Here is a 53503-nt window from a genome sequence, read left to right as displayed (position 1 = left end):
CGCAGGCCGTCGATCGCAGGTGCGACCGCGCCGAGCCAGCCGACATGGCGCACGCGCCAGCCGCGCTGCTGGTCCTTGAACACAGAGACAGAGCGGTTGCGGTACGCGCCGGATTCGACGCCGGCTTCGAACTGCGGGTTGATGTCTTCGAAGCGCGCGAACAGCAGGTCGCCGTCGCGCTTCAGCTCGGCCGTCCAGGCATAGGCCGGATCGTTGTGCTTCGGATGACCGAGCACGGCGGGCGCCGCGCCCAGCGCGTGATTCGCGACCATCTGGTCGAGATCGGCGCGCGAGAAGCTGATCGGTCGCCCGTCAGCTGCAACATGGTTGCCGGCGCGAAACACCTCGATCCAGTTGGCGAGGCCCTTGGCTTGGGGAGAAGTGGTCTTGTCCATGCCTCGCAGTCTGCGGGGCGCGGATCAGGAAAAAATGGTGAACCATTTCACAAGCAAATGGTTCTCTGTGGCGATGTGGGAGGGAGACGGATTTAAACGGCCTAGGAGCCGTTGGCGGGGTCGGACGACCGTAGAGTCGTCCAACAGGTCATCAGCGGTTTTTGATGACGTTTCAGCGCTTTTTGAAAAGGGTCTGGCTGGAGGGGGCGGCGATCACTCGAACAGGTCGCCGCTGGACGGTTCTGCGGGATGCTCGCCGAGAATCTGGAACACGCGGCGCATCGTGTACCCGGTGCGGATCGCGATCTGGTCGACCGTGAGCCGTTCCATGCGGAGCTGGCGAACGATCTGGTGCCGCTGCTGGCGCGTCACGGCGTCCTTCTTCGGAAGCATGACAGTCTCGCCGCCGACGCGCTCGACCAGGGCAACGAACGCGACCTGGCCAATGTGCTCGACCAGCATGTGCTGCGGATCGACGCGCTTGGGCACCGACAGATATGCGCCGCCGCGCCAGTCGATCAGCGCGAACGCAGCCGCCTCACCAACGCAGTCGATGAGTTCGCGCAGCAGCTCGGGCAGCGCAGCACGGTTGATGAGGGGCGGCGTATTCATGCGGTCGTTTCGGCATCAGGTTGCACGCGAAGCAACCACTTCTTCGCAGCTTCGATCAGATACTGCAGCTGGTCGGCGCGGGCGAAGCGCAGCGCGGCAAGCGTCGGAATACGACCGGTCGCCCACGATTCCAGCGCTTCGGCCGTGTTCACCCGCACCGCGCCGCACGCCGCGAGCTGCGCCCACAACGCGGACAGCTTGCGCAGCTGCGGTTCGTTCCATGCACCAGCAGCGGCCTGCGGCTTCATCGAGTCGAGCAGCTTGTGCAGCCGTGCATGTGCCTCGCGACGTTGCTTGGCCGACAGCTCGGTGGCCGACCGCACGCCGAAGTGCGCCAGCAGCCAATCCTTGTACTGGTCTTCGCTCATGCCGGCCTTCATCGCCTTCAGGCGAACCATCTGGCTGTCGCGCTTCGACGGATCTGTGGAAAGCGCCATGTCAGCGGGCCTCCGCTTTACGTTGCAGGTGCTCGAGTAACACACGGGCCTGAGCGGCGTTCGCAAACATCGACGCGAGGTGCGGCTTGTTTTGCTCGACGTACGCGACGGCGGCTGCGAATGCCGCGTCCCGCGTGCGGCCCGTCCCGACCGGTGCGCCGGACAGCAGGTGCGTGACGGTCCAGCCGACGACGCGCCCCCAGGTGTCGCAGTCCGCGTGCATGCCGAACGAAGCGTCGGTGTACGGCAGTCGAATGCTATCGCCGCGCACGGTTTCCACTTCATCGCCGTCGACAACCTCATAGAAGATTTTCACGTCAGTCACAGTGTCACTCCCCGCGAGGCTTCGGTGGGTACGGTGCACACGAGCGGGTCGGCACCGAAGTAGATGCGAACGTGGCCGATACCCAAGCCGTCGAGCAGCATCGCCATGACGACCGCAGCGCCAACGGCAGACAGCGCGATCACGACGTAACGAACTGGCGTCATCGTGCCTCCTGCGCGACGAACAGCAACGATTCCAGTGCCGACACGTGCCGCTCGCCGGCAACGTGGCCCGCGCACACGCCGAGCGCGAATTCGACGGCGGCACGCTGGTCGCTGGCCAGATCGAGAGAGCGCTCCAGTTCGCGGTCAATGCACGTCAAGCAGACGTATCCGCCCATCCGGTCAACACGAAGTGGCGTGTGCTTCTGCTCGCCGCACGACGCGCATGCAGTCGCTTGCTTGGTCGCATAGGTGAACACTTCCACACTCGTCTCGTTGGCAGAGGAGGCGCGGGCTTCGTCTCGCTCGTTGACGAGGTCGCTGACGATCTCGACCGGCGAATCGTTCCAGTGGTAGCCGGGCGCCATCCGCGCAATCTGTTCGAGCAACGCATAGCCGATGTTCGCCATGTCGGCGATGGCGTGCTGTCCGTCCGGCTCGAAATCCAGATCGTCGATGCTGAACACCGGATCGCGCTCGGTCGTCTTGACCGGGTTTGCCGCGAGCAGATCGCCATGCCGCGGCCCGAGCAGCGACACGTCGTCGCCGCCGCAATGGCGGATCACCTGGCGCCACGTATCGTCGAGCGTGCGACGGTGCACGTTGATGAGCGGCCGGTTCTTCACTTCGGCTTCCCATCGCTCGACAGCCCAATCCAGCCACGCGTTCGGCGCTACTGCGGGCTGCTCGACAGGGGCCGCCAACAGGCCGATTGCCTGCTGCAGCACCGGGTATTGCCACGCTGGCAGATTCGGGTTCTCGCCAATGCGAAACAGGTCAGCGGCGACCTGCTGCGGCGAGTACGTGCCCGTCACGTTCCGTTCGTTCTTCGTCATGTTGGGTTCCTCGGCTGCATCATCAGTACCCGGCCACCACGCCGGATAGACGCCCGCTTGCGCGGGCGTTTCGCATCAGTTCACGGCGTCTTTCAGTGCCTTGCCGGGCTTGAACTTCACGGCCTTGCTGGCGGCGATCTGGATCGACTCGCCCGTCGCCGGATTGCGACCAGTGCGCGCTTCGCGCGCCGATACTCCGAAGGTGCCGAAGCCCGACAGCGCCACGTCGCCGTCTTCCTGCAGGCCGAGCTGGATTGCGTTCAGCACGGCTTCGACGGATTGAGCGGCTTGGGCCTTGGTCAGCTCGGCGTTCTTCGCCACGGCGTCGATGAGTTGCGACTTGTTCATGAGGTGGTTCTCCTGGTTGAGGTAGGTAGCCGCGAAGCGCTCGCGGCGGGCGTTACTGCAATCAAACGTACGACGGTGTGCGGTTCCAGCCGATCAGGTTTCCGGTGAACGGCAGGCCGTACCGGTCGGCGAAGTACGCCACCATGTCGCGCCAGCCGTCGAAGCCATCGGCGCGGGCCAGCGCTTCCGCGTCAGGCTCGTCCAGCAACCGAGCGCCGACAAACACCTGCGGCACGCGGTCGCCGAGCGGCGGCAGAATCTGGATGTCCGACACGTATTCGCAGACTTCCTGCGCGATGATCCGAGCACGTGGCGAGCGCTGCTCGACGTACATACGCAGCACGTCGCCGGGCTCCGGGTCTCGGCCGTCGGCACGTTTCGCTCGGATGGTGTGGGGCTTGTAGCCGCTGGCAATCAGCGGTTCGAACTGCAACTGGAAGTTGAGCAGGTGCATGGCCGGCCCCTCACAGCGACGCGAAGTCGAGACTGATGGGCGTGTACTGCTCGCTGCCCTCGACGCGCTCGTAGAAGCGCATGTACGTCTTCGTGCCGACGACCTGCACCGACTCGCCGATCGCCTGCATGGCGCGTTGCCACTTGTCATCCGTGATCTCCAGGCGGCGCAGCGCGAGCACGCCGCCCACGTTGATCTTGCCTTCCTTGTCCGTCTCGAACGCCTGCTGCACCAGCACCTGAATCTTCGGATCGCTTCCGCGCGCCCATTCGTTGATGCACTCATCGATGAGGGTCTTCGCCGCCTGCAGGCGCTCGTCGAACGACATGTTCTCCGCGCGCTGGATGACGACCTTCAGCGCACCATCAAACGAATGCAGCGTCACGTTGCCCTTGGCCCCACCGATCTTCACGTCGTACTTGTCGGCCGACAGCGAAATGAACGCGTTGGCGTCGCCGAACGCACGTTCCTTCAGCTTGCGCAGCGCAGCCTGCTGGGTCTTCACGGCGACGATCAGCTCGCGCACCAGGCCGTCACGCTCCAGGTCGATATCGCGGATCGTGGCTTCGGGCACCAGGTGGCCCCGCGCGTTCTTGCGGTAGCCGGCCGGGATGGTTTCAATCGTCTGTTCGGTCATGATGGGTTCCTTGGTTTCAGCTTCAGTTGTTGGCGGATGTGTGCGGGCATTTCGGCTTTCGGCAGCGTGGCGTCGACGTGTATCGGGCCGGGCTCGGGCGGCACTGGCGTTCGCCGCTCCTCGACCGTTCCCGTGCCGGACACGCCGCGCAGCTGCGCTTCTCGGGCATCCTCGGCTCGGCCGGCCGAGCGGGCGCTTCGGCTCGCCATCACCGAACGAAGCCAGCCGTGCGACTTCAGGGGCAAATCGAGCTTCCCGGCGTGCGCCTGGTCGACGGCGTATGCCAGTGCCGCCGCCCAGGTGTCGGTCGGTGCCGCGTACGTGGTCCCGTTCCAGCTCACCTGTGCCGCACGCATTTCGGGCACCAGCTCGCGCATCAGCGCAGCCATGCGGCCCCATGCCATTTGCGACTTGCGCGGTCCGAACAGGCCGAGATAGCGCAACAGCGGCTTGACCAGCGTTTCGCCGGCCGGATGGATGTCGGCGAGCGCCATCACGATGTCGCGCATGCTGTCGTCGGCCAGGATCACGTCCAGGCTCATGCGGGCGCGGCAGTTCGGGCAAACGACTTCAGGAAGCGGCATTGCTGCCTCCCGTACGCTCGACGGCGGTGTCCTGCAGGCGACGGTAGAGCGCGCGCCGCTGATTCGCATACGCGCCCTGGAGCAACGTGAAGTTCGTCTGCGTGCGGTCCAGCTCGCGCCGCATCCAGTCGAGGTCACGCGCCGCACGCCGCTCGTCGCGATCGATGCGGCGCAGCTGGCACTGCGTGCGAACGCGCACGACCAGGCGGCGCAACTCGGCGCGCACGCGACGCAGGCCCGACAGAAGCTCGGCCAGCACCGGCCCGGCAGTCAGGTTGGACAGGCGCTTCATGCCGTCACCTCGCTGGCCGTACGCGGCTGGAACGTCAGCCAGGCAGAGAACGCAGCGGCTTCGCCGGAAGGCGCACCGTTCGCGAGTGCGTCGAGGAACGGCCGCGCATAGTGGCCCGTCGCCCGCACGGTCGTGCGGCCGGCTGTGTGACGGATGGTGATGTGGGAATCGGTCTGATTCATCATGATCGCCTCACGCGTTGCGCTGGTCGCCGAGCAGCAGCGCGTCGCGTGCGACGGCGTGCACCAGGTCGGCGGACAGATCGTGGTTCTTCTTCAGGCCGTAGTCGCGCAGGGCCGGAATGAAGTTCTCGATGAGCATGCGGGCCGAGCCCCGGCAGTAGTGCCAGAGCGCGTCCAGCACTTCGCCAGACAGCTCGCCCTGGTCGTCCAGCGCCGCCTGCGCAAGCGCGTCGGCGTCCTCACGCGAGACACCGCGAACCACCTGCGGCCAGAACCCGACGCGCGAGCGAATTTGATCGAACTGGCCGTAGCTCGGCTTGATGAGCTGCAGCAGGCGGTCGGTGCCGACCAGGACGATGCCGATGCCGGCCTTGTCGCGGATGCGGCGCAGGTAGTGCAGGCAGCTCGGCATCATCGTTTCGGCTTCGTCGACGATGATGAGGTACGTCGTACCGGTCAGCGCTTCGGTGATCGACGCGAACTTGCCGTCGAGCGTGCGTGCCATCGGGGCCGATGATGCCGCCAGCAACTCATCCAGCATCACGGCCGGCGACATGTTCGGGTTGGCCTCGATGATGATGGTGTGGCTGTTCTGCTCCTTGTACTGTCGCACCGCATCCGTCTTGCCGACGCCGACGAAGCCCGTCAACACACCGAAATTGCGGTACTTCCGGGCGCGGTCGCATACGACGTTCGCGAGCTGCGACACACTCGTCTGGACGTGCGGCATCGAGGTGATCGTCGCGCGACCGGTATACGTCGACAGCGCGTCGGACATCATGCGCAACCACTTCGTCGGCTCGGTCGTGTACTTGCCGTTCAGCACCGTGGACATGGTGCCGACGTTGACGCGCGACAGGCGCGAGAGCCAGGAGCGCGTCTTACCGATCTCGGCGAGCTGCGCCACGATCGCAGCGGCTTCGGCCCGGTTCGCTTCGCTGTAGTGCTCGGGCCACTCGACCGGAACGGCCACGGCGTTGTCGTTTTGGTTCTTCGAAGTCATGGTCACTCCTTATTCGTTGTCGAGCAGGTCGATCACGATGCCCTTGCCAGGGCGATCCAGATCGATGACGGGTTGGACGTTGAGGTCCGGCAGGTGGGCAAGCTGTTCGTCCACGGTGATGCTGTCCTGGGCACGAGCACGCGCTTCGTCGGCCTTGCGCTCCAGGCGCTTGACCTGGCCTTGCAGACGCTTTTCGCGCTGCTCTTCCAGGCGCGACTGCGGCACGACGCCGATCGTGCGAACGATCGCGGCCTGGCACACGAAGCGGTCTTTCGCGTCGTACAGCCACACCGTGCGGTCGTCGTGCAGGTCGTATTCGATGGTCAGCGACTTACCGTCGTACAGCGCCAGCTCGGCCGCGTAGTACTGGCGCTTGTGCAGCTCGACCATCTGACGGCGTACCGTGCGTTTTTCACGCGGTCGGACTATCGCTTCGGCAGACAGCACGACCGGATTGCGTTCGAGCGACGCCCACACCTGGGCAGGCGTGCGGCCGTCCAGCACGTCCATCGGCGTGTGGTTGTATTCGTGGATGAAGTTCGCCAGGCTGGCCATATACTCGGCCAGTGACGGCAAACGACGCTTGCCGGAACGCACCTCGACGGACAGGCGGCGATTCACCTCTGCGGCCATGTCGTTGCCGCAGTAGAACTGACCGCCCGCGAAGAACTTGTCGTGATGGTCACGCACCGTGCGGAACCAGCGTTCGATCCAGCCCTTGCCGTGCGGGTTGCCCGGCAGCGCGCCGATCACGTCCATTTCGAAACGTGCATAGAAGCCCGTCGCCTGGTCGTTCAGCATCTTGGCGCGATAGCCTGCGCCACGGTCCAGGTAGAGAAACAGCGGCAGGTGGTCATAGGTCTGCATGGCGTGCGACAGCGCAAACACCGTCGACAGCGCCGATTCGGACTCGGACAGATACCAGCCCGGCACGTACCGCGAACGGATGTCGATGAACGCCGTCAGCTCGGGCCGGAACAGACCGCCCGTGTTCGGATGCGCCACATAGCAATCGCTGGTGTGGCCGTCGCCCGCGTAGATGTCGCCCACCTTGATCTGTTCGAGCGTGCGCGGCTGGTACTTCTGGTGCCGCAGCTTGTGCAGGTGTTTGCCGACGCGGGCCGGGCTGTTCTCGCCGAGCGTCGCCGGCAGCGACTTCAAGTAACGCGTCACGCGCGAGTCGGTCGCGGTGTCGAATCCTTCTTTGCGCAGCTTCAGCGCGACCGCCGCGTAGGTCGGCTTGCTGGGCAGGTTGTACAGCGCGGTTGCGCGCAGCTCCCAGCCGTAATCCTTGCGCACGCGGCCGGTATGGGCCGACAGCAGGCCGACCTTTCCCTCGCGCCTGTAGCCGGACAGCCAGCGCTTGAGCGTGGACACGGACGGCACCTCGCCGAGGCGGGCCAGCAGTTGCTTTTGCACGGCCGAATCGGTGTCGCGCAAGCGCTCGGCCAACAGCGCCGCAACGTTGTTGACGCTGGCGCCGGCCTGGATCAGCTGCACGCCGGGGCCGATCAGCTGGAAGCGCAGCTCAGCCGTCTGCCGCTGCGCTTCGGTGGCGATCAGCCACGGATCGCTGTTGAGCGCAGCCGGAACTTGGCTGGTCATGATGTCGGATTTCAAGAGTACAGATCGCATATCGCACCTGGTCGGGCGGTAGTCGGTCGAATGGATGGATTACTTCGTCGGGGCGGTGCGCGGACGGCCGCGTCGTGGGCGCTCCATTTCGCGTTCCCACTCGCGCGCCTTGGCTTCGTGGTCGTGCTCCTGGATCAGCGCGCGGTATTCGAGCGCGCAGCGCGTGGCCTCATCCGGCGAGAACGTATCGAGGACGGACTGTTCGCCGTTCAACAACGCACCGAAGCTGCGGTGCATGTCGGCGATCTGCCCGCCGATGACCGCGTGCAGCGCCGTGAGCGAGCCGTACAGGTGCCGGATGACGGGCGTGTTCCACTCGGAATCGTCGGGCAGACCGTTCGTCAGAAACTCACGGCCGAGCCGGCCGATGTCCTCGACCGCCATCAGCGCCTTCTTGTGCAGGGCTGCGCACTCCAGGCGAATGTCCTGGACGACGACCGGAACGTCGCCGCCGGTCTTGACGCGGCCCTCGCGCAGCACGCGCAGCTCTTCCTGCAGGCGGTCGCGCTCGCGCTCCAGCTTCTCGTTACGAGTCGAAAGGTCGGTGCGCTTGGCGTTCGCGTCACGCAGCGCGACGCGCAGATCGCGCACGGACAGCGCGGTCAGCTCGCCGAACTTCGCGTTGTCTTCGAACAGGTCTTGGAGGACTTCGGGGTCGGCCTTCGCCAGTTCCAGCACCTTGGTTTTCGGCAGTTCGATGACACGATCACGATCTTCCGGTGACAGCGAAGCGGCAAATCGCGCATACGTCATCGCCTCGCTGGCGCGTTGGCTGGGCATGCCGTGATCTTCGAGCAATGCTTCGAACTCGCCGTGCTCACATTCGGAACGCACGCTGAGAAGCACCAGGCCGGCCTCAATGACCAGCCGCAGGGCGGAATTTGTCTTCGAAATTGCGCTGCTAATGCGGGCTTCCGCGCCGCCGGAGACTGACACGCCGAGCACGTCGGCTAATGCCTGTTCAGCAGCGCCGAATCCAAATCCCCGAACGTTCGGGGATTTGTGGCTGGCGACGAGTGTATCGGCCGATTTCTGGACGGCGACGACTTCGGCGGGCTGCCGGGACTTCTTGGCGGACGTGCTCATGCATCCACCTCCCCGGGCTTCTTCATGCCCAAGGCAACCGCAACATCGTGCCCCTTACCGTAGTTGGCTTTCTGGACGCCACGGATGACGCGCGAGACCAGCACGTAGTCGTAACCGTGCTCTTGCGCCCATTCTTTGATGGTCTTTCCCTGTTCACGCAGCTTGCGCTTGACGGCTTCACCTGTCATATTTGCTCCGCAATTGACAACCATATGGACAACGTTTGAAGCACAATAGCAAACAAACGTTGGCCACGCAAGAGGTCGACCATGGAAAACAACGTAGGTGCGCGTCTGCGCGAGGAAAGAACCCGTCTCAACCTTAGCCAGAGCACATTTGCGGACGTTGCGGGCGTAACGAAGACAACACAAGGCAACTACGAAACAAACAAACGTTCACCTGATGCCCTATATTTGGCGGCCATTGCGCAGCACGGCGTTGATATCCAATACGTGGTCACTGGACAACGTGCTGCACATTCCGGAGTTGCCGTCGATACGGTAAAGTCGGCGGTGGAGAAGGCTTTCACGATGGTTTCGGCTGCCAACATGGCGGTTACGCCCGCCCAGTTGGCAGCTATGGTCGTGGCATTTCTCCCGGAGACCCAGGCAGGGTCGGTAGACGATCCGACTCCATCGGGCGGGGGTCACCGTGTTCAAGGCGACGGAAACATGGTCGCGAGTGGAAGTGGGATCACGCAGGTCGGCGGTCGAGTGCGTATTCGCACGGGCAAAAAATGAAGTCCAATTGATGCTCAAGCCAATAGCCGACGGCATCGAGGGAACATGTAAAGCATGGCAACAAAATCGGGAAAAGCGCTCGGCACAATGAGCGCATCGGGGTTCGGCATCATTCAGGTTGCCGGTGATTTGTCGATTACGCAGGTGCTGCAGTCAGACGCGCCACCAGCAGAGGTTGTTGAACGGCTATCGCGCGAAGAGCGTGCGCAGCTATCCGCGTGGGCGGAAGAAGTTGTCGCAGCCGAAGCCGGGCTTGTGACGACGAAGCTGGTACGGGCATCCCTCAACACACATTTGGGCGTGAAGAGCGTCGACGAAATGGTCGCGGACATGTTCCCGCGCGCAACCGTATATCTAAATGGGTGGCGTAACTGCGCATTCGGCCGTGAGTTATCGATCGACGCTATGATTGCTCAGGTGATGCGAATTTGGGCTATCGTGCCTCACGTCAAAGCAGCAACACTGGAATTCAGCCGTACCAACTTCAGCCGTGAGGTGCTCCGAAATATGACTGTTTGGGAGTTGCGCGCTACGCTCGCATTTGCGATGACAAAATGGCAATCGTATTGGGAGGCGCGTAATGCCTAAACTTCCCCGAACGCTGTCGATCTGCCTCTTGCTGTTGGTGCTTAGTGCCTGTAGTGATTCACAAACGGTCGTCGGAAACAACGCTGATGAGATTCGTCAGTATCGAGCGCAACGGGACAACGCACAGAAATTTCGTGATGTCCTCGTGATCTCGATGAATCACACCACCGGATTGATGTTGAGATTCCTTTCCGCCCCGAATGCGTTTACTCCGCTAGATGTCGAAGCGATGAAATCTGGAATGGAAAATATCAAACTAGCCGGACAGGTATCGGATGCGTTCGGGAAACCGATGTCCGAACCGCTTGGATGGTGTGCCATGCTCGGTCAGTCAGCTGGCAAGGCCATTGAGGAAACGATTCGCACGATCTCGGAACCTGACCGGAAGCAATGGGCAGAAAAGAGCGTCAAGGCTTACCAGAACAACATCGGTGATTGCGATCGACAACTGCAGAATCCCCCTAAGCCGCAAGTATTCATCCAGACGTCGAAGAATGCTTCCGCGCCGCGTCAGAGTTGTGAGCCAGAGCTACTAAAGTCTGCGGATCAGGGCAAAATGCTTTGGCGCTGCGATGATGAAAGTCTCGGGAAGTCGTGAAGTCGAAGCTGCCAACTCCAGTTCGCGGCGCTCATTGGTGAAACATTTCATAAAGCCTGCTTGATCCCTAATCCGTAACCTGAAGTCTCAGGTTACGGGTGCCGCCTCCGCGAGTGCACCCAGTTATTGGAGTGCTTCTCGTGAAGGTTTCCCGCCTTAAAACGCCGCGTCTCACCGTTTGGCTTGTCGCCAGCATCGTGCTGGCGATCCTCGCCTATACCACCCGGCAGTCCGATCCGCTGCTGTCGATCACGTTCTACAAAGCGCATCTCATGTCGCTTGGCGGCTGGGGCGGCTACTGGCTCGATCGACTGATTTTCCCGTACGCGCGACCGCACGAATTCGTCGTGCCGACGGATCAAATCGAGGTCGACATGGCCGGCGCTGAACTCAGTGAATTCGAATGCGAAATCGCACTCGATCCGCGCGTTCATGCGGAACTGTTCAAGGCAGCTAGTTTGCGGCGCGCGATCATCGTCGCCGCCAGCTTGATCTGCGTGGGTCTCGCAGCATGATTTTCGATGCGATCCTGCGCGCGCTGCGCGACGACATCATCCGAACGCTACGCGCACTGGCCCTCTCGGTGGCCGCGATCGCAATCCTGGTGATCGTCGCGCTGGTGCTTTCCGCGTCGGCCCACGCGCAGGTGCCCGCCGATGCTGCCCGTTATCGGCTCGATCTGCGGCGCCAGGCGCAGCTCGTCTGGGGGCTCGATGCGCCGGTCGCGACGTTCGCCGGACAGATCCATCAGGAAAGCCGCTGGCGGGCCAACGCAAAGAGCCCGGTGGGAGCCGAAGGTCTCGCGCAATTCATGCCGTCCACTGCAGGCTGGATCAGCGGTGCATATGCCGGCCTGCGCGACAACGATCCGTACAACCCGACCTGGGCAATGCGTGCATTGGTCACGTACGACAAGCACCTGTACGACCGCGTGAAGGCCGCGAACCCGTGCGAGCGCATGGCGTTCGCGTTGAGCGGCTACAACGGCGGCTTGGGATGGGTCTATAAGCGCCAGAAGCTGTCCACGTCACCGCAGTACTGCCTGGGCAAGACGTGCGACATCAATCCGGGCATCACGCCCGGCAACCAGCGCGAAAACGCCGACTATCCGCGCCGCATCTTGAAGCAACACGAACCGCTGTACGTTCGCGCTGGCTGGGGGCTCGGGAGCTGCACACCATGATCGATCTTCCGGAACTTGACGCGCGCTATCTGCGCGCGGTCGGCGCCGCAGTCGTGGTCGTGCTGGTTGCGACACACGGCGCCGCGTACTTCATTGGCCGCGCCAACGGTAAGAGCGCCGCGACGCGCGACAACGCGACAGCGGCGCAGCGCGCATACCAGGGCGACATCAAGCGGATCGACCGCGATATCAAACGTGGACAACAGGCCGGACAGCGCGCAGACGCGAGCGTTCAGCACGTCGACCGCTACTTCCACCAGCTCGATGAGGATGCCCGTCATGACCCGCCTGCACCTGTTGACGATTGCGTGCTGCCTGATGTCCGCCTGCAGCGCTGGCGTGCCGCCAACGCCGGACCCTTTGCGAGTGCCGCCGCCGTCCAATCTGACGCGAGCGCCGGACATGCTTCCCCAACCGGCGAGCGGTCGCATGCCGGACTTGGAAGCGAACCACCGTGACGTTGCGCGGCTGTACTACGGCCTAGCAGCGCGGTTTTGTGGCGTGCTCGCGGCGATCGACTCGATGCCCAGTGGATGCGCGCCTTTTCTGTTGATGGATAACGATGATGAATGAACGTGAGTTCGAGCTGGCGCAGCAAATCGAACAGATGCAGCGTGATGCAGCGATCGAACTTGCCCGCGCCCAATGCCACGGCGCGGGTGCCGAAGAATGTGTCGAATGCGGTGAACCGATCCCCGCCGCTCGACGCGCATGCGTGCCGTACGCGACACGCTGCACCGAATGTCAGGGACGGTTTGAGCAACGGAGAACGGGGTATCCGCGATGACTGGTAACGATTTGAACGACAAGCTGCTGCTGGCGCTGGGCAACATCCAGGGGGAGCTGCGCGGTATCCGTGAAATGGTGCAGCACGGCCAGCAGGCGACCAATCAGCGTATCGACGATCTGAAACAGACCGTGTCCGATCGCATCGACGGTCTGGAGGACCGCGTGAAGACGCTGGAAGGCGACCACGGCAAGCTGATGGCGAAGACGGCCGGCTTGGGGGGCGTCGCCGGTGGCGCCATGACGGCGCTGGTTGAAGTCGTGCGCTACTTCGCAACCAAGGGTTGACGCATGGCCCACGACCAAAAGGTCCGCAACCAGTTGCGTGCGAAATACCTGCAGGGCATGCCGCTGACGACGGCCGCCGACGTGTGCAAGGTGTCGTACCAGACCGCACGCAACTGGAAGCGCGCTTCGAAGGAAGCCGGCGACGATTGGGACATCGCGCGGGCGGCTCAACGTATGTCCCGCACCAACATCGACAACATGACCAGCCAGGTCGTTGAGGAAATGTCGGTGCAGTTTCTGGCGACGCTAGAAGAGCTGAAGAACAACCAGAAGCTGCAGCCGGTGCAGAAGGCCGACATCCTCGCGCGCCTGTCCGACAGCTTCATCAAGACGGTGAACGCGGCCGGCCGCTCCAATCCGAAGCTCGCCACGCTGTCGATCTGCATGGACGTGCTGCGCGACTTCGCGTCGTTCGTCCAGGCGAAGTACCCGAAAGAGCACGCGCGCTTTATCGCGTACCTGGAAGAGTTCGGCCAGGAAGTCGCGAAGAAATATTCCTGATCCACGATGGCAAAAAAATCCAACGCCGCCGAACAGTTCCTGAAGGAACTGATGGCATTCACCGACGACCAGCGACGGCTCATCGACGCCGCATGCGACGGCTTTGCGGTGGACGAAGACGCGCGCCTGGAGCGGCGCATGCGCGTGTTCTCGGGCGACTATCGCTTCTTCTTTCAAACGTACTTCCCGCACTACAGCAATGCGGTCGAATCATCTGTTTTTCACGACTGGTGTTTCGACAACCTGCCGAAGCGCATCGCAGCAAAGCAAGGCAAGCTCATCAATCTTTCGGCGCCGCGCGGCGAAGCAAAATCGACGCTGGTCACGCAGGTTTTCACGCTGCTTTGCATCGTCCGCCAGGCGAAGAAATTCATCCCGATCGTGATGGACAGCAGCGACCAGGCGAAGATGATGCTGGAGGCGATCAAGGTCGAGCTGACCGACAATCCGCGGCTGGCGATGGACTTCCCGGAACACGTCGGTAAGGGGCGCGTTTGGAACGTCGGCGTTGCACTGACGGCAACCGATATCAAGCTGCAGGCGTTCGGTTCGGGCAAGCGGATGCGTGGTATTCGGCATGGCCCGTTTCGGCCCGACCTGGTGTTGCTCGACGACATCGAGAATGACGAGAACGTGCAGCAGAAGACCCAGCGTGACAAGCTCGAACGCTGGGTCAAAAAGGTCGTGATGCCGCTCGGGCCACCGGACGGCTCGATGGACATCATCTACCTCAACACGATTCTGCATTACGACGGCGTGGCGAACCGCGTGCATCGCAGCCCGCTTTGGGAGTCGCATAAATTCCGCGCCATCATCGAGTGGCCGAAGCGGCTGGATCTGTGGGAAAAGTGGGAAGAAGTATTTCTGAATGAAGGCGAAGAAGCGTGCGACGCGTTCTATGCGCAGCGCAAGGCTGAAATGGACGACGGCGCTGTCGTATCTTGGCCGGCTATGCGCCCGCTGCTGCGCCTGATGAAGATTCGCGCGAACGATCACCACGCGTTCGATTGCGAGTATCAGAACGATCCGACGAACAGTGAAGACGCGCCGTTCCAAAAGCTTGTGTTCTGGGTGCACCCCTCCGATGCGTGGATTTTCTTCGGTGCACATGACCCGTCTATGGGCAAACGTAACAAGGGCCGCGACCCATGTGCATGCCTGGTTGGTGGCCTCAATCGCAAGACCGGCATTCTCGATGTGGTGGAAGCAAAGATTGCACGCATGCGCCCGAACATGCAGATCGAAAAGATTATCGAATTCCAGGAGGAATACCGCTGTCTGGTTTGGGGCGTCGAAATCATCCAGTTTCAGGAGTTTTTTAAAGACGTCCTGGTCGAGCGCTCGCGCGAAAGAGGTATTCCGGTGCCAGCGCGCGGCATCCGCACGAGCGATGACAAGGACCTTCGGATTTTGTCATTGCAACCGCATTGCGCGAACGGGACCATACGCCTGAACAAAAACCAAACAACGCTTGTAGAGCAACTGACCCACTATCCGGAAGCCGACCACGACGACGGTCCGGACGCGCTTGAAATGCTCTTCATGCTGGCATTTTCCGGTCTCGGCTCTGTAATTCCACGAATTAAATCAGGCAAGCGAAAGGTATCCGTTTATGGTTCTTGATATCAAACGACTGGTGCGATCGGTGCGCGGCGTGTTCGGTCAGCAGGCCGCAGCAGCCGACACCGATCCTTATTTCTTCGGCCGGCTACATATGCTGCCGAACCCAGACCCGGTGCTGCGCGCGATGGGAGTTGCCGATACGGTGTATGCGTCGATCATGGCCGACGCCCACGTGATCGGCGAAATTCGATCGATTCGCGGCGAGTTTCGCGGCATGGACTATCGCGTGGTGACGTGGGCTGAAGATGACGCGAAAGCGCAGCAGGCACGCGACCTGTGCGAGCGATGGATGCAGGGCTTCCGGCCGAATGCGGTCGTGACCGACTGGCTGGAAATCATGTGGCAAATGCTCAGCGCGATTTTCACCGGCTACCGCGTCCACGAGCTGGTGTGGGATGCATGGGAAGGCTTCGTCGTCCCGGTCAATGTGATCGATCGCCCGAATCGACGGTTCGGATTTGACGTCGACGCCCAGTTGATGCTCAAGACGCGTGCAGAGCCGGTGGGCGCAGTGGTCGAAGACCCGTATCGGTTCATTGTGTCCCGACACGTAGCCACGATGTCGAATCCGTACGGTTCACCGCTGTTGTCGGGCTGTTTCTGGCCGTGGACGTTCAAGACAGGCGGCTGGAAGTACTTCGTGAAGTTCTGTGAGCGCCACGGCTTGCCGTGGCCCGTCGCGCGTTACGGGCTCGGCGCATCGGAAGCCGAGCAGGACCAACTGGCGCAAGCGATCGAAGCGATGATCGACAGCGGCTATGCGGTCGTGCCGGAAGGTTCGAGTGTCGAGCTGCTGGTCGCGAACACGTCAGGCTCGATGCTGCCCCAGGAATCGCTCATCAACGCGGCAAACCGCGAGATGTCGAAGTGCCTCACCGGTCAGGCGATGATCGCCGAGCTGCAGAACGTCGGCGCACGGGCCGCGACCGAAACGGCAATGAAGCGCCAGAGCGACATCAACGACTCCGACCGCGACATTGCGTCGGCGTCGATGTCGCAGATTTTCCGCTGGATCACGACGTTCAATTTCGGCGAGGACGTACCGTCGCCCGAGCTGGAGTTTTTCCAGATCAACGCGGCGGGCAAGGATCGCGCGGAAACGTATCAGATTGCCGCGAACATGGGCGCGCGGCCGTCTCGCAAGGCGATGCTGGAAGAGCTGAACATCCCGCAGGCCGCTGATGACGCGGACGCGCTTCTGCCCGCGCCGAAACAAGCGCCGGCAGCCGAATTCGCCGCTGCTGATGACGCCGTACTGATCGAATCGGCGCAGGCCGAGGATGTGCGCGTGCGATCGGCGGCAGATGCGGCGGATGCGGCGCTGGAAGCGGCTGTCATCGAGCCGATTGCGCGGATGCTCGACCAGGCCGAGCGCGACGGACGATCGCTGGCAGATATCGAGGCCGAGCTGACAAAGCTCGTCGGAGAGATCGATAACGCCGAGCTGATCGGAGTCATGCGGCAGGCACTCCAATGGTCGTACGCGCAGGGATACGTCGACCAGGATACGGAAACGGCCGATTGAATGCCGTTAAAACACGTTTTATAGGCCTTTCAAAGGAGCCAAAAATGTCGACTCTCACGGCAGAACAACAAGACCTACGCGACAAGATCGTGGCGCTTTCGGCAGCACTGAACACTCCGACCAGCTCGCCGCTAAAGCTGGCCTCCGAAATCATGGCTTTTGGCGCGTGTGCGCATCGCGCGAGCGACACCGACATGCCGATTCCGGACGAAGTAGTGCTGGCACTGGACGACGATCTGCGCCGACTCGCGCTGTCCGGCATCGTGTTGGTGCTGCTCGGCACGCTGCAGCAGGAAGGCGCGTAAATGTCTGTCCAACCGTTCGGCGTACAGGCTGAAAACGCACTCGCCAACCTTCGCAGCAAGGTGCCGGTGGAAACCGAGCGCTGGAACGACATGCTCGGCTCGATGCATGCCACCCAGTTCACCGTTGCCGGCGCTCCGCTCGATGTGGTCAAGGATATCCACGCGTCGCTGGTGCGCGCGATGGAATCCGGTACGACGCTCGCGCAGTTTCGCAAGGATTTCGATGAAACGGTCCAGCGTTCCGGTTGGACGTATCGGGGCAAGCGCGGCTGGCGCACCGAGCTGATTTACCGGGCGAACATGCATTCGGCCTACATGGCCGGCCGCTGGCAACAGATCGTCGAAAATGCCGATCGGCGACCGTATCTCGAGTATCGCGCCGTACTCGATAGTCGCACCCGACCGCAGCATCGCGCCTGGAACGGCACGCTTCTGCCGGTCACGTCGGGTTTCTGGCGCACCCACTATCCGCCGTGTGGCTGGGGTTGTCGGTGTACGACTCGCTCGTATTCCGAGGCCGAGATGAAGGCGGCTGGAAAGCAGCCGTCGTATGAGCCGGACGTGCGCTATCGCCTGGTGACAAACGCGGATGGAGAGGTGACCGACCGCGTACCGGTCGGCATTGATCCCGGCTGGGATCACAACGTCGGCCAGTCGTGGCTCGGCCCTGACATGGCGCTCGGTCAGAAACTGGCGAGCCTGCCGGTCGACATGCAGAACAATGCCGTCATGAATTCGATCGGGCTGGAGTACCGCGAAGCAATGGCGCAGCGCTGGCGCAACTGGCTCGACAAGCCGGTGACGCCGCTGCAACCCGTCGAGCCCGCCGTCGCAGGATTCATGGAGGCTGAATTGCCGGCGATCATTGCCCAGGAGTTCCCCACATACGCAACGGAGTCGCTGGTTGTGGTCGCGCAGGCGGCGGCCGACGAAGCCGTCTCGACGGTTGGTGAGATGGCGGCATTGAAGAGCTGGCCGCGTGCTTGGCTCAACCGGTTGCCGGCGTTGTTGTGGGATTACAAGGCGGTGCTGGTCGACACGGCGGATACGAGCGCGACGCCGCTGGTGATTCTGGTTCCGGACGGGAAAATCGGCGGCAAGGTTCCGGTGATCCGACTGCGCGTCGACCAGGTATCGGACGGCAACCAGAGTGGGACGGGTATCGAAGTGGGGACGATGGACGCGGCGGACGTATCGTCGGCACGGTATCGGGTCGTGAGTGGGACACTTTGACCGATCGATGGACGGGGTTCGGGCGGGTGATGGACGAATTTCTGCCTAAATCCGCCCCGAATTTTGGCAATTTTTGGGTCAAATTAAACGTCGATTGCCAATTCTGGGTTATCCACAGCCCGAGCCCCAACAGACAAGGATTTCCGGGCGTTTTTGGGCTTTTTTTGGCCTTCCATGACTATCTCAAACTAAACGTCCCCCCTCTTTTGGTCGCATCCTTTCCGGCCCGAGCACACGACCTTCGCCCGATGTGCGGACGCGGCGGCGTCTCTAAAGTGGCGCTGTCGCGCGATCACGCGCATTCGCTACGGTGGAAACATGAGACCTCTCTGGCTGCTGTTCCTTCCTGCCGCGCTGGCGGCGTGCGCGCCACTCGAGCCTTCCGCCGCCGGCCGCGACGTGCGCATCGTCATGCGCGACCCCGGCGGCAGCTGCCGTCACCTCGGCGACGTGACGGGCAGCCGCGGCAACTTCCTGACCGGCGGCTTCATCCCGGACGCGACGCTCGAGACCGGCGCGCGCAACGACCTGAAGAACCGCGCGGCCGCGCTCGGCGGCAACGTCGTGGTGCTGCTCACGCAGCGCGGCGCGCAGAGCGGGAGTTTCGACGGCAGCGAAGGCGGCTATCTGCGGCAGACGGGTGTCACGCTGACCGGCAGCGTCTATCGCTGTCCGGGCACCGGAGCGTGACGATGCGCCTGTTTGCGACCCTGATCTGGAGCCTCGGCGTGTCCGGCTGGTTGCCCGGCTGCGGCCGCGACGCCAACGAAGCCGTCATGCCGGGCGGCTTGCCGGCGCCGCCGCCCGGGATGCGGTGCGCCGCGTCCTGGCCGGACGACATGCCGGAAGCGATCGCGACCCGCATCGTGACGCCCGCCGCGCCACGCGTGGCGCAACGGGCGCAGTAACGCGCCGGCACCGGTTCAGCGCGAGGCCGGCGCGGCGACTGCCGCCCGTGACGCGCGTCCGCGCTTCGCCGGGTGCGTCTCCGGCATCCGCCAGTACACGAGCAGCGAAATCGCCGCGCACGCGGCGACGTACCAGAAGAACATCGTCTCGTTGCCGCTCGCCTTCAGCCGCAGCGCGACGAATTCGGTCGTGCCGCCGAGGATCGCCGTCGTCAGCGCATAAGGAAGTCCGACCGCCAGCGCGCGGATCTGCGGCGGAAACAGCTCGGCCTTGACCAGCATGTGCACCGACGTGAATCCGCTCAACACGACCAGCCCGGCGAACACCAGCGCGAACGCGGCGAGCGGCTCGTGCACGTGCCCGAGCGCCGTGAAGATCGGCACGGACAGCAGCGTGCCGCCGATTCCGAACCACAGCAGCACCGGCCGGCGGCCGACGCGATCCGACACGAGGCCGAACAGCGGCTGCAGCGGCATGTACAGCAGCAGCGCGGCGGTGCAGATCCAGGTCGCCGTTTCCTTGTGCAGCCCGACCGAATTGACGAGGTACTTCTGCATGTAGACCGTGTACGTGTAGAACGCGACGGTGCCGCCGACCGTGATGCCGATCGCGAGCAGCAGCTCGCGCCAGTGGGCCGCGAGGTCGGCCGTCATGCGCGTCTTCGCCGCGCGCGCCCGGCTGGCGATGAACGCATCGCTCTCGACGACGTTGCGGCGCATGTAGAGCGCGAACAGCGCGAGCACGCCGCCGACGAAGAACGGAATCCGCCAGCCCCAGCGTTCGAGGTCGTGCGTACCGGCAAAGATCCGCTGCATCGCGAGCATCAGGCCGAGCGCGACGAGCTGGCCGGCGACCACGCTCACCTGCAGGAAGCCGACGTAGAAGCCGCGCCGGTCCGGCGGTGCAATTTCGCTCAGGTAGGTCGCGCTGGTGCCGTATTCACCCCCCATGCTGAGCCCCTGCAGCAGCCGCGCGGCGACGAGCAGCGCCGGTGCGAGCACGCCGATCGTCGCGTAGCCGGGGGTGACGGCAATCAGCATCGATCCCGCGCACATCGCGAGCACCGATTTCGTCAGTGCGGCCTTGCGCCCGCGCCGGTCCGCATAGAGGCCGACGAGCCAGCTCCCCGCCGGCCGCGCGACGTATCCGACCGCCGCGATCGCCGCGGTGTTCATCAGCTGCACGGTCGGCCGGTCCGCCGGAAAGAACGCCGGCGCGAAGTAGATCGAGAAGATGCTGTACGCGAGAAAGTCGTACCACTCGATCAGGTTGCCGGCCAGGCCGCCGACGATCGAGCCGATGCGCGGCGGCTCGCCGGCCGCTCCGGTAGGGGAAGTTGCCACGGGTTGTCTCCTGTCCTGTCCTGGCATGGCATGGTCATGCCGGGCGGCCGTCCTTGCCGCCCGTGTGCCGGCGCGCTTATGCGCGATCGGCCCCGTAGCGGGCATCGAGCGCGTCGAAGCGCGCCTTGTCGACGAGCCGCTGCCGTTCGGCGAACGGCGCGACGAGCGCGGGATCCTCGTCGAGCCGGCCCGTATCGCGCAGCACCGTCAGCGCGGCCTGCATCCCGTGCACCGCGCCCTGCAGCGCCGCGTTCGCGTACAGCACCACGCCGTAGCCGAGGCGCGCCAGGTCGTCGCGCGAGCGCGTCGGCGTCTTGCCGCCGATCACGATGTTGATGAGCTGCGGCGTGTCGAACAGCGCCGGCAGCCGCTCGACGTCCTCCGCCGTATCCATTGCCTCGATGAACAGCACGTCGGCCCCCGCTTCCGCGTAACGGTGCGCGCGCTCGATCGCGTCGTCGATGCCGTGGACCGCGGCCGCATCGGTGCGCGCGACGATCAGCAGGTTCGGATCCACGCGTGCGTCGACGGCCGCCTTCAGCTTGCCCACCATCTCGCCGGCCGGAATCACTTCCTTGCCCGCGAAATGGCCGCATTTCTTCGGCAGCACCTGATCCTCGAGCTGGATCGCGTCGGCGCCGCTGCGTTCGAGCGTGCGCACCGTGTGCAGCACGTTCAGCGCATTGCCGAAACCCGTATCGGCATCGACCATCAGCGGCAGCTCGACCGCATCGCGCACGCGTGCGGTGTGCTCGGCCAGCTCGCCGAGCCCGACGAAACCGAGATCGGGCAAACCGAGCGACATGTTGGTGACGCCGGCGCCGCTCAGGTACAGCGCGCCGAAGCCGAGATCGGCCGCGACCCTGGCGCTGAGCGCATTGAACGTGCCGGCGACGAGCAGCCCCTGGCGGGCGGCGATGCTGCGCCGGAACCCGGCGCGACGAAGTGCGGTGTGATCGGACATGCGGAGCCTCATTGGTCGAAACGGAACAGGGTTCTCGGCGCATCGCGCAGCACGCGCATGCGCTCGGCGGGGTCAGGCAACCAGCGCGCGAGCGCCGCATACGCGCCATCGAAATCGACGCGCTCGCGATGTTGCGTGTGCGGCCAGTCGCTGCCCCACACCAGCCGCTCGGCCGTGAACGCGGTGCGCAGCGCCCGCGCGGCACCGAACGCGTCGATCGCGCCGTCGCCGGCCACGCTGTTGCGATACGCGGCCGACAGCTTGACCCAGACGCGGCCGGTATCCGCGAGCAACAGCAGGCGGCGGAAGCTGGGCGCGCGCTCGCCGAGTGCAGGCGACGGGCGACCGAAATGGTCGATCACCAGCGTGCACGACTGCGCGAGCAGCGGCGCGGTGATCGCATGCAGATCCTCGATGCCGCGATGGATCTCGACATGCCAGCCGAGCGCGTTGATGCGAGCGAACAGCGCGCGCCAGACGGGCGCGCCGAAGTCCGGGATCGGCAGCCCGACGAGGTTCAGCCGCATCCCGACCACGCCTGCCCGGTCGAGCGCGTCGAGATCGCTGTCGGAAATCGCCGGATCGACCATCGCGACGCCGCGAAAGCGCTGCGGGTAACGGCGCAGCACGTCGACGAAGTACGTGTTGTCGGTGCCGAGGAAGCTCGGCTGCACCAGCACCGCGTGCGTGATGCCATGCGCGGCGAGGTGCGCGACGTACGCGTCGAGCGACGCGTCGTAGTCGGGTGCATGCCGGATCACGGGCGCGAGCGGCAGGCCGCGCGCGAACACGTGCGCATGCGCATCGATGGCGGCCACGGCGGGGTTCCCTGCGTACCACGCGTCCACTGACGGCGCGGCCGGAACCGGTTCGGCGAGGTGATTCACGAGACAATCCATGACGAGTCTGCAAGAGGCGCCCGGCCGCTGCACCGGGCGATTCGATGACGGGAGGCGGCGAGCCCTACAGCGACGCCTCGGCGCGCGGCTGGCTTTCGGCATTCGCCTCGCCGCCCTGCGCCGCACCGGACAGCCGCTGGCTGCGCGTTTCGGGCAGGAACCACACCGCGATCACGACCAGCCCGTATGCGATGCCCGCGTCGACGCCGAGTGCCGTGCCGAGCGGCAGCGACTCGCCCATCCGCCCGACCAGCACCGGGAAGCCGGCCGACACGATGCGGCCGAAGTTGTAGCAAAAGCCGACACCGCGGCCGCGCACGTTGCGCGGGTAAAGCTCGTTGAAGAGCGTGCCGAGCGTCGCCGGGATGCCGGCCGAGAACAGGCCGAGCGGAAAACCGAGCAGCAGCATCGCGACATCGTTCAGCGGCAGGAACACGTACAGGTTCACCATCACCGCGCAGCACGCGGCGAACAGCATCACGTTGCGGCGGCGGCCGATCTTGTCCTGCAGGTACGCGCTGAGGAAGCAACCGCAGATGAACGCGACGATCACGACCGCGAGATACGCGCCGGTGCCGAGCACCGACAGGTGCCGCTCGGTCTTCAGGTAGGTCGGCAGCCAGATCGTGATCGCGTGATAGCCGCCGTGCGCGCCGACGCCGATCAGCCCGCCGACCACCGTCGCGCGCACCACGGAGCGGTCGAAGATGCCGATCGTCGGCCCTTCGTCGCCGCTCGCCGTTGCCTGCGCCGATGCGTCGACCGGCGTCGCCCGCGGCGGCTCCGGAATCGCGCGGCGGATATACAGCACCAGCAGCGCGGGCAGTGCGCCGATCGCGAACAGCACGCGCCACGCCCATTCGGCCGGCAGCCATGCGAACACCAGCATGTACAGCAGCACGGCGCCGCCCCAGCCGAAGCCCCATGCACTCTGCACGATGCCCATCGCCTTGCCGCGATGGCGCGCGCCGACCGTTTCGGCGAGCAGCACCGCGCCGGCCGTCCACTCGCCGCCGAACCCGAGCCCCTGCAGCGCCTTCAGCACCAGCAACTGTTCGAAGTTCTGCGCGAACGCGCTCAGGAACGTGAACAGCGAGAACCAGCACACGGTGATCTGCAGCGCGCGCACGCGGCCGTAGCGGTCGGCGATCATGCCGGCCAGCAGCCCGCCGAGCGCGCCCGACACGAGCGTCGCGCCGCCGATCAGGCCGGCCTGCCCCTTGCCGATGCCCCAGGTCGTGAGCAACGCGGGGATCACGAGACTGAACATCTGCGTGTCGAGCCCGTCGAGTGCCCAGCCGGCAAAGCAGCCGCGCAACGTGCGCCGTTCGGTCGTCGATAGCTCGCGGGTCCAGTTCAATGCAGGTCTCCTCGTGTCGTCATGCCGTCGCCGGGCGCCGGATGTTGTGGCCCGATGAGCATCCTATGAAGCGTGGAGATAATTCGCTACTATGTTTTGAATAATTATTCATAACGCTAGCTTATGGAAATCAGGCACGTTCGCTACTTCCTCGCGATCGTCGATACGGGCAGCTTCACGCGCGCGGCCAGCGAGCTCGGGATTGCGCAGCCGGCGCTCAGCCAGGCCCTGAACCGGATGGAGAAGGAGTTGGGCGTCCGGCTGTTCGACCGTTCGCGGCGCGGCGCCACGCTGACCGCCGCCGGCCTCGCGATGGTCGACGACCTGCGCCTGAGCCTCGCACGCCTCGACGCGGCCGCGCACCGGGCCGGCGAAATCGGCGCGCAGCGCGCCGGGCGCCTGACGATCGGGTTCGTCAGCGCCGCGCTGTTCGACACGCTGCCGCGCACGATCCGCGCGCTGCGCGCAAGCACGCCCGACGTCGAACTCGTGATGCGCGAGATGAGCAATGCCGAGCAGGCGATTGCACTCGAGCGCGGCGAGATCGATATTGGCCTGCTGCATACGCCGGTCCCCGTCAACGGCCGGATGCGCGAGAAGCTGATCCGGCGCGACCCGCTCGTCGCCGTCCTGCCGAACGATTTCCGGCGCCAGCCCGACGGCACGGTCACGCTGCAGGATCTCGCCGGCACCGGCCTCGTGTGGTTTCCGCACGACCAGTTGCCGCTGATCCGCGCGGGCATCCTGAGCGCATTCCGGCAAGCCGGCCACCCGGTCGACATCGTGCTCGACGTGAACCGCACGCTGACCGTGATCTCGTGCGTCGCCGCCGGATGCGGCGTGTCGCTGCTGCCGCATTCGATCCATACGTTCGCGTTCGAAGGCGTTGCCTACAGCACCATCCGCGACGGCAGCGCGCTGCCGCTGTTCGAACTCAGCGCGATCTGGCCCGCGCGGTCGCGCCCAACGCTCGCGGATCGCTTCGCCGCGCTGCTGCCGTCGGCAGACGTGCAGCGCTGACCGGCCGGGCGGCGTCCTGCGCCTGTCACCGATCTGCCACCGTCGACCGGTAGCGTTCGGGTCTGACCCACGCTATCGACAGACGAATTCGCCATGCAGCGCACGTCGCGCGCCACGCCCCACGTTTATGCGGCTACGTCCCGCGCCCTCGCCGTCAGCCTCGCGATCAACCTGTTGCTGCTCGCCGTCGAGACGGTCGCGGCCGGGTCCGCGCATTCGTCGGGCCTGCTGGCGGACGTCGCGCATGCGGCAATCGATCTCGCGGCCGATGCGCTGATCCTCGTCGCGTGCCGGCTCGACGCGCGCCTGCCGCCGGAACGGCGCCCGACCTACGAACCGCTCGCGCTCGCGGGCCTCGGCGCATTGCTCGTTGCGACCGGCGCGCAAATGATCTGGCACGCGATGAACCGGTTCACGACGCCGCCCGTCGTGCAGCCGGGCGCGACGACGCTCGCGCTCGTCGCCGCCACGCTTGCCGGCAAGGCCGCGCTGTCGCACTGGATGCTGCGCAAGGCTCGCGAGACGGGCTCCGCGCTGCTCGAGGCGAGCGGCTGGCATGTCCGGACCGATGCGCTGTCGTCGCTGCTGGCGGCGCTCGCGATGAGCGCGGCGCTGATCGGCTTCGGTCGGCTCGACGATCTGGCGGCGCTCGCGATCGGCGCGCTCGTGATCCGCACGGGCGTTGGGTTCATCCGGCGCGGCTGTGCGCAGTGGCCGGCGCTGTCGGCATGGGCGGATCGGTCGACGCGCGGCTCGTGAACGCAGGGGGCGTCGCCCATGCATCGCCGGCGGCTGAATAGTCGCTACCGTCCCCGCTGAACGAACAAGAGGCTCGCATGTTGCGAGCCTCTTTTGCATGATGTCGCCGCTGTCGTCCGGCACGCGACGCGTTGACCGATGTCGATGTACCGCCAGACGAATGCGGCCAGTTCCGATGGATCGGCATCGGCTGTCGCTTACCCGAGCGGCACGACGCTTCCGAGCAGAATCCGCACGAGCGTCGCCTGGCGTGTCACGCCCGTCTTCGAGAAGATCGCGCGCAGGTGCGTGCGCGCCGTGTTCTTGCTGATCCCCGATTCCTCAGCCGCCTCCTCGAGCGTCAGCCCGTTCGTCAGCAACAGCGCGAGCGACGTCTCGGCGGGCGTCAGGTCGAACAGCTTGCGAATGATTTCCTGCGCGCCCTGCGGCTTGCGGTCGGGGTCGCGCAGAAACAGCGTGACGGCCGGCCGCCGCTTGTTGTCCTCCGACCAGTCGGACAGCAGCACCGTGCGCACCAGCAGCCCGAGGCGCGGCTTGTCGAAGCTGCGCGTGATCGGCATCGCTTCGACGGTTGCCGCGGCGGTGCCGTGGTGTCCCATCACCGCGTGGCGGATCAGCCGCTTCAGCGTGCGGTTCTCCTGTGCGTCGGCCGCCTCGATCGTGCCGCGTGCAATCGTCAGACCGTTGTTCTGCTTGAGGATCTCGTCGGCGACGCTGTTCAGGTCGATGATTGTGCCGTTCTCGTCGAGCGTGATCGTGCCGATCTGCATCCGGTTGATCGCGTTCGCATAGATCGAGCGTTCGACCTCGGCCGTGTCGAGCCGCGAATGCAACTCGACCGCGCGCTTCAGGTGCGGCAGCAGCAGCGCGCAGATCGCCTTGTCGCGCGCGGAAAACGGCTTCGACGCATGGTTGCGGCACACGCGGAAGCGGCACTCGACGCCCGACGACGTGCGCAGGTCGGCACCGAGGATATAGCGCACGTCCTGCGGCTTCAGGAACTGCTTGTACAGTTCGCTCGACAGCCAGCCCGTGTCGCCGAATACCTCGTCGACCGTGACCACGCGATCGGCCGGCAGGCCGACGAACGGGTCGAGCGAATAGTAGTAGTTGTTGTACGACGCCTCGCCGTCGCCCGGGACGACCGGGCCGAATTCCGACGCGTGCACGGACAGCGGCGCGCGGCGGTCGCTCGCGGCCGCACGCAGGATCAGCGTCACGTAGTTCGCCTGCAGCCAGCGACGGACCAGTTCGAGCGCGCCGGCCCACGGCGGTGTCTCCAGTGGCCCCTGGTAGATGCGCGCCATCAGCTCGCTGAAATCCGCGACGCCGATGTCGGCCTCGTCACTGGTTGCCTGGCTCTCTTGCGGAGCCCATCTCGTCTCCATCAGCACGCTCCATCCTCCATACGACATGTTTCCGGCGCGACCCAACCGCGCCGCCATGATTAAGACGCGTCTAAATTCCGGCGTCATCGGGAGATTCACTGAATGGTGAGAATTGGCCATCCGGACGAACCAACCATCGTCCGATCGGATGATGTGGCGCCCTGCCCGCTGCGCTGGAATGCCCGTCAGGCCGTGCCGGCAAGCGTCCGGCGCGGACTCAGGGAAAACCGCGACACGGGTTTACCTGATTCAAACCGCATACGATTCAGACAGGAGTCCCCATGCCGCTCGACCCACAGGCGCAGGCGCTGCTCGCCGCGTTCGCCCAGGCACCCGCGATCGATTTCGCGCAGCTCACCGTTCCCGCGTATCGCGCGAGTCTTGCCGCCGGCGGCGCATTCGCGCCGGGCGATGCCGTCGCCGCCGAAGAGGACTGGCAGATCCCCGCATCGGGTCGTCAGTTGTCCGCACGGCTGTACCGGCCCGCTGCCGACGGGCCGTTGCCGCTGACCGTGTTTTTCCACGGCGGCGGCTTCGTGTCGTGCGGCATCGATTCGCACGCGAACCTGTGCCGCAGCCTCGCGGCCCGTGCACGCACGCTCGTGTTGTCGGTCGACTACCGGCTCGCGCCCGAGGCGCGCTTCCCGGCCGCCGCGCACGATGCATGCGACGCCGTGCGCTGGGCCGCCGCCAGTGCGCGCGATCTCGGTGCGCGCGCCGGCGCGGTGGCGGTCGCCGGCGACAGCGCAGGCGGCAATCTTGCGGCGGTCGCCGCGCTGCAGTTGCGCGGTTCGGGCATCGCGATCGCGCACCAGTTGCTGCTGTATCCGGTCGTCGATTGCGCGACTGAGCATCCGTCGTACGAAACGCTCGGCACCGGCTATTTCCTGACGGCGGACATGATGCGCTGGTTCAAGCGGCACTATTTCGACGACGGCGCCGATCGCGCGTCGCCGCTGGCAAGCCCGCTCGCCGCGCCGGACGTCGCGGGCGCGGCACCGGCGACCATCGTGAGCGCCGAATTCGATCCGCTGCGCGACGAGGCCGAAGCGTATGCGTTGCGGCTCGCACAGGCCGGCACGCCGGTGACGCTGGTGCGCTGGCCGGGCCAGCTTCACGGCTTCGCCAGCATGCTCGGCGCCATCGATGCGGCCGACCGCGTGCTGACCTTCGGCGCTGACGCGCTGCGCCGCGCGTTCGGCGCGACGGAGGCACCATGACGCTCGCCGGTACGCTGGAGATCGTCGACGCGCTGCGTGCGGGCCGGATGGTCCTGCTCGTCGACGAAGAGGATCGCGAGAACGAAGAGGATCGCGAGAACGAAGGCGATCTCGTGATCGCGGCCGATCACGTGACGCCCGACGCGATCAATTTCATGGCGCGCTTCGGGCGCGGGCTGATCTGCCTGACGCTGACCGCCGAACGCTGCGAGCAGTTGCGGCTGCCGCCGATGGCCGATCGCAACGGCACGCCGTTCGGCACCGCGTTCACCGTCAGCATCGAGGCGGCCGAAGGCGTGACGACGGGCATTTCGGCGGCCGATCGTGCACACACGATCCGTGCGGCGGTGCGGGCGGGTGCCCGTCCGGACGATCTCGTGCAGCCCGGCCACGTGTTCCCGATCGCCGCGCGCCCGGGCGGCGTGCTCGTGCGCGCGGGACATACCGAGGCCGGCTGCGATCTCGCGGCGCTCGCCGGGCTCACGCCCGCCTCGGTGATCTGCGAGGTGATGAACGACGACGGCACGATGGCGCGGCTGCCCGAGCTGAAGACGTTCGCCGCGCGTCACGGGCTGAAGATCGGCACGATCGCCGACCTGATCCATTACCGACGCGAACACGAATCGCTCGTCGAACGCGTCGGCGAGCGGCCGCTGCATACGCCGTGGGGACGATTCCGCGCGATCGAGTATCGCGACACCGTGCACGGCGCGCCGCATCTCGCGCTCGTGCGCGGCGAGCCCGATCCGTCGACGCCCGTGCTGACACGCGTGCACGAATGCCATTCGTTGCTCGACCTGCTCGATGCGGAGCCGTCCGCGCATTCGTGGCCGCTGCATGCCGCGCTGCAACGGATCGACGCGGCCGGCTGCGGGGTGGCGGTGCTGCTCGACTGCGACATGCGCGGCGACGCGATGCGGATGCCGGCCGGCCCTGCCCGCCGCGACGGACGCGTGACGGGGATCGGCTCGCAGATCCTGCGCGAGCTCGGCGTGCGGCGGCTGAACGTGCTGTCGAGCCCGTTCCGGCTGCCCGCGCTGTCGGGGCACGACCTGGAGATCATGGCGTTCATTCCGCTCGGCGACGACGATCCGGAAAGCGCACGGAGCGCGCACGCGAACCCGCTGCGGGCGGCGTGAGGCATTGACGCGGGATGGCCGGCCGGTTTTCCGTTTAACAGGCTATCGTTTGTTTTTGTTAAATACAGCTTTGGGTTTGTATTTTGACGATACATGCCATAGACTGTATTTCCCGATTACAAACGATCGCCTGTCATCCCGCGGAGCGCCCGATGGCCTTTCCTGTCCAGACCCTGACCCAGCTGCGTCCGATACTCGTCGGCTTCCGGAAAGCCGCGGGCCTCACGCAGGCGCAATTGGCCGCCCGCCTGGGCGTCACGCAGCAATCCTACGCGCAGCTCGAAGCCAACCCGTCGGCGGTCAGCATCGAGCGGCTCTTCAAAGTGCTGAACACGCTCGGTGTTCACATGACGCTCGCGCAAGGCAAGCAGGATGTCCCGGCGGAATCGGCCGGCCCTGTTCCCGCGCCCGATGCCGCGCCGGCGGTTCGCAAACCGGCGGCGAGCAAACGCAAGCCGGATGCGGCGCGCGGCACCACGCCCGCCAAAAGTCCCGCCAACCCCACAACCGGCGTCGCACGCAAGCGGCCCGCGACGGCAACACCGGCCAAGCCACGGGTATCGAAGCGGGAGGACTGGTGACGATGGCCACGCGCACCCGTCACGACCGGCTCGACCTGTGGATGAACGGCATTCCGGTCGGCTACTGGGAAGTCCGGCGCGGCGTCGAGCGTCTCGTCTACCTGCCGGCCTGGCTCGACGATCCGCAGGGGCGGCCGCTGTCGCTGTCGCTGCCCTTCACGCCCGGCAACCAGCCGCACCAGGGCGCGATCGTCGCCGATTACTTCGACAACCTGCTGCCGGACAGCGAGCCGATCCGCCGTCGCATCGCGCAGCGTTACCGGCTACGATCGACGGCGCCGTTCGAACTGCTCGCGTCGATCGGCCGCGATTGCGTCGGCGCGATCCAGATGCTGCCGCCCGGCGAAACGCCCGTCGATCTAGAGGCGATCGACGGCGTGACGCTCGACGACGCGGCTGTCGCCGACGTGCTGCGCCACGCGACCGCCGCGCCGCTGCCCGGCCGCCCGGAGCCGGAAGGCGACCTGCGCCTGTCGATTGCCGGCGCGCAGGAAAAGACCGCGTTGCTGCGCCAGGGGAACCGCTGGCTGCGGCCATCGGGCAGCACGCCGACGACGCACATCTTCAAGCTGCCGCTCGGGCGTGTCGGGAACATGCAGGCCGACATGCGAACGTCCGTCGAAAACGAATGGCTGTGCTCCAGGCTCGTCGCCGCGTACGGGTTGCCGGTCGCGCGGTGCGAGATCGGCCGGTTCGACGACCAGAAGGCGCTGATCGTCGAGCGCTTCGACCGGCGCGCCTCGCGCGACCGCACGTGGATCCTGCGGTTGCCGCAGGAGGACATGTGCCAGGCGACCGGCACGCCGTCGGGCGCGAAGTACGAATCCGACGGCGGCCCCGGCATCGAGACGATCATGGGCATCCTCGCGAATTCGGCCGACGCCGCGCACGACCGGATGAATTTCTTCATCGCGCAGCTCGTGTTCTGGGTGCTGGCGGCGATCGACGGGCACGCGAAGAACTTCAGCATCGCGCACCTGCCCGGCAACACGTACCGCAGCACGCCGCTGTACGACGTGCTGTCCGCGCATCCGATCCTCGGCACGCGCCGCAACCAGCTTCCGCCGCGCCGCGCACGGCTCGCGATGGCCGTGTGCGGGAAGAACCGGCACTACGTGATCGGCGAGATCCAGCCGCGTCACTGGATCGCGCAGGGCCGGCGCGTCGGCCTGACCGAAGACGACGTGCGCGCCGCGATGGCGGCCGTCGCCGCACGCACGGAACCCGCGATCGCCGAAGCCGCCGCGCAGATCCCGGCGGATTTTCCGGCGGACGTGGCAGACGCGATCTTCGATGGCATGCGCCGGCAGGTTCGCAAGCTCGGGGCTGGCGAACCCGCGTAATGGCTTGGCGGGTGGCTGTTGGGTTTGGGGCAGGCTTGAGCGTCTGGTGGCTTTCGATGCATCGATCGAGGTCAGGTCCGTTTCAGGTCGCGCTGGCGCATCCGCCGGGCTTGAGAACCGGATATGGCGATTCAATGCACGGACTCGACGGCTCATCCGACTGAACTGACGCATCCGCCGCGATGCTGGAATGGAAGCAGCCGGCAGCGCATCCCGTCGGATGACGAACGAAGCTCCCGGGGCGCGAGGCCGGCCTGGCTGGCGCGCCCGACGGCACACCGGCTTGCCATCACCGCCACCCGGCTCGTCCACCCGGACGATGCGCGCCTGCGCCGCCGCCGCACAATGGTCGCCGTGCCCATTCCCGACACCCGCCCCCTCATGGAATCCGCCGACCTCACGACCGCGTTCAGCCCGCTGCAGATCGGCCCGCTGACGTTGCGCAACCGCCTGATCAAGTCCGCCACCAACGAGGGCATGACGCCGAACGGCGTGCCGTCGCGCGCGCTCGTCCGCTTTCACGAACGCATCGCCGAAGGTGGCGCCGCGCTGACGACCGTCGCGTACTGCGCGATCAGCGACGACGGCCGCACGTTCGTCGACCAGGCGCGGCTCGACGTGCCGACGGTCCGCCAGTTCCGCGCGCTGACCGACGCCGTCCATCGCCACGGTGCCGCCGCCTCCGCGCAGATCACGCACGGCGGCTGCTTCACGTTCCTGCCGTCGCTGTCGACCGCACGGCCGTTGAGCGCATCGGGCGGCTTCAACAAGGTCGGCGTGATGAGCGGCCGCTTTCTGAAGCGGGCGATGACGCGCGACCAGATGTCGGCCGTTGCCGACGAATTCGCGCAGGCCGCACGCCATGCGCGCGACGCCGGCTTCGATGCGGTCGAGATCCACATGGGGCACGGCTATCTGCTCAGCCAGTTCCTGTCGCCGCTGTACAACCGCCGCCGCGATGCGTACGGCGGCGACGCGGCAAGGCGCGCCGCATTCCCGGTCGAGGTGCTGCGCCGCGTGCTCGATGCGGTGGGCCGCGACCTCGCCGTCGTCTGCAAGATCGGCGTGACCGAAGGCGTGCGCGGCGGCGGCACGGCCGACGACGCATGCGAAATCGCGCGGCGGCTCGAAGCCGAAGGCGCGCACCTGCTCGTGCTCAGCGGCGGAATGAACGTCGAATCGGTGTGGCAGCTGTTCGGCAGCCCGCTACCCGGCGACGCGCGCGCGAATGCCGACAACGCGATCGTGCGCGCCGCGATGGCGCTGCAGAAGCTCACCGAGCCGAAGATGGGCGCGTTTCGCGAGATGTATTTCCTCGAGCACTCGCGGAAAGTGCGCGCGGCCGTCAGGATGCCGCTCGCCTATCTCGGCGGCGTACGTTCGCGCGGGAACGTCGAGCTGGCGATGCGCGAAGGGTTCGACGCGGTCGCGCTTGCACGCGCGCTCGTATTCGAGCCGGGTTTCGTCAACGGGCTGCGTGACGGCCGGCTCGCGCAGTCGGGCTGCACGTCGTGCAACCGCTGTGTCGTGTCGATGTATACGCCGGGCGGCACCGCGTGCGTGCTGCGCGAGCCGAACGACCCCGCGCCGAACCGCGTGCCGGCCGTCGGCGCGTGAAGCATCAGGTATCGCGTGTGACGCCCGATGCGGGCGCCGCGGCCGCTCAGCCGGCGTCGCGCGCGCGGGCGAGCGCCGCGAGATTCCCTTCCCCGAACCCGTGGTGCCCCTTGCGCTGCACGACTTCGAAGAAGATTTCGCCGGGCCGCCGCTTGACGAAGGTCTGGAAGAACAGGCGCGGCACGCCGTCGCTGCCGATCTCGCCGTCGACCAGCACCGCCCGGCGGCGCAGCGCGTCGAGATCGACGCCGTGCCCCGGTAGCCGCGCGTCGACGTCGTCGTAATAGCGGGCCGGCGGCTCGATGAATTCGACGCCGTTCGCACGCAGCGCATCGACGCACGACAGGATGTCGTCGGTGGCCAGCGCGACATGCTGCACGCCCTCGCCCGGATGGTCGGGAAGATACGCGTGCATCAGCTCGGTGCGCCGCGTACCTTCCTCGTAGACCGGAATCCGCACCGCGCCGCACGGCGACACCATCACACGCGATTCCTCCGACACATGCCAGTGCGCGTCGATTTCGTGGATCTCGCGAAAATGCAGCAGGTCGTGGTAGAAATCCAGCCACTCCTGCATGCGCCCCGCGCCGACTGTCTGCGTGAAATGATCGACCTGCTGCAGCCCGACGCCCACGCAGTCGAGATCGGTATGCGCGGTCGCGATGTCGATCGGCCGGAAATCGATGTCGAAGATCGAGATATCGCCGACGCCGCCACGCTGGCCGTCGCGCCCGCGCCAGCGGTCGACGAAATAGAGGTGCGAATCGCCGATGCCCTGGATCGCCGGAATCTTCAGCTCGCCGACCCCGACCTTCTCGCCTTCGAACGCCCACGCGCCGAGCTCGATTGCCCGCTCGAACGCGCGCCGCGCGCTGGCCACGCGCAACCCGATCGCGCAGACGCCCATCCCGTATTCCTCCGCGTAGCGTGCGGCGAACGATTCGGGCTCGGCGTTGATCAGGAAATGCATCTGCCCTTGCCGATAGAGCGTGACGTTCTTGCTGACATGCCGCGCGATCGCCTTGAACCCGAGTTGCTCGAAGCGCTGCGCGAGCGCTTCCGGCACGGGCGCCGCGAATTCGACGAATTCGAGGCCGGCCATCCCGAGCGGATTGGCAGCCGGATCGGCAACGGGCGGCGTATCGCTGGACAGGGGGTGGGAATTGCCGGGCATTCCAGTCTCCGGGGGCATGCGTCGATGGGGATGGCGCCCGTCGCGTGCGGCATGCGCGGCCAGGGCGGCCGCCGCGCATCCGCCCCGAACGGGCGAGTTATCAATGCTGCCGATTTTAACCAGATCGTTCACGCCGGCACACCCTGGCCAAACGGGATATCGCCACGCCGCCTAGTGCAAACCCGGAAAGCGTTCGATAATCGCACGGATTTGAACGATAATCGCGCACCTTGCCCGTTTGGCCAATTGCCGCCGGGCGGCGCGCGCCCTATTCTCCGTTCACCCACCGACTTCAATGCAGCATCGGACGCGGCACCGCCACGATTCCTCGATGCGCCGTGCCAGGAGACACCGCCATGACCCCAACCATCGACACACTCGACGCCACCGTCAGTGCCCGCATACGCAGCCAGGCCCGCAAGGCCGCGATCGGCAGCTTCGTCGGCGCCGTGGTCGACTGGTACGACTTCCTGCTGTACGGGATCGTCGCCGCGCTGGTATTCAATTCCGAGTTCTTCCCGAAAGTCAGCCCGACGATGGGCACGCTCGCGGCATTCGCGACCTTCGGCGTCGGCTTCCTGTTCCGGCCGCTCGGCGGCGTCGTGTTCGGCCACTACGGCGACCGGCTCGGCCGCAAGCGGATGCTGGTGCTGACCGTGATGCTGATGGGGCTGTCGACGGTCGCGATCGGCCTGCTGCCGGCGTTTTCGACGATCGGCTGGTGGGCGCCCGTGCTGCTGGTGCTGATGCGCGCGATCCAGGGTTTCGCGGTCGGCGGCGAATGGGGCGGCGCGGCGCTGATGGCCGTCGAGAGCGCGCCGAAGCAAAAGAAGGCGTTCTACAGCAGCGGCGTGCAGGTCGGCTACGGCGTCGGCCTCGTGCTGGCCACGGGCATCGTGTCGATCCTGAGCCACACGCTCGGCGAGGCCGCATTCAAGTCGTGGGGCTGGCGCCTGCCGTTCGTGTTCAGTATCGTGCTCGTGCTGATCGGGCTGTGGGTGCGCAAGAACATGGACGAATCGCAGGAGTTCGTCGACAAGGTCGAACACGGCAACCGCAAGCTGCGCCTGCCGGTGCTGGAAGCGCTCACGCGCCACCCGAAGGCATTCCTGCTGATCATTGCACTGCGCCTCGCCGAACTGTTCACGATGTATATCGTCACCGCGTTCGCGCTCAGCTATTCGACGACGAACCTCGGCATGTCGCGCGACCTGTTCCTGAACATCGGCCTGCTGGTGGGCGCGGTGAGCTGCGTGACGATCCCGTGTTTCGCATGGCTGGCCGACCGCTACGGCCTGCGCCGCATCTACCTGATCGGCGCGCTGATCGGCGTCGCATCGGCGGTGCCGTTCTTCGTCGCGCTGGAGGCGAGGTCGATCGCCTGGATCGTGATCTTCTCGATCCTGCTCGCGAACGCCGCACACGACATGGTCGTGAGCGTCCAGCAGCCGCTCTTCACCGAGCTGTTCGGCGCCGAATACCGCTATAGCGGCGCGGGCGTCGGCTACCAGTTCGCGAGCGTGGTCGGCGGCGGGTTCACGCCGTTCATCGCGGTAGGCCTCGTCAGCGTGGCCCGCGGTTCGTGGCACCTCGTCGCCGGTTATCTCGCGGTGGGCTGCCTGATCTCGCTGGTCGTCGCCGTGCGGATGCGGGCGGCGCAGTAACAACTCGTCCGGATGGCCGGCCCGACCCGCGGCCGGCCATCCCACATTGATCGACGGTGGCAGGCAACGGCCCCGCTGCCTCGCGTGCGCGACGTCAAACACTGTCAGTTGCACCCACCGATTCCCCCTTTTCCCCTCTGAACATTCCACGCCGCCCGCCGACCAATGGCATCATATGGGCCTACGTCAGTCACCGATACGCCCCCATATCATGTCGAATCTCATCGTCCACGGCGGCACTCCGCTGCGCGGGGACATCAAGCCGTCCGCGAACAAGAACGCCGTCCTGCCGATTCTGTGCGCCACCCTGTTGACCGATCAGCCGCTGCGTCTCATCGGCGTGCCGGATATCACCGACGTACGCAAGATCCTCGACATCTTCCGCACGCTCGGCAGCGACGTGTCGGTCGACTTCACGACTGGCCTGCTCGAGCTCCACCATCGCAACACGAAATTCGATCCGGCGGTCCATCGGCTGCCGGAAGCGATGCGCTCGTCGATCATGCTGATCCCGCCGCTGCTCGCGCGTTTCGGCGTCGCCCGCCTTGAGAACGACGTGAAGGGCTGCACGCTCGGCGTGCGCGAAATCGATCCGCACGTCGAGGTGTTCGAGCGCTTCGGCGCGCACATCGAGCGCACGCCCGATTCGCTGATCGTCCGCACCGACGGCCCGCTGACGGCCAACGACCACTGGCTCGACTACGCGTCGGTGACGACCACCGAGAACTTCGCGCTGTGCGCGACGACCGCGAACGGCACGTCGACACTGATGAACGCCGCGTCCGAGCCGCATGTGCAGGAGTTCTGCCAGTTCCTCGCGATGATCGGCGTCGCGATCGAGGGCATCGGCACGTCGCGGCTCTGCGTGACGGGCGGCCGCAAGCTCGGCGGCGGTGAGTTCCGCTTCGCCGAGGATTTCCACGAGATCGCGACGTTCCTCGCGCTCGGCGCGATCACGGGCGGCGACATCACGGTGCGCAACTCGTCGCCCGAACACTTCCCGCTGATCGACCGCACGTTCGCGAAGTTCGGCGTCAACGTCACGCACCGCGACGGCTGGTCGCGCGCGGAACGCGACGGCCCGCTGCGCGTGCGCCGCCCGTTCACGCAGAACATTCTCACCAAGGTCGAAGCCGCGCCGTGGCCATACCTGCCGGTCGATCTGCTGCCGATCTTCATCGCGCTCGGCGTGCGCGCGGAAGGCAGCGCGATGTTCTGGAACAAGGTCTACGACGGTGCGCTCGGCTGGTCGGGCGAACTGTCGAAGTTCGGCGCGCACGTGCTGCTGTCCGATCCGCATCGTCTGATCACGTTCGGCGGCCTGCAACTGACGCCGGCGCGCGTCGAGAGCCCGTACATCATCCGCGTCGCGATCGCGCTGCTGATGGTGGCCGCAAGCATCGAAGGCCGCTCGGAAATCATGAACGCGCTGCCGATCCGCCGCGCACACCCGCACTTCGTCGAGAACCTGCGTTCGGTCGGCGCCAACGTCGAATGGACGAGCAGCGAGTAACGAGCGCTGCGCCGGAGGCGGTACGCGTGACATCGCGGCCGCCTTTTCCCCTTCCGTGTTCTTCCGGCTGCCTCGACAGTCAGCCCGGCAATCAGCATCACCTGCCCGTCGGCCGGTTCCAGCCGGCCGTGCTCCCCGCTTGGCGTCACTCCCCGCAGTCGACGTCGCCCGCGCCCATGTGATCGAAGCCGTACAGCATCACGCGGTCGTCCCGCGTGCGGGATGGCTCGGCCGCTGGCCGAGGCTGTCGTCGGTCGGGCTCGATGAATACTGGACGCTCCTGTCCATCCGGTTGTCCGAAGCCTTCCGCAGCCCTGAAAACGGCGCACCTCGCCCCGACGTCATGACTGCCGCTCAGTGCGACGTCCCCAACGCCATCGTTTTCACTATGCTGCGGAACAGCGGCAAGGCTTTCGGCATGTCTTCCACATAGGTCGCGCACGTCAGGCTGATCCGGTAGTTCGGTGTATCGCCGAGCGCCATGTACAGCCTGACGCGCTCATGATCGGGCCCGATCTTCGGCGAATACACGGTTTCCTGCCCCTTCACGCCGCCGCCGAAACGACGCCAGCGCCGCCAGCACGGCGCAGCGGGCGATACGGCGGGCGATTGGCAGGAGGAGATATCGGTTGTCGTCGACGGTCATGTTCCGGGCTCGGGGCACACATCCAGCGTCGAATCATACAAGCCCGGCCATGCGTTGCGACAGATCCGATTTGCGCGATAATCGCCCATTCGTGCGCGATTACCGCGCACCCAGGCGCTCCTCCTACGATGAAAAAGCCCGAACTCGACCGACGCGACTGGATTGCCGGCCTCGAAAAAGGCCTGGCGATCCTCGAGGCGTTCGACAGCCACCACGCGCGCATGACGCCCACCCAGGCCGCCGCGCGTACCGGCCTCACGCGCACGGCCGCGCGGCGCTACCTGCTGACGCTCGAATCGCTCGGCTACGTGTACACCGACGGCAAGCTGTACGGCCTCACGCCGCGCGTGCTGCGGGTCGGCTGGTCGTACTTCGATTCGGCGCGGCTGCCGCGCACGGTCCAGCCCTATCTGCAGCAATTGAGCGCATCGCTGAACGAGTCGGCGTATGTGAGCGTGCTCGACGGCTGGGAACTCGTGTTCATCGCGCGCAACGGCGTGTCGCGCGTGATGACGACCGGCTTCGTGCTCGGCGCGCGCGTGCCGGCGCCGCTGACGTCGCCGGGTGTCGTGCTGCTCGCCCATCATCCCGATCGCGAAGCCGTGCGCGCGTGGCTCGACGACACCGAACTGCCGCCGTTCACGCCGCACACGATCACCAACAAGGCGCGCCTGCTCGAACAGGTCGACCAGGCACGCGACGCCGGTTTCGCGGCGATCGAACAGCAATTGCAGGTCGGCGTGCGCGGGATCGCGGTGCCGCTGAAGAACCGTCACGGCGAAGTGGTCGCCGCGCTGAGCACGAACATGCCGATCGGCGCGGAGACGACCGACGCAGCCGTGCGGCGCGTCCTGCCGCACCTGCAGGAAGCCGCGCTCGCGATGCTGAATGTGCTGTAGCGGCAGCACCCGCCCAGGCCGCGTCCGCCCGATCTCGCTACGCGACGGATGGCGCCCACCTGCCGGAATCGGCAGTCTGCCGGCAGCGCTTCTTCCGTCTCACCCGATCCGCCACCACCGCGGCAGCAGATCGCGCACTTCGCGTCGCCGGTAACGGTCGTCGATCAGATGCACGACGCCCTCGTCGTGCTCGGTGCGGATCACGCGCCCGGCCGCCTGCACGACCTTCTGCAAGCCCGGATACAGGTACATGTAGTCGTAGCCGTTGCCGAAACGCGTGTCCATCGCGCGCCGCATCTGCTCGTTGACGTCGTTGACCTGCGGCAGCCCGAGCGTCGCGATGAATGCGCCGATCAGCCGCTCGCCGACCAGGTCCACGCCCTCCGAGAACGCCCCGCCCAGCACCGCGAAGCCGACACCGCGCCCGCCCGCGTCGAAGCGCGCGAGAAACGCGTCGCGCTCGCTTTCGGCCATGCCGGGCGCCTGCGCCCAGACGGGCACGTCCGGATGCCGCGTCTGCATCAGCGCGACCACGCGCCCCAGGTAATCGAAGCTGCTCAGGAAGCCAAGGTAGTTGCCGGGCCGCGTCGCGTACTGCGCGGCGATCAGGTCCACGATCGGTTCGAGCGAACGGTCGCGGTCGCGCCAGCGCGTCGACACGTGGCTTGCGACGCGCACCGTCAGTTGCTCGGCGCGGAACGGCCCGTCGACGTCGAGCCAGCCCGTGTCGCCGGGCAACCCGAGCGTGTCGCGATAGAAATGAAACGGGCTCAATGTGCCCGAGAACAGCACGGTCGCGCGCGCGGCTTCGTAGCGCGATGCGAGAAAGCCGGCCGGAATCACGTTGCGCACGCACAGCGTCGACTGCACGCGGCGCCGGCGGCCGGGCGCCGCAACGCCGTCGAGCGCCGGCTGGCGCGGCATCGGCTCGCCATGCAGCGTCGCATCGAAGATCGACGCGCTGTCGAACGCTTCGGCCAGCACGCCGAACTGGATCGCCTCGAAATGAAACCGCAGCAGCGCGTCGCCGTTCGCGCGCGGCGCGTCGGTCAGGTGTTCGCCGATCGCCGCGACGAGATTCTGCACGGCCGACACGATCGGGCCCGGTATCTCCGGATATGCGGCATAGCGCTCGGCCTGCGCGCGATTGACCGTACCCCATGCGCGGGCGAGCCGGTCGAAGGCCTTGCGCAGCGCGGCGGGCGCGGCCTCGCGCGCGGCCGCGAATGCGAACGGATCGAGCGACGCGCTGTACATCTTGCGCGCGCGATCGAGCAGGTTGTGCGCTTCGTCGACGAGCACGCCGACGTGCCACTGGTTCTGCTGCGCGAGCGTGTGCAGCATCGCGCTGCCGTCGTAGTAGTAGTTGTAGTCGCCGATCATCATGTCGGACCAGCGCGCGAGCTCTTGCGACAGGTAGTACGGGCAGACGTCATGCGCGAGCGCGGCCGTGCGCACCGTGTCCCGATCGAGCAGCCCGGCCTCGATCGCCGCATCGCGCGCGGCCGGCAGCCGGTCGTAGAAACCTTTCGCGAGCGGGCACGATTCGCCGTGGCACGCGCTGTCGGGATGCTCGCATGCCTTGTCGCGCGCGACGAGTTCCAGCACGCGCAGCGGCAGCGCGGGCGTGCCGGCGCCGAGCGTCGTCGCCGCTTCGAGCGCGAGCGCGCGGCCAGGCGTTTTCGCGGTCAGGAAGTACACGTGGTCGAGCTCGCCCTCGCCGCAGGCCTTCAGCAGCGGAAACACGGTGCCGAGCGTCTTGCCAATGCCGGTCGGCGCCTGCGCCATCAGGCAACGCTCGTCGCGTGCCGCGCGATAGACGGCCACCGCCAGCTCGCGCTGGCCGCTGCGGAACTGTCCGTGCGGAAACGCGAGCGCACGCAGGGCCGTGTCGCGCGCCGCGCGATGGGCCGTCTCGCGCTCGGCCCAGCCGACGAAGCACGCACACTGCTCCGCGAAGAACGTCGCGAGCTCGGCCGCCCCCAGCGTTTGCGTCAGCATCGTCTCGCGCTCGGACACGATGTCGAAATAGACGAGCGCGACGTCGATTTCCGTGAGGCCGCGCGCGTCGCACATCAAGTGCGCATAGACCTTCGCCTGCGCCCAGTGCAGCGCGCGATGGTTGGCCGGCATCGCATCGAGGCTGCCGCGATAGGTCTTGATCTCCTCGAGGCGGTTCGCCACCGGATCGTAGCCGTCTGCGCGGCCGCGCACGGTGAGCGTGCCCCACGTGCCCGTCAGCGCGATCTCGGTTTCGTAGCGTGCGCCGCGGCTCGACGTGACCGCGCCGTGGCCGGCGATGCCTTCGAGCGCCGTCGGCGCGGGCGTGAAGCGCAGGTCGAGATCGCCGCGTCGCGCGGTGAACTCGCACATCGCCCGCACCGCGACGACGTAGCTCATGCGGACAGACCCGCCGCTTCGGCGTGCGCGACGCCTTCACCGGCCCACTCGACATCGATCACGCGCACCGGGATGCCGTGCGCGACGCAGTAGGCGAGCCAGCGCGTCTGGTTGTCCTGCAGGCGGTCGCCGGGGCCTTTCACCTCGATCAGCTCGTAGCGGCGCTCACCGGGCCAGAAGCGGACGAGATCGGGCAGCCCCGACCGGTTGCTGCGGATATCCGCGAGCAGGCGCGTGAACCACAGCCGCAAGTGCTCGGCCGGCAGGCACGCGAGCGCCTCGTCGAGCAGTTCGTCGCTCAGCACGCCCCAGAACACGAAAGGGGATTGCAGCCCCGCCTTCGTCGCGAAATGCCGGCGGATCGTGTCGCGATAGGCGCCCGAATCGAGTTGCGCGAAACACGCGGCGAACGCGTCTGCCCGGCGCGCGGCGAAATCGGGCGCGTGCAGGTCGGCCGGGCCGCGCTGGAACGGGTGGAAAAACGCACCGGGCACCGCCGCAAACACCGGTTCCCAGCACAGCAGCCCGAACAACGAATTGATCAGTGTGTTTTCGACGTAATGCACGGGCGAAGCCGGTTGCGCGAGGTGGTCGCGCACGGCGAATTCGACGCTGACGAATGCATCGGGGCGCGCGAGCACGAGCGTTTCGCGCGGCACGTCCGCCGCCGCGGCCGCACGTTCGGCGCGCTGGCCGAGCCGGCGCTGCAGGCGCGGCAGCATCCGCTCGACACGCTGACGCTCCTCGTCGCTCTCGAAGCCGCCGCGCGCATCGAGCGCCAGCGCGAGCGCGTCGTCGTCACGCCCGCACCGTTCGAGCACGCGGATACGTCGATGGCGGCTGCCGGGCCATGCGCTGCGCACATACGCGTCGAGTGCAGCGGCCCAGTCGGCGCGGCGTTCGCAGGTTTGCCCGAGCGCGAACAGCAGCTTCGCGCGACGCGTCGCGAGCCACGGCTGCCCGCAGCCGACCGCGTCGATCGCGCGCATCAGGTCGTCGAACGGCAGATCGTCGGGCCATGCGTCGAGCGCATCGCGGCACATCTGCAGCGCGAGATACGCGTCGACGTCGCCGCGCTGCTGGAACGCACGGGACGACGGTGCGATCGGCACGCTTTCGTACTGGAACACGCCGAGATCGGCGAGCACGAACTCGCTCCAGTCCTGATGGAGATTGCCGAAGAACATCAGGCGCAGCCGGTCGCACAGCGCGCCCACCGTCACGCGCAGCACGCGGTCGCCGGCCTGCGCGCACCACGCGTCGAGCGGTTGCGCGACGTCGTGCGCGGGCCGCAGCCGTTCGAGCCATTCGGGCTTGCGCTTGCCCGCATGCGCGGCGAGTGCCGGGAAGATGCGCAGCAGATCGGCCTTGGTCGATAGCGCGAACAGTTCGTCGAGCGTCAGCGCGGGCGCCGGATCGACCCAGCCGAGTTCGACGAGCGGCGCGGCCGCGTCGAGCGTGCAGCCGATTTCGTCGTACACGAGCTTGCTGGCGCGGAAGTCGGCCCCGTTGCGCATCAGCATCCGCACGAGCAGCGCGCGCGACGCCTGCGGCAGCGTCGCGAACTGCCGGACGAACGCGTGCTCGTGCGCGTCGAACAGATCGTCGTAACGCTCGCCGAGCCAGGCCAGCGCGCGTTCGAAATTGGTCAGGTAGTAAAACGCCGGGGGCGTCGGCGAAGCAGGCGTCACGGGGATTGTTCACTGTACATTTGTACAGGTCAGAATCATATCAAATGTGACGGCAGATGCCCCACCCCGTATCGTCGCGCCCTGCTGCCCGGCCGCCGTCAGAACTGGTAATTCACCGACATGTCGAACACGCCGTTGGTCGACTGCTGCGTGATCGGGCTACGCGCGGCGCGGCCGACGAGCTGCTCGATCGCGCCGTCGATCGTGACGAACCAGTGCTTGTTCACGAACCAGGCCATCGTCACGCCCGCGCCGAACGACTTGAGCCCGGCCCCCGACGAATAGGCCGGCAGCCCGGAACGCGCGGCGGCGCCCTGGTTCACGCCGAACCAGCTGTTCATGTAGCGCGAATCGGCGAACGACACGGTCGGCCCCGCGAACCAGAAGAAATGCTCGTTGCTGCCCGGCAGCGGCATGTACGCGGAGAAATCGCCAACCCAGCCATTCGAGCCGCCGAGGCTGCGCCGGATATCCGCGCGCAGCACGAGCGGAAATTCCTTCGAGATCACGTAATCGGCCGCCAGTTTCATCACCGGTGCCGCGTTGATGTTGTCGAGGCCGTTCAGGTGTTCGGTATCGTCGGCCGAACGGCGCCCGAGGTCGTAACCGACCGACAGGCTCACGCGCCAGTTCGGCCCGCGCAGCACGTTCGCACCGAGCCCCTCGCCCGTCGACAGGAAGAACAGGTCGCGATAGCGGATGTCGAGATTCGGGCCGCCCATCACGCGATAGCGATCGGAGCCTGCATAGCGCGGCTGCAGCGTCATTGCGGCCCCCACGCTGATATCCCAGGTGGAGATGTTCGGGTCGTACAGTTTTTCGAGCGGCACACCCGCCGAGTATTGCCATTCGCCGAGCGGCGAAGGCGTCTGGGCCGACGCGTCGCGGGCACCGGCCGCGGCGAGCGCCGCAAAGGCCGACACACCGGAAACGAACCGGCGTGCGCCGGGCGACAGCAAAGGGCGAGCAGCAGTCATCAAGGCGGTCCCCGTCGGTTGCGCGAATCGAACCTGAAGGAAAGCGCATCGCGCCTCTTCGGCTGCAGCGGCTGGCAGCCTGCGGCGCGAACGTAGCGTGCGCTGAATTAACGGACATCCTACGCGACACGCGCGCAGACGCAAAGCGCCCGCTACGCGCGGGCACTTTGCCGTAGGCCGGCACCGACCGGTGAAGCGTGGTGGAATCAGAAGCGCTCGACGTGATAGTCGCCGGCCAGCGCGGCCGGGCTGCGTGTCGACATCATCCGCGAGAAGCCATCGGCAAGCCTTCCGAGCGCGAGCTGCTTCTGGCTCGCATCCCATTGCGTATAGGTGTCGAACGCGGCATCGTCGAACGACACGGTGACGGCGACCGGGTGGCCGCTGGCGCGAAAACCGATCTGCAGCACGCCGCCCGGCAATTCCTCGATGTGATAGCGCAACGAGCGCGATTCGAAATAGCGGCCCAGCACCTGAGCGATCGCGCGCTTGTCTGGCGATTGCACGTGAATGTCCATGAGGGTCCTCCTTTTTTCAGGTTTCGCGCGGCCGGTTGTGGCGCACCGCTGCCTCCCGGCATCCGCATCGGCGGCGGGTGCGACGGTGGGTCGCCCTGCGGCAGCCCGTCGGGTACCGGCGGATCGACGGGATCGTCGTGCCCGGGCGGCGGCGGATCCGGGTCGACGTCGGGCGTCGTCGGCTCGGGGCGGTGCAGCGTGAATGGCGTCTTCATGTCTCTCCTGCGCGACGGCGCGCGCATCTCGATGGCGCTGGCACCGCGCGCAAGCGGCGTGCCCGCTGCCGCGCCGTTTTCCTCCGGTTGCCCGCTCCGGTCGGGTGCTGCGGTGCGCTTAGTCGTCGTAGGCCGCCATCACCAGCCACATCGCGCGCCCCTCCGCGATCAGCCGCACCGCGAGCGCGAACCGGTCGGACGGCGTGCATTGCGCGACGAGCAGCCCGCTGCGCGCGCTCGGGGCCGTCGTAGACTGTGTCGTTCAGTTCGCGTACCTCGTCCTTGCCGTCGAACATGCGCCGCTCGGGCCGATAGACCAGCGATTCGCGCTTCCACGTGTCGAAACGTTCGCGCACATGGGAGAAATCGCCGCCGCATACGTTCGCGTCGTAACGTATCCTTTCCTTGGAAGCATTCATCACGATGTCCTCTCGTCCACGCCGACGGCGCGCGTGGCTGCGCCGCGCCCCGTGCGGTTCCGCCGATGCGCAAGCGTCGTGCCGTCGGCCCGCGCAGGCATGGCGCTTGCGCCCGCATCCATGACCAAGGAGGTTCGACCATGACCGTTCACGCCCCCGGCCGCCACGACGCCGTGTCACCGGCTGCCGGACTGCTCTGGCTCGCCACGTCGCGCCCGCCGTCCAAAGACAAGACGGAGGAACGCATCGACGAGGGACTCGAGGAGACGTTTCCGGCCAGCGACCCGCCCGCCGTTGGCGGCGCGACCCGTATCGATCCTGCCAAGCCGTCCGGCAAGCACGAACGCCGCGCGCCGCACGTTCCTTCCCCGCCCCCCGATCACGGCTGACGGTGGCACCCGGCCCGCGCTGCGCGGCGGCGCAGCGGCGCGCCGGAGCAATCCGGAGTTGATCTGATGAAACGCCTTGAACGCAGATGGCATGAAATCAGCGGCGCCGCCGGCGTCGCTGCGCTGGCGGCGATCGAAAGCGCAGTGGTGCTCGCGATCGTCGCGATGACGGGCATCGGCCACTGACGTCCCGCCCCGCCCGTTCACGGCTGCCGCCGTGGAAGATGTACAAGCGGGCTGGCAAATTTCTCCGTCGCCTGGCCGTCGCGCCCCGGCGTGGGTGGCACGCCGTCTGCTTCCTCATCGTCTCGCTCACGAAGGAGACGTTCATGTATCGCGTCACCGAGATCATGTCGCGCGACGTGGTGTGCGTCGCGCCGACCGACACGATTCGCCATGCGGCCGAACTGATGCGGCGCTTCGATATCGGCGGCGTGCTGCCCGTCTGCGACGGCACCGAACTCGTCGCGATCGTGACCGATCGCGACCTCGCCGTGCGCGGACTATCGCACGGTCATACGTCCGATACACCCGTCAAGGCGGTCGCGTCCACGCCCGTGCAATGGTGTGTCGAGGACGACGGCGTCGGTGACGTCCAGCAGCGGATGGCCGACGCGCAGTTGCATCGATTGCCGGTGCTCGACCGCAACCGGCGGCTGGTCGGCATCGTGTCGCTCGGCGACATCGCGACACGCGCGGGCGGCCCCGAGCGCGACGAGCTGGCCAATACGCTCGAGGACGTGTCGCTGCCGCGCCGGCGCTGACCGGCGCCCGTTCATGCCGCGTGGCCCGCCCCGGGGTGCCGCTTCGACCAGGAGGTGTTCGACGACAACGGACAGACCGTCGTGCGCCGACACGCGCATCGTCGGCGGCATGCATCGCGCGGCGTGCGGCGGGCCGGGGCCTGACGTGATGGCCGCCCGCACGCTCGAGGGCGATCGCGTCCTGACGATGGACGGCGACGATATCGGCCAGGTCGCCGACATCATGCTCGACGTGCGCACCGGCCGGATCGCGTATGCGGTCGTGTCGTCGCGCGGCGTGGCGACAAGCTGCTCGCCGTGCCGTTGAACGTGCTCGTGCTCGACGTCGAGCGCAAATGCTTCGTGCTGCCGGTCGCCACCGAACGCGTGCGCGAAGCCCCCGGCTTCGACCGGAACCGCTGGCCGGCCATGGCCGATCCGGACTGGGCAGAGGCACTGCATGCGTACTACGGCAGTTCGCCATACTGGCTGATCGAGGAAGGCGAAACGGCGCTCGACGCACCGTCGTGCCACGTGCTTTCCGTTGCGTCCATCGTGCCTCCTTGCCTCCTTGCCTCGTGGCTGACCGGGCGAGCGTCCGCGCCGGCGGCTACCGGCCGCGGGTGTGCCGACCGTGCTCGGCGTCGGGTGCGACATCGGCAATCACGCTCGCCAGCGTCGGCATGTCCACCGGCTTGCACAGATACGCGTCGAAGCCGGCGGCCATCACGCGATGCCGGTCGGCGTTGCCGGCGTGCGCGGTGACCGCGATGACTGGCAGATGCCCGCTGCCGCCCGGCAAATGGCGGATGCGGTCGAGCAGCCAGAAGCCATCGCCGTCCGGCATCGCGAGATCCGACAGCACGACGTTCGGCGCTTGCCGTTCCACCACATCGAGCGCGTCGTGCCCCGATTGCGCGGTCGACACCTGTGCGCCCATCGTTTCGAGTGCCGCCGCAAGGCTCGCACGCGATGTCGCATCGTCGTCGACGACGAGCACGCGCTGGCCGTCGAGCGCCACCGTGTCCGGCGTGCCCCCCGCGTGCAACAGGTTCTCGGCCGGATCGTCGGCGTCCCAGCCTGCCGGCAGCGTGACCGTCACGGTCGTCCCGCGCCCGGTGCCGGCACTCGTCGCGACGACCTCGCCGCCATGCAGTTGCGCGATGTTGCGCACGATCGACAGGCCGAGCCCGAGGCCGCGCTTCGGCGACGCGAATGCGCGTTCGGGCCGGCTGAACGTCTCGAACAGATGAGGCAGGTATTCCGGCGCAATCCCCTGCCCGGTATCGGCGACCGACAGCCGCACGCGCTCGCCGGCACGGGTCAGCGACACGACGATGCGGCCGCCCGGCGGCGTGAACTTGATCGCGTTCGACAACAGGTTCGACAGGACCTGACGCACGCGCTCGCGGTCCGCCGGAATCACGCAGGTCGGCATCTCGTATTCGGTCGACAGTTCGAGCCCACTCGCCTGTGCGGTCGCGTCGAGTTCACGCGTGGCGTCGCGCACGACCCGCACGAGATCGACCGGCACGCGCTCGAGGCGCAAGCGGCCCGTTGCGAGCGCCGACGCGTCGAGCAGGTCGGCCACCATGTGCGACAGCGACCGCGCGCTGCGATCGATCGCATCGACCGCCTGTTGCGCGAGCCCCTGGCCATCGACGTTGCGCAGTACCTCGACCCAGCCGTAGATCACGTTCAGCGGCGTGCGCAGTTCGTGCGACACCGTCGCCAGCAGCTCGTCCTTCAGCCGGTTCGACGTGTCCGCCTGGGCACGAGCGTCGCGCGCGCCGCGCAGCGAGCGCATGTTGCGCCGCTCGCCACGACGGCGTTCGCGCGCTTCGCGCAATGTCATCGACAGGCCCGTGCAGCGGCCCTGCGCATCGACGATCGGCGACGCGGCGAAGGTTGCACGAAAACGGCTGCCATCGCGCCGTATGCACAGCACGTCGAGCGGCCCGACCAGTGCATGCAGGTTCGCGAACGATGCGGGCACCGGATGCCGCCGCAACCAGCGCGGCGCGATCATCGCGGTGATATCGCGCCCGGTGGCCTGCGCCGCGTCGATGCCGAAGATCCGCCGCGCGGCCGGATTCCAGCTCGTGATCCGGCGTGCGGCATCGACCCCGACGATCGCGTCGGGCGACGCATCGACCACGCGGCGCAGCAGGCCGTCGTCAGGGACGGGAACGGGGACGCGGGCGGCAGGCGCCGGCTCGCGCGCAGCGGCGTCGCCGTCGTCATCGGGTTCGCGCAGACGATCGTTCGCGAGCAACGGCTTCACGGCCATCACGAGCACGCATTCGACGAAGCTGATCGCGATGAATGCGCCGGCCTGCGCGAGCAGCGTGGCCAGCGGCGCATCGCGCCACCACAACACGCCGATCACGGCCACGCTCGCGGCCGCCGCGGCCAGGCCGCCGCCGAACGACGTCAGCCATGCCGCAGCCGCCACGCCGACATAGAAAGGCAGCGGCGCAAATGGCGTATGCTCGCCGACGACGCGAACCGCCCACGCCTGCAGCGCGGACGCCAGCCCGACGGCCAGCACCACCCATGCACCCTGCCGTAACAGCTCACGGGTCAGGGTTCTCATTGCATCCTTGCGTCGCGCCGGCTCCCGTCGCACGGTGTCGTGCCGCTGGTCGGCAGCAGGCCTGCCGTCGAGCGTGCCGGGCGAGCGTGATGGCATCCGCAAGTGGCATACCCGATTCCGGCCGTGGATGGCCGATGGCACGCCGTGCCGGTTACCTGGCTGCCTGGCGGCCCCAAGTGCGGGGGCGGCGGCCGGTCGGGCACCGACCGGTGTCATGGGCCGCATCGGTGCATCATGGCCGCGACCGGCTTTTTTATCGAAATGCTGTAAAAAAGCACCGACACGACCCAGGATGGCCCGGAAGTGCCGCGATTCGTGTCAGGAATCGATGGCCTGTTTCTTCCGCCCTCGCCGCGCACATTGGAAATTTCTATTCCGCGGCACCTTTACGGTCGTTTCGCTGTCGATGATAAATATTGCAATCAACGGAACGCGTGGTGCCGATTTTCAAAACGGCCCGCCAACACCGATGGGAGAAACCGCCAACCGTTCGAAGCAGCGCGCAGACGGCCGCCGGCTGTCAGGCCGGTCGTCCGCGATGCGCACGCTGCTCGGCCGCATCGAAAAAATCGCGCCGACCCGCGCGAGCGTGATGATTGCCGGCGAAAGCGGGGTCGGCAAGGATATCGTCGCGCGCCGGTTGCACGATCTCAGTGCCCGGCGGGATGGCCCGTTCGTCCCCGTGAATTGCGGCGCGATTCCGCCCGATATCGCGGAATCGCAGTTGTTCGGGCACGAGAAAGGCAGTTTCACCGGTGCGATTGCGCAGCGGGAAGGTTTCTTCGAAGTCGCGCGCGGCGGCACGCTGCTGCTCGACGAGATCGCGGAAATGCCTGCGCCGCTGCAGGTGAAGCTGCTGCGGGCGATCGAATCGAATGCGATCGTCCGGGTGGGCGGCACCGACGCGATTCCGCTCGACGTGCGCATCGTGTCGGCCACGCGCCACAACCCGGCCGAAGCCGTACGCGACGGCCGGCTGCGGGAGGACCTGTTCTACCGCCTCGCCGCGTTTGCGCTGTACGTGCCACCGCTGCGCCAGCGCGACGGCGACATCGAGACGATTGCGCTGGAATTCGTCGACGCGCTCAACACGCGGCATCACTTGCACAAGCGGCTGACCGAAGCAGCGATCGCCGCGTTGCGCGCGTATTCGTGGCCCGGCAACGTACGCGAGCTGCACAACACGATCGAGCGCGCGTACATCCTGGCGGACGAGGGCATCGACGTCACGCTGCCGAAGCCGGCGCTGCCGCCCGAGCGCCTGTCGGAGAACACGATGGCGCTGCCGCTCGGCGCGACCTTGCACCATGCGCAGCAGCGCTTCATCGCGGCGACGCTGCGCCACTTCGACGGCAACAAGCCGCGCGCCGCGAAAGCGCTCGGAATCAGCCTGAAAACGCTCTACAACCGGCTCGCGCTGATGCGCGACGGCGGCCGCTCCTGAGCGGTGCGGCCGCGCTTCCCGCGCGCCGCGTTACGCGACCTTGAAGCGCCCGACCGTCGTCGCCAGCGCGTTCGCCTGCGACTGCAGCGCTGTCGCGGCAGCGGTCGACTGTTCGACGAGCGCCGCGTTCTGCTGCACCATTTCGTCGAGCTGCGTGACCGCGCGATTCACTTCCTGGATGCCGCGCGTCTGCTCGTTCGCCGCGTGCGTGATCTCGGAGATGATCGTCGTCACGTTCGACACGTTGGAGACGATCTCGCGCATCGTATCGCCGGCCTGACGCACCTGCCCGGACCCGGCCGACACGCTCGCAACCGTCGATTCGACCAGCACCTTCACTTCGCGCGCGGCCTGCGCACTGCGTTGCGCGAGGCTGCGCACTTCCTGCGCGACCACCGCGAAGCCGCGGCCCTGCTCGCCCGCGCGCGCCGCTTCGACAGCCGCGTTCAGTGCGAGGATGTTGGTCTGGAACGCAATCCCGTCGATCACGCCGATGATGTCGCCGATCCGGCCCGATGCTTCCTCGATCTTCTCCATCGTCGCGACGACGTCCGACACGACCACGCCACCATGCGACGCGATCCGCGACGCGGCCGCCGCGCGTTCGTCGGCCTGGCCGGCCGCCGCCGCCGACTGGCCGACGGTCGCGGTGATCTCTTCCATCGATGCCGCCGTTTCCTCGAGGCTCGCCGCCGCCGATTCGGTGCGCGACGACAGATCCTGGTTCCCCGCCGCGATCTCGTTCGCGGCCGTGCGCACCGACTCGCTGGCGTCGCGGATCTGGCGCATCACGTCGTTCAGCTTGTCGACGAAGCTGTTGAACGAGCGTGCGATGTCGGCCACTTCGTCGCGGCCGTCAGCCGGCAGGCGCTGCGTCAGGTCGCCGGCGCCCGAGCCGATCGCGGCCATCGCCTGGCGCACTTGCGACAGGCGGCGGAACGCGGTCGCGGTGATCGCGCCGATGATCAGCGACGCGACGGCGACGATCACGAGTAGCGTGATCAGCGACGCGGTCAGCAGCGAGCGCATGCCGGCCGTCGCTTCGCTCTTGTCGAGCAGCACCAGCGCGTACCAGTCGGTGCCCGGCACGGGGCGCGCGCGCACCAGCTTCGCGTCGCCGCCGACGCTCACCTCGACGGGCGCGGTCGCGGCCGCGATCGTCGCGCCGTTCGTCGCGCCGAGTTCGGCCGACACGTCGGCGACCGGCTTCAGCGTGAGCTTCGGGTCCGGGTGCGCAACCACGTGGCCGTTGCTGTCGATCAACATCCCGAAGCTCGCGGGCGTCGGGTGGATCGACTTCACGTTCGCGATCACGGTGTCCATCGACACGTCCGCGGCGACGACGCCTTTCAGGGCGCCGTCGCGCAGGATCGGTACCGCGAACGTGACGACGAGGTTGCCCGTGCCGGCGTCGACGTAAGGCGGCGTGACGACCGGCTTGCCGGCCTGCGCGGCCTGCTTGTACCACGGGCGGCCGGTCGGATCGTAGTCGGGCGGGATGCCGGTCGGGTCGGAGAAGTGGAACGCCTTGTCGGCATAGCCCGCGTAGACGTTCGTGAAGCCGCCGGCCGTGGCCATCTGCTTGAACACCGGCAGCGGATCGGGAGTCAGCGCGGCATCCTGCAGCGACGCGATCATCCGGCTCCGGGTGGCGACCCAGTCGGCGATCCCGACCACGTGGCCGCTTGCGACGGAGGTCAGGTTGCGATCGATCGCGTCGTCGTTGTACGAACGCGCGATGAAATAGTTGATGAGCGTGGTGGCGACGAGCGCGAATACGACGATGGAGACGCACGCGGCGAGGATGCGGGCGCGGATGGACGAGAACATGGCAACGACTCGGTAAGGGAGCGCGAACGCCCGGTGGACGAATTCACCGGGTAAACGGCAATCGCGCCGCTTACTTGAGGCCGCCGTGACAATTCAGTGAAACGTATGACGAAACGCAACGTCGGTTTTCAGGAGGGCGCCGGGATTGCCACACCCGGCCGGCACCGCGCGCACACGCCGTCGCCGGATGCGACGACGGTGCCGGCGATCTTGCGCACGGCAATCGAAAGGGAATGGGAACAGGCCGGTTCGCTGTCGACGGATGCCTGCATGTCGATCAGGATCCGGCCCTGGCCCGGCGGCGGAGCGCGTCACGTCCGCGGCGTCAACCGCGGCGCGTGCCCGTCACAGGCGGTGGCTCGGACGCGGATCGGATTCCGTGGGCGACCCGTCGGCCCGCGTGTCGTGGTCGAAATCGTCCTGCTGGCGCATCCGTTCGCGCAGGTGCCGGATCGCGAACACGTGGATGTAGTCGTGCACCCGCGCGTCGGACGACAAGACGCGCACTTCGTCGTCGAGCATCGCACGCAACTGATCCGAACCGATCGCGCGCTGTTTGGCGGCTTCCTTGAGTGAATCGAGCAAATTGTCCTTGGACATCGACGGACTCCTGACGGTCGAGGAACGAAAAGAAGTAGATACCGGAAGCTTAAAGACTGAACGGCAGCGCGGCGTGCGATGCGCCGGCGCGTGTTTGCGCGCGATCAACAGCACGTTGCGTGCCGCCGCGCCGATTCGTCCCTGAACCGGCCGCGCAAGATTCGCGGCGCGAACTGCCCGCGAACGAGACTGGAAGCCCTGCCACGCCACCCCGAGGCGCGGCACCGGTGGCGGGCAAACGATGGAGGCCGCTCGACGCCGATGCAGTGACGAAGTTAGACCGGCCGAAATCATGCGTCAAGCGACCGCCACCACGCCCGGCCCATTCGTCGGAACGAACGCGCCGGATCGTCGCCGGGACGGCCGATCGGTCGCACTGCGTGTCAGCGGATTCCGATACGCCCCGCGCAATCCCTGACAGCGACTTCAGCGCGCGCTGCTTGGCAGCGCACGGGCGCCACACGATACTGATGACATGGACGAAACGTTCATACGGGCAATCGCTCAGCCGGCCATCGAGCCGGCATGCGGGGCCTGGCGCAGGAGACCAACCATGGGACATCGCAACTTACCGGGCCGGGACGGCCAGCGGCGCGCGTCGGGCAACGCGCGCGCCCTGCCCGCCCGTGCCGTGTCGGCTGGCAACCGTCCGTCCGACAATATCGACACCTTGCTTGCGCTCGCACGCGAAGCCGGGTTGCTCGTCACGCTCGACGGGCAGATCGGCCGCGAGAAGTACCAGAGCGTCGCGGGCTCGGTCCTCGCGTTGCAACGGTTCGCCGCGGCACTCTGCGCGCGGGCCGCCTCCGACGCGGCGGCCGTTGCGGAGCCGCGCCGCAAGGCGCGCCCCGGCTGGCCGCATGCAAACCGCCTGCGCAACCGCACG

60 protein-coding genes, 1 other RNA gene and 3 pseudogenes (1 of these 64 cut by a window edge) are annotated in these 53503 nt (G+C 66.6%); 31 read left to right on the top strand and 33 right to left on the bottom strand.

Annotation, left to right across the window (positions count from 1 at the left end; all coding sequences use genetic code 11):
- The 17 genes and pseudogenes from BDO18943_RS22295 to BDO18943_RS22215 all read right to left on the bottom strand — a co-directional run.
- On the bottom strand, positions 1-395 hold the start of the coding sequence (locus tag BDO18943_RS22295; protein WP_175024070.1) for a hypothetical protein. 760 nt of this gene lie to the left of the window's left edge; only the first 395 of its 1155 coding nucleotides appear in the window; the start codon lies at positions 393-395; its stop codon lies off the left edge, out of view.
- Positions 396-608: 213 nt separating this feature from the next.
- The gene (locus BDO18943_RS22290; RefSeq protein ID WP_175024069.1) at positions 609-1007 is read right to left on the bottom strand and encodes a hypothetical protein; all 399 of its coding nucleotides are present in this window, start codon (positions 1005-1007) and stop codon (positions 609-611) included.
- On the bottom strand, positions 1004-1444 hold the full coding sequence (locus tag BDO18943_RS22285) for a regulatory protein GemA (RefSeq protein WP_174959202.1): 441 nt from the start codon (positions 1442-1444) through the stop codon (positions 1004-1006). The genes BDO18943_RS22290 and BDO18943_RS22285 overlap by 4 nt, the downstream gene beginning before the upstream one ends.
- 1 nt (position 1445) lies before the next feature.
- On the bottom strand, positions 1446-1769 hold the full coding sequence (locus BDO18943_RS22280) for a hypothetical protein (RefSeq protein ID WP_174959200.1): 324 nt from the start codon (positions 1767-1769) through the stop codon (positions 1446-1448).
- Positions 1766-1933, bottom strand: coding sequence for a hypothetical protein (locus BDO18943_RS22275; protein ID WP_175024068.1), 168 nt, complete (start codon positions 1931-1933; stop codon positions 1766-1768). The genes BDO18943_RS22280 and BDO18943_RS22275 overlap by 4 nt, the downstream gene beginning before the upstream one ends.
- Positions 1930-2766, bottom strand: coding sequence for a hypothetical protein (locus BDO18943_RS22270; protein WP_175024067.1), 837 nt, complete (start codon positions 2764-2766; stop codon positions 1930-1932). The genes BDO18943_RS22275 and BDO18943_RS22270 overlap by 4 nt, the downstream gene beginning before the upstream one ends.
- An 8-nt stretch (positions 2767-2774) precedes the next feature.
- Positions 2775-2842: hammerhead ribozyme type II (locus BDO18943_RS22265), an RNA gene on the bottom strand.
- A pseudogene (locus BDO18943_RS22260) lies at positions 2842-3117 on the bottom strand (HU family DNA-binding protein); the annotation flags it as partial. The pseudogene BDO18943_RS22260 and the gene BDO18943_RS22265, both read right to left, overlap by 1 nt.
- Positions 3118-3175: 58 nt before the next feature.
- Positions 3176-3568: an ASCH domain-containing protein gene (locus tag BDO18943_RS22255; protein WP_175024066.1), complete on the bottom strand. Its 393-nt coding sequence runs from the start codon at positions 3566-3568 to the stop codon at positions 3176-3178.
- Positions 3569-3578: 10 nt separating this feature from the next.
- Positions 3579-4205, bottom strand: coding sequence for a DUF3164 family protein (locus BDO18943_RS22250; protein WP_175024065.1), 627 nt, complete (start codon positions 4203-4205; stop codon positions 3579-3581).
- Positions 4202-4789, bottom strand: coding sequence for a hypothetical protein (locus BDO18943_RS22245; protein WP_175024064.1), 588 nt, complete (start codon positions 4787-4789; stop codon positions 4202-4204). Before BDO18943_RS22245 ends, BDO18943_RS22250 begins: the two co-directional genes overlap by 4 nt.
- On the bottom strand, positions 4776-5081 hold the full coding sequence (locus tag BDO18943_RS22240) for a hypothetical protein (RefSeq protein ID WP_175024063.1): 306 nt from the start codon (positions 5079-5081) through the stop codon (positions 4776-4778). The genes BDO18943_RS22245 and BDO18943_RS22240 overlap by 14 nt, the downstream gene beginning before the upstream one ends.
- Positions 5078-5263, bottom strand: a complete 186-nt coding sequence (locus BDO18943_RS22235; RefSeq protein ID WP_235996159.1) for a hypothetical protein — start codon at positions 5261-5263, stop codon at positions 5078-5080. The genes BDO18943_RS22240 and BDO18943_RS22235 overlap by 4 nt, the downstream gene beginning before the upstream one ends.
- Positions 5264-5273: 10 nt before the next feature.
- A complete protein-coding gene (locus tag BDO18943_RS22230) occupies positions 5274-6266 on the bottom strand; it encodes an AAA family ATPase (protein ID WP_175024061.1) in 993 nt (330 codons plus the stop codon).
- 9 nt (positions 6267-6275) lie between these two features.
- Positions 6276-7871, bottom strand: coding sequence for a Mu transposase C-terminal domain-containing protein (locus BDO18943_RS22225; protein WP_006484178.1), 1596 nt, complete (start codon positions 7869-7871; stop codon positions 6276-6278).
- Between the two features lie 69 nt (positions 7872-7940).
- Positions 7941-8987, bottom strand: coding sequence for a hypothetical protein (locus tag BDO18943_RS22220; protein WP_175024060.1), 1047 nt, complete (start codon positions 8985-8987; stop codon positions 7941-7943).
- Positions 8984-9175, bottom strand: coding sequence for a DNA-binding protein (locus tag BDO18943_RS22215; RefSeq protein ID WP_006484183.1), 192 nt, complete (start codon positions 9173-9175; stop codon positions 8984-8986). The genes BDO18943_RS22220 and BDO18943_RS22215 overlap by 4 nt, the downstream gene beginning before the upstream one ends.
- A gap of 81 nt (positions 9176-9256) precedes the next feature.
- Between BDO18943_RS22215 and BDO18943_RS22210 the strand changes: the two genes are divergently transcribed.
- The 15 genes from BDO18943_RS22210 to BDO18943_RS22140 all read left to right on the top strand — a co-directional run bounded on the left by BDO18943_RS22210 (position 9257) and on the right by BDO18943_RS22140 (position 19265).
- Positions 9257-9727: a helix-turn-helix domain-containing protein gene (locus BDO18943_RS22210; protein ID WP_175024059.1), complete on the top strand. Its 471-nt coding sequence runs from the start codon at positions 9257-9259 to the stop codon at positions 9725-9727.
- Between the two features lie 54 nt (positions 9728-9781).
- Entirely contained in the window at positions 9782-10315 is a 534-nt protein-coding gene (locus tag BDO18943_RS22205) for a hypothetical protein (protein WP_175024058.1), read from the top strand.
- The gene (locus tag BDO18943_RS22200) at positions 10308-10913 is read left to right on the top strand and encodes a hypothetical protein (protein WP_175024057.1); all 606 of its coding nucleotides are present in this window, start codon (positions 10308-10310) and stop codon (positions 10911-10913) included. Before BDO18943_RS22205 ends, BDO18943_RS22200 begins: the two co-directional genes overlap by 8 nt.
- Positions 10914-11053: 140 nt before the next feature.
- Complete coding sequence (locus tag BDO18943_RS22195) at positions 11054-11428, top strand: putative holin (protein ID WP_175024056.1); 375 nt, start codon at positions 11054-11056, stop codon at positions 11426-11428.
- The gene (locus BDO18943_RS22190) at positions 11425-12096 is read left to right on the top strand and encodes a transglycosylase SLT domain-containing protein (RefSeq protein ID WP_175024055.1); all 672 of its coding nucleotides are present in this window, start codon (positions 11425-11427) and stop codon (positions 12094-12096) included. The genes BDO18943_RS22195 and BDO18943_RS22190 overlap by 4 nt, the downstream gene beginning before the upstream one ends.
- Entirely contained in the window at positions 12093-12554 is a 462-nt protein-coding gene (locus BDO18943_RS22185) for a hypothetical protein (RefSeq protein WP_175024054.1), read from the top strand. The genes BDO18943_RS22190 and BDO18943_RS22185 overlap by 4 nt, the downstream gene beginning before the upstream one ends.
- Positions 12555-12661: 107 nt before the next feature.
- On the top strand, positions 12662-12883 hold the full coding sequence (locus tag BDO18943_RS22180) for a TraR/DksA C4-type zinc finger protein (RefSeq protein WP_235996157.1): 222 nt from the start codon (positions 12662-12664) through the stop codon (positions 12881-12883).
- Positions 12880-13170 (top strand): hypothetical protein, encoded by a 291-nt coding sequence (locus BDO18943_RS22175; protein ID WP_006484156.1) that lies wholly within the window; start codon positions 12880-12882, stop codon positions 13168-13170. Before BDO18943_RS22180 ends, BDO18943_RS22175 begins: the two co-directional genes overlap by 4 nt.
- A gap of 3 nt (positions 13171-13173) precedes the next feature.
- Complete coding sequence (locus BDO18943_RS22170) at positions 13174-13671, top strand: DUF1804 family protein (protein WP_175024052.1); 498 nt, start codon at positions 13174-13176, stop codon at positions 13669-13671.
- A 6-nt stretch (positions 13672-13677) separates the two neighbouring features.
- Positions 13678-15294: a phage terminase large subunit gene (gene terL, locus BDO18943_RS22165; RefSeq protein WP_175024051.1), complete on the top strand. Its 1617-nt coding sequence runs from the start codon at positions 13678-13680 to the stop codon at positions 15292-15294.
- The gene (locus BDO18943_RS22160) at positions 15284-16819 is read left to right on the top strand and encodes a phage portal protein family protein (protein WP_175024050.1); all 1536 of its coding nucleotides are present in this window, start codon (positions 15284-15286) and stop codon (positions 16817-16819) included. Before terL ends, BDO18943_RS22160 begins: the two co-directional genes overlap by 11 nt.
- Before the next feature lie 44 nt (positions 16820-16863).
- The gene (locus BDO18943_RS22155; RefSeq protein ID WP_175024049.1) at positions 16864-17124 is read left to right on the top strand and encodes a hypothetical protein; all 261 of its coding nucleotides are present in this window, start codon (positions 16864-16866) and stop codon (positions 17122-17124) included.
- Positions 17125-18357 (top strand): phage head morphogenesis protein, encoded by a 1233-nt coding sequence (locus BDO18943_RS22150; RefSeq protein ID WP_175024048.1) that lies wholly within the window; start codon positions 17125-17127, stop codon positions 18355-18357.
- 318 nt (positions 18358-18675) lie between these two features.
- The gene (locus BDO18943_RS22145; RefSeq protein ID WP_175024047.1) at positions 18676-19047 is read left to right on the top strand and encodes a DUF4156 domain-containing protein; all 372 of its coding nucleotides are present in this window, start codon (positions 18676-18678) and stop codon (positions 19045-19047) included.
- Positions 19048-19049: 2 nt separating this feature from the next.
- Complete coding sequence (locus BDO18943_RS22140) at positions 19050-19265, top strand: hypothetical protein (RefSeq protein ID WP_043183727.1); 216 nt, start codon at positions 19050-19052, stop codon at positions 19263-19265.
- Between the two features lie 15 nt (positions 19266-19280).
- On the opposite strand, the gene BDO18943_RS22135 is transcribed toward BDO18943_RS22140, so the two are convergent.
- From BDO18943_RS22135 to BDO18943_RS22120, 4 genes are all read right to left on the bottom strand, one after another.
- Positions 19281-20636 carry an MFS transporter gene (locus BDO18943_RS22135; protein ID WP_407649859.1) on the bottom strand — a complete coding sequence of 452 codons (1356 nt, stop codon included), beginning with the start codon at positions 20634-20636 and terminating at the stop codon, positions 19281-19283.
- A gap of 49 nt (positions 20637-20685) precedes the next feature.
- A complete protein-coding gene (locus tag BDO18943_RS22130; RefSeq protein WP_011355217.1) occupies positions 20686-21573 on the bottom strand; it encodes an isocitrate lyase/PEP mutase family protein in 888 nt (295 codons plus the stop codon).
- 8 nt (positions 21574-21581) lie between these two features.
- On the bottom strand, positions 21582-22472 hold the full coding sequence (locus BDO18943_RS22125; protein ID WP_175024045.1) for an amidohydrolase family protein: 891 nt from the start codon (positions 22470-22472) through the stop codon (positions 21582-21584).
- A 64-nt stretch (positions 22473-22536) separates the two neighbouring features.
- On the bottom strand, positions 22537-23832 hold the full coding sequence (locus tag BDO18943_RS22120) for an MFS transporter (protein ID WP_175024044.1): 1296 nt from the start codon (positions 23830-23832) through the stop codon (positions 22537-22539).
- Positions 23833-23955: 123 nt separating this feature from the next.
- Here BDO18943_RS22120 and BDO18943_RS22115 point away from each other — a divergent pair, with 123 nt between their 5' ends.
- Both BDO18943_RS22115 and BDO18943_RS22110 read left to right on the top strand, forming a co-directional pair.
- Positions 23956-24852, top strand: coding sequence for a LysR family transcriptional regulator (locus BDO18943_RS22115; protein WP_175024043.1), 897 nt, complete (start codon positions 23956-23958; stop codon positions 24850-24852).
- 93 nt (positions 24853-24945) lie between these two features.
- Positions 24946-25611, top strand: a complete 666-nt coding sequence (locus BDO18943_RS22110; protein WP_175024042.1) for a cation diffusion facilitator family transporter — start codon at positions 24946-24948, stop codon at positions 25609-25611.
- 197 nt (positions 25612-25808) lie between these two features.
- Here BDO18943_RS22110 and BDO18943_RS22105 read toward each other — a convergent pair whose 3' ends face one another.
- Positions 25809-26999, bottom strand: a complete 1191-nt coding sequence (locus BDO18943_RS22105) for a helix-turn-helix transcriptional regulator (protein ID WP_043183719.1) — start codon at positions 26997-26999, stop codon at positions 25809-25811.
- A gap of 281 nt (positions 27000-27280) precedes the next feature.
- Here BDO18943_RS22105 and BDO18943_RS22100 point away from each other — a divergent pair, with 281 nt between their 5' ends.
- The 5 genes from BDO18943_RS22100 to BDO18943_RS22080 all read left to right on the top strand — a co-directional run bounded on the left by BDO18943_RS22100 (position 27281) and on the right by BDO18943_RS22080 (position 32899).
- Entirely contained in the window at positions 27281-28219 is a 939-nt protein-coding gene (locus BDO18943_RS22100) for an alpha/beta hydrolase (RefSeq protein WP_175024041.1), read from the top strand.
- Complete coding sequence (gene ribBA, locus BDO18943_RS22095; RefSeq protein ID WP_175024040.1) at positions 28216-29358, top strand: bifunctional 3,4-dihydroxy-2-butanone-4-phosphate synthase/GTP cyclohydrolase II; 1143 nt, start codon at positions 28216-28218, stop codon at positions 29356-29358. The genes BDO18943_RS22100 and ribBA overlap by 4 nt, the downstream gene beginning before the upstream one ends.
- Positions 29359-29510: 152 nt before the next feature.
- On the top strand, positions 29511-29939 hold the full coding sequence (locus BDO18943_RS22090; protein ID WP_175024039.1) for a helix-turn-helix domain-containing protein: 429 nt from the start codon (positions 29511-29513) through the stop codon (positions 29937-29939).
- A gap of 2 nt (positions 29940-29941) precedes the next feature.
- Positions 29942-31282, top strand: a complete 1341-nt coding sequence (locus tag BDO18943_RS22085; RefSeq protein WP_175024038.1) for a type II toxin-antitoxin system HipA family toxin — start codon at positions 29942-29944, stop codon at positions 31280-31282.
- A 381-nt stretch (positions 31283-31663) separates the two neighbouring features.
- The gene (locus tag BDO18943_RS22080; RefSeq protein ID WP_175024037.1) at positions 31664-32899 is read left to right on the top strand and encodes an NADH:flavin oxidoreductase; all 1236 of its coding nucleotides are present in this window, start codon (positions 31664-31666) and stop codon (positions 32897-32899) included.
- 46 nt (positions 32900-32945) lie between these two features.
- Here the strand turns inward: BDO18943_RS22080 and BDO18943_RS22075 are convergent, their stop codons facing one another.
- Positions 32946-34073, bottom strand: a complete 1128-nt coding sequence (locus tag BDO18943_RS22075; RefSeq protein ID WP_175024036.1) for a 4-hydroxyphenylpyruvate dioxygenase family protein — start codon at positions 34071-34073, stop codon at positions 32946-32948.
- Positions 34074-34429: 356 nt separating this feature from the next.
- On the opposite strand from BDO18943_RS22075, the gene shiA reads away from it, so the two are divergent.
- The gene (gene shiA / locus BDO18943_RS22070; RefSeq protein ID WP_175024035.1) at positions 34430-35737 is read left to right on the top strand and encodes a shikimate transporter; all 1308 of its coding nucleotides are present in this window, start codon (positions 34430-34432) and stop codon (positions 35735-35737) included.
- 211 nt (positions 35738-35948) lie between these two features.
- Complete coding sequence (locus BDO18943_RS22065; RefSeq protein WP_060359039.1) at positions 35949-37250, top strand: UDP-N-acetylglucosamine 1-carboxyvinyltransferase; 1302 nt, start codon at positions 35949-35951, stop codon at positions 37248-37250.
- Positions 37251-37604: 354 nt separating this feature from the next.
- On the opposite strand, the gene BDO18943_RS22060 is transcribed toward BDO18943_RS22065, so the two are convergent.
- On the bottom strand, positions 37605-37799 hold the full coding sequence (locus BDO18943_RS22060) for a hypothetical protein (RefSeq protein ID WP_186248609.1): 195 nt from the start codon (positions 37797-37799) through the stop codon (positions 37605-37607).
- Between the two features lie 225 nt (positions 37800-38024).
- Here BDO18943_RS22060 and BDO18943_RS22055 point away from each other — a divergent pair, with 225 nt between their 5' ends.
- Positions 38025-38795, top strand: a complete 771-nt coding sequence (locus BDO18943_RS22055; RefSeq protein WP_175024032.1) for an IclR family transcriptional regulator domain-containing protein — start codon at positions 38025-38027, stop codon at positions 38793-38795.
- Positions 38796-38894: 99 nt separating this feature from the next.
- On the opposite strand, the gene BDO18943_RS22050 is transcribed toward BDO18943_RS22055, so the two are convergent.
- The 5 genes and pseudogenes from BDO18943_RS22050 to BDO18943_RS22030 all read right to left on the bottom strand — a co-directional run bounded on the left by BDO18943_RS22050 (position 38895) and on the right by BDO18943_RS22030 (position 45015).
- Positions 38895-41195 carry an ATP-dependent DNA helicase gene (locus BDO18943_RS22050; RefSeq protein ID WP_175024031.1) on the bottom strand — a complete coding sequence of 767 codons (2301 nt, stop codon included), beginning with the start codon at positions 41193-41195 and terminating at the stop codon, positions 38895-38897.
- A complete protein-coding gene (locus BDO18943_RS22045) occupies positions 41192-42886 on the bottom strand; it encodes a VRR-NUC domain-containing protein (RefSeq protein ID WP_175024030.1) in 1695 nt (564 codons plus the stop codon). Before BDO18943_RS22045 ends, BDO18943_RS22050 begins: the two co-directional genes overlap by 4 nt.
- 98 nt (positions 42887-42984) lie before the next feature.
- The gene (locus BDO18943_RS22040; protein ID WP_175024029.1) at positions 42985-43863 is read right to left on the bottom strand and encodes a MipA/OmpV family protein; all 879 of its coding nucleotides are present in this window, start codon (positions 43861-43863) and stop codon (positions 42985-42987) included.
- Between the two features lie 206 nt (positions 43864-44069).
- Entirely contained in the window at positions 44070-44381 is a 312-nt protein-coding gene (locus BDO18943_RS22035; RefSeq protein ID WP_175024028.1) for an ATP-binding protein, read from the bottom strand.
- A gap of 333 nt (positions 44382-44714) precedes the next feature.
- A pseudogene (locus BDO18943_RS22030) lies at positions 44715-45015 on the bottom strand (hypothetical protein).
- A gap of 140 nt (positions 45016-45155) precedes the next feature.
- On the opposite strand from BDO18943_RS22030, the gene BDO18943_RS22025 reads away from it, so the two are divergent.
- The 3 genes and pseudogenes from BDO18943_RS22025 to BDO18943_RS22015 all read left to right on the top strand — a co-directional run.
- Positions 45156-45404: a hypothetical protein gene (locus tag BDO18943_RS22025; RefSeq protein ID WP_175024027.1), complete on the top strand. Its 249-nt coding sequence runs from the start codon at positions 45156-45158 to the stop codon at positions 45402-45404.
- 329 nt (positions 45405-45733) lie between these two features.
- Positions 45734-46168: a CBS domain-containing protein gene (locus BDO18943_RS22020; protein WP_175024026.1), complete on the top strand. Its 435-nt coding sequence runs from the start codon at positions 45734-45736 to the stop codon at positions 46166-46168.
- A 109-nt stretch (positions 46169-46277) separates the two neighbouring features.
- Positions 46278-46672 (top strand): annotated as a pseudogene (locus BDO18943_RS22015) (PRC-barrel domain-containing protein); the annotation flags it as partial.
- Between the two features lie 85 nt (positions 46673-46757).
- Here BDO18943_RS22015 and BDO18943_RS22010 read toward each other — a convergent pair.
- Positions 46758-48743, bottom strand: a complete 1986-nt coding sequence (locus BDO18943_RS22010; RefSeq protein ID WP_175024025.1) for a hybrid sensor histidine kinase/response regulator — start codon at positions 48741-48743, stop codon at positions 46758-46760.
- A gap of 406 nt (positions 48744-49149) precedes the next feature.
- Here BDO18943_RS22010 and BDO18943_RS22005 point away from each other — a divergent pair, with 406 nt between their 5' ends.
- The gene (locus BDO18943_RS22005; RefSeq protein ID WP_175024024.1) at positions 49150-50187 is read left to right on the top strand and encodes a sigma-54 interaction domain-containing protein; all 1038 of its coding nucleotides are present in this window, start codon (positions 49150-49152) and stop codon (positions 50185-50187) included.
- A gap of 30 nt (positions 50188-50217) precedes the next feature.
- On the opposite strand, the gene BDO18943_RS22000 is transcribed toward BDO18943_RS22005, so the two are convergent.
- The 3 genes from BDO18943_RS22000 to BDO18943_RS21990 all read right to left on the bottom strand — a co-directional run bounded on the left by BDO18943_RS22000 (position 50218) and on the right by BDO18943_RS21990 (position 52617).
- Entirely contained in the window at positions 50218-52017 is a 1800-nt protein-coding gene (locus BDO18943_RS22000) for a methyl-accepting chemotaxis protein (protein WP_175024023.1), read from the bottom strand.
- A 128-nt stretch (positions 52018-52145) separates the two neighbouring features.
- Positions 52146-52289, bottom strand: a complete 144-nt coding sequence (locus tag BDO18943_RS21995; RefSeq protein ID WP_175024022.1) for a hypothetical protein — start codon at positions 52287-52289, stop codon at positions 52146-52148.
- A 73-nt stretch (positions 52290-52362) separates the two neighbouring features.
- Positions 52363-52617 (bottom strand): DUF3562 domain-containing protein, encoded by a 255-nt coding sequence (locus BDO18943_RS21990; protein WP_175024021.1) that lies wholly within the window; start codon positions 52615-52617, stop codon positions 52363-52365.
- Here BDO18943_RS21990 and BDO18943_RS21985 point away from each other — a divergent pair.
- Positions 52610-52762, top strand: a complete 153-nt coding sequence (locus BDO18943_RS21985; protein ID WP_175024020.1) for a hypothetical protein — start codon at positions 52610-52612, stop codon at positions 52760-52762. The genes BDO18943_RS21990 and BDO18943_RS21985 overlap by 8 nt on opposite strands.
- A gap of 408 nt (positions 52763-53170) precedes the next feature.
- A partial coding sequence (locus tag BDO18943_RS21980; protein WP_175024019.1) for a hypothetical protein occupies positions 53171-53503 on the top strand: 333 nt, incomplete at its 3' end.

The organism is Burkholderia aenigmatica, assembly GCF_902499175.1.
Lineage (GTDB): Bacteria > Pseudomonadota > Gammaproteobacteria > Burkholderiales > Burkholderiaceae > Burkholderia > Burkholderia aenigmatica.
This window is presented reverse-complemented; position numbering and strand designations above follow the sequence as displayed.

Excerpts from the sequence above, each read along its gene's own strand:
- BDO18943_RS22290 (WP_175024069.1), bottom strand. The coding sequence starts at position 1,007 with ATGAATACGCCGCCCCTCATCAACCGTGCTGCGCTGCCCGAGCTGCTG.
- BDO18943_RS22285 (WP_174959202.1), bottom strand. The coding sequence starts at position 1,444 with ATGGCGCTTTCCACAGATCCGTCGAAGCGCGACAGCCAGATGGTTCGC.
- BDO18943_RS22275 (WP_175024068.1), bottom strand. The coding sequence starts at position 1,933 with ATGACGCCAGTTCGTTACGTCGTGATCGCGCTGTCTGCCGTTGGCGCT.
- BDO18943_RS22270 (WP_175024067.1), bottom strand. The coding sequence starts at position 2,766 with ATGACGAAGAACGAACGGAACGTGACGGGCACGTACTCGCCGCAGCAG.
- BDO18943_RS22255 (WP_175024066.1), bottom strand. The coding sequence starts at position 3,568 with ATGCACCTGCTCAACTTCCAGTTGCAGTTCGAACCGCTGATTGCCAGC.
- BDO18943_RS22250 (WP_175024065.1), bottom strand. The coding sequence starts at position 4,205 with ATGACCGAACAGACGATTGAAACCATCCCGGCCGGCTACCGCAAGAAC.
- BDO18943_RS22245 (WP_175024064.1), bottom strand. The coding sequence starts at position 4,789 with ATGCCGCTTCCTGAAGTCGTTTGCCCGAACTGCCGCGCCCGCATGAGC.
- BDO18943_RS22240 (WP_175024063.1), bottom strand. The coding sequence starts at position 5,081 with ATGAAGCGCCTGTCCAACCTGACTGCCGGGCCGGTGCTGGCCGAGCTT.
- BDO18943_RS22235 (WP_235996159.1), bottom strand. The coding sequence starts at position 5,263 with ATGAATCAGACCGATTCCCACATCACCATCCGTCACACAGCCGGCCGC.
- BDO18943_RS22230 (WP_175024061.1), bottom strand. The coding sequence starts at position 6,266 with ATGACTTCGAAGAACCAAAACGACAACGCCGTGGCCGTTCCGGTCGAG.
- BDO18943_RS22225 (WP_006484178.1), bottom strand. The coding sequence starts at position 7,871 with ATGACCAGCCAAGTTCCGGCTGCGCTCAACAGCGATCCGTGGCTGATC.
- BDO18943_RS22220 (WP_175024060.1), bottom strand. The coding sequence starts at position 8,987 with ATGAGCACGTCCGCCAAGAAGTCCCGGCAGCCCGCCGAAGTCGTCGCC.
- BDO18943_RS22215 (WP_006484183.1), bottom strand. The coding sequence starts at position 9,175 with ATGACAGGTGAAGCCGTCAAGCGCAAGCTGCGTGAACAGGGAAAGACC.
- BDO18943_RS22210 (WP_175024059.1), top strand. The coding sequence starts at position 9,257 with ATGGAAAACAACGTAGGTGCGCGTCTGCGCGAGGAAAGAACCCGTCTC.
- BDO18943_RS22205 (WP_175024058.1), top strand. The coding sequence starts at position 9,782 with ATGGCAACAAAATCGGGAAAAGCGCTCGGCACAATGAGCGCATCGGGG.
- BDO18943_RS22200 (WP_175024057.1), top strand. The coding sequence starts at position 10,308 with ATGCCTAAACTTCCCCGAACGCTGTCGATCTGCCTCTTGCTGTTGGTG.
- BDO18943_RS22190 (WP_175024055.1), top strand. The coding sequence starts at position 11,425 with ATGATTTTCGATGCGATCCTGCGCGCGCTGCGCGACGACATCATCCGA.
- BDO18943_RS22185 (WP_175024054.1), top strand. The coding sequence starts at position 12,093 with ATGATCGATCTTCCGGAACTTGACGCGCGCTATCTGCGCGCGGTCGGC.
- BDO18943_RS22180 (WP_235996157.1), top strand. The coding sequence starts at position 12,662 with ATGAATGAACGTGAGTTCGAGCTGGCGCAGCAAATCGAACAGATGCAG.
- BDO18943_RS22175 (WP_006484156.1), top strand. The coding sequence starts at position 12,880 with ATGACTGGTAACGATTTGAACGACAAGCTGCTGCTGGCGCTGGGCAAC.
- BDO18943_RS22170 (WP_175024052.1), top strand. The coding sequence starts at position 13,174 with ATGGCCCACGACCAAAAGGTCCGCAACCAGTTGCGTGCGAAATACCTG.
- terL (WP_175024051.1), top strand. The coding sequence starts at position 13,678 with ATGGCAAAAAAATCCAACGCCGCCGAACAGTTCCTGAAGGAACTGATG.
- BDO18943_RS22160 (WP_175024050.1), top strand. The coding sequence starts at position 15,284 with ATGGTTCTTGATATCAAACGACTGGTGCGATCGGTGCGCGGCGTGTTC.
- BDO18943_RS22155 (WP_175024049.1), top strand. The coding sequence starts at position 16,864 with ATGTCGACTCTCACGGCAGAACAACAAGACCTACGCGACAAGATCGTG.
- BDO18943_RS22150 (WP_175024048.1), top strand. The coding sequence starts at position 17,125 with ATGTCTGTCCAACCGTTCGGCGTACAGGCTGAAAACGCACTCGCCAAC.
- BDO18943_RS22145 (WP_175024047.1), top strand. The coding sequence starts at position 18,676 with ATGAGACCTCTCTGGCTGCTGTTCCTTCCTGCCGCGCTGGCGGCGTGC.
- BDO18943_RS22140 (WP_043183727.1), top strand. The coding sequence starts at position 19,050 with ATGCGCCTGTTTGCGACCCTGATCTGGAGCCTCGGCGTGTCCGGCTGG.
- BDO18943_RS22135 (WP_407649859.1), bottom strand. The coding sequence starts at position 20,636 with ATGCCAGGACAGGACAGGAGACAACCCGTGGCAACTTCCCCTACCGGA.
- BDO18943_RS22130 (WP_011355217.1), bottom strand. The coding sequence starts at position 21,573 with ATGTCCGATCACACCGCACTTCGTCGCGCCGGGTTCCGGCGCAGCATC.
- BDO18943_RS22125 (WP_175024045.1), bottom strand. The coding sequence starts at position 22,472 with ATGGATTGTCTCGTGAATCACCTCGCCGAACCGGTTCCGGCCGCGCCG.
- BDO18943_RS22115 (WP_175024043.1), top strand. The coding sequence starts at position 23,956 with ATGGAAATCAGGCACGTTCGCTACTTCCTCGCGATCGTCGATACGGGC.
- BDO18943_RS22110 (WP_175024042.1), top strand. The coding sequence starts at position 24,946 with ATGCAGCGCACGTCGCGCGCCACGCCCCACGTTTATGCGGCTACGTCC.
- BDO18943_RS22105 (WP_043183719.1), bottom strand. The coding sequence starts at position 26,999 with ATGGAGACGAGATGGGCTCCGCAAGAGAGCCAGGCAACCAGTGACGAG.
- BDO18943_RS22100 (WP_175024041.1), top strand. The coding sequence starts at position 27,281 with ATGCCGCTCGACCCACAGGCGCAGGCGCTGCTCGCCGCGTTCGCCCAG.
- ribBA (WP_175024040.1), top strand. The coding sequence starts at position 28,216 with ATGACGCTCGCCGGTACGCTGGAGATCGTCGACGCGCTGCGTGCGGGC.
- BDO18943_RS22090 (WP_175024039.1), top strand. The coding sequence starts at position 29,511 with ATGGCCTTTCCTGTCCAGACCCTGACCCAGCTGCGTCCGATACTCGTC.
- BDO18943_RS22085 (WP_175024038.1), top strand. The coding sequence starts at position 29,942 with ATGGCCACGCGCACCCGTCACGACCGGCTCGACCTGTGGATGAACGGC.
- BDO18943_RS22080 (WP_175024037.1), top strand. The coding sequence starts at position 31,664 with ATGGAATCCGCCGACCTCACGACCGCGTTCAGCCCGCTGCAGATCGGC.
- BDO18943_RS22075 (WP_175024036.1), bottom strand. The coding sequence starts at position 34,073 with ATGCCCGGCAATTCCCACCCCCTGTCCAGCGATACGCCGCCCGTTGCC.
- shiA (WP_175024035.1), top strand. The coding sequence starts at position 34,430 with ATGACCCCAACCATCGACACACTCGACGCCACCGTCAGTGCCCGCATA.
- BDO18943_RS22065 (WP_060359039.1), top strand. The coding sequence starts at position 35,949 with ATGTCGAATCTCATCGTCCACGGCGGCACTCCGCTGCGCGGGGACATC.
- BDO18943_RS22055 (WP_175024032.1), top strand. The coding sequence starts at position 38,025 with ATGAAAAAGCCCGAACTCGACCGACGCGACTGGATTGCCGGCCTCGAA.
- BDO18943_RS22050 (WP_175024031.1), bottom strand. The coding sequence starts at position 41,195 with ATGAGCTACGTCGTCGCGGTGCGGGCGATGTGCGAGTTCACCGCGCGA.
- BDO18943_RS22040 (WP_175024029.1), bottom strand. The coding sequence starts at position 43,863 with ATGACTGCTGCTCGCCCTTTGCTGTCGCCCGGCGCACGCCGGTTCGTT.
- BDO18943_RS22035 (WP_175024028.1), bottom strand. The coding sequence starts at position 44,381 with ATGGACATTCACGTGCAATCGCCAGACAAGCGCGCGATCGCTCAGGTG.
- BDO18943_RS22025 (WP_175024027.1), top strand. The coding sequence starts at position 45,156 with ATGACCGTTCACGCCCCCGGCCGCCACGACGCCGTGTCACCGGCTGCC.
- BDO18943_RS22020 (WP_175024026.1), top strand. The coding sequence starts at position 45,734 with ATGTATCGCGTCACCGAGATCATGTCGCGCGACGTGGTGTGCGTCGCG.
- BDO18943_RS22010 (WP_175024025.1), bottom strand. The coding sequence starts at position 48,743 with ATGAGAACCCTGACCCGTGAGCTGTTACGGCAGGGTGCATGGGTGGTG.
- BDO18943_RS22005 (WP_175024024.1), top strand. The coding sequence starts at position 49,150 with ATGATAAATATTGCAATCAACGGAACGCGTGGTGCCGATTTTCAAAAC.
- BDO18943_RS22000 (WP_175024023.1), bottom strand. The coding sequence starts at position 52,017 with ATGTTCTCGTCCATCCGCGCCCGCATCCTCGCCGCGTGCGTCTCCATC.
- BDO18943_RS21995 (WP_175024022.1), bottom strand. The coding sequence starts at position 52,289 with ATGCAGGCATCCGTCGACAGCGAACCGGCCTGTTCCCATTCCCTTTCG.
- BDO18943_RS21990 (WP_175024021.1), bottom strand. The coding sequence starts at position 52,617 with ATGTCCAAGGACAATTTGCTCGATTCACTCAAGGAAGCCGCCAAACAG.